The following is a 57,671-nucleotide window of genomic DNA, read 5'->3' as shown; positions in this document are numbered from 1 at the left end:
AGGGAAAGGTTTTTTGATGTGTTATGCATACTCTTAAAATTGTTATTTCCCAAAGGCTTCGATACTAACATACTTGCCGGAAAGCGTAAATACCAATGAAATTAGGTGTGTGAGTGCGCTTCATTCTGTCTGCAAAAAAACAAATTATGAACGTCTGAAAGCCTCAAAAAGGACGCTTTTTTATTTGAGGCCGGCGTTTTCGGACAAGTATTTAGTTGATTTTTATCCCTTTGATTTTTTATTTTTTGCTAACTGGTTATATTTCTTTTAATTAATTGGCGGTTAGGTTGGTAAACAATTATTGCTATTTTTGTGGCCTTTATTTTTACCAAAGGGTATATTTCCTGAAACATTAACTACTAAAGAAATTTATTTTGAAAAAGTTATATCTAGTTGCATTTTTTGTCTCAGTTGCAAGTGCTGCATTCGCCGGTGGTATTCTGACCAACACCAATCAGAGTGTTTATTTTTTGAGAAACCCGGCTCGTGACGCTTCTACTGAAATAGATGCCGTTTATGCCAATCCTGCGGGTTTAACCTTTTTAGATGATGGATTTTATATTTCGTTATCGAATCAATTTGCTTTTCAGACCCGGACCATAACCTCAACATTCGAACCTTTTGCCGTCAACAATAATGGCAGCAAAGTTAAAGTATTTAAGGGCTCAACTAATTCACCTATTATCCCGGGATTACAGTTTGCCTATAAGAAGGATAAGTTGGTTTTGTCGGGACAGATTGCCGTGGTAGGTGGTGGTGGAGAAGTTACGTTCGATGACGGGCTGCCATCGTTTGAAGCGCCGGTATCCATGCTTCCTTATGCGCTTACAGGTGCTGGGATCTCAACTACTGCGTATGATTTGGAAAGTTCAATGCAGGGGAATTCTTATCTTATCGGTTTTCAGGTTAATGGTTCGTATCAATTTAGTGATGCCTTTTCGGGTGCGGTTGGTCTTCGTTTAACTTCTGTTACCAATGGTTATAAAGGTTATCTTCGGAATATTCAGATTAATCCGCAACATCCGTTGTTGAATCCCACGGGAGCAATGATGAAGGCCACTGAGTTTTTTGAGGCCGCAGGGATGTCTGATTATGCTGCCAGTACGGCCGATCTGGAACTTGACAGCAAACAAACCGGTTGGGGTTTTGCACCTGTTTTAAGCATTAATTATCATGCGTCTGATTTAAATTTGTCAGCAAAATATGAATTCAAAACGTCTGTTGAATTGCAAAATGACACCAAAATTGACGGTACTGGTTTGTTTCAGGATGGAGCTAAAACGCCCAGTGATATTCCGGCGATTTTTTCGCTTGGTGCTTCTTACCTGTTTACGGAAAAATGGGTGATGACCGGTGGTTATCATCATTTTTTTGATTCGGATGCGGAGATGGCAGGCAATAAGCAAGAGGCCATTGATGGCGGTAGCGATGAGTACCTGATGGGTAGTGAATACCGGTTTAACGACCGTTTTCTGGTAAGCGCCGGAGTGCAGTTTACTGTGACAGCGATTACAGATGATTATCAAAGCGATTTGAGCTATAGTTTGGATTCTTATAGCATTGGTTTTGGTGGCGCCTGGAATTTTACGCCGAATTTAATGTTGAACGTTGGTTATTTTTATACCGGCTATAATGACTGGACAAAAGAATCAGCGAATTATAACGGAACGGGCTTAACCGGATCTGACGTTTATAGCAGAACCAATAATGTTTTTGGTATCGGGATCGATTATAAATTTTAAGGAGCGTCGGCGCTGCAAATATTGCAATCATGTAATCTTATCGACAAGGCAGTACTTGGAGGTTTCTGGAAACTCATTTTGATCCCTCCTGACTCCTCTGATAAATAGTAAACCTCCCTTTTTAGGGGGAGGTTTACTTTGATAGCTGTCAGATTCAATTGTTTTTTATTTTTTAAACCAGCCAAAACCAGATTTGGGTGGTCAAAAAGCAAACGGCAAAGCCCATTACGATGGGAAGGAACGTTGATATCATTGTCCATTTAACACTTTTAGTCTCCTTGTATATCGTAAATATGGTTGTTGAACAGGGGTTGTGCAGTAAACTGAAAAGCATAATGTTTATGCCTGTTAGCAATGTCCAGCCGCCTGCATGAAGAATATTAGCGGTATCGGCTAATGAGTCCAGTTCAAATATCACACCTGTGCCTGCGCCTACACCGTGGATTCCAGTGTTAAGTGCTGTTAACATTAGAACGGTGGGAATTACAATCTCATTGGCCGGAATGGCTATGATATAAGCCAATAATATAACTCCGTTTAAACCAAAGACAAACGCAAAAGGATTGGTCCAGTCAATGAAATGTTGAGCCAGACTGAGTCCGTCATAATGTACGTTAGCAACTAGCCATATCACAATTCCTGCTGGTACAGCAAAAATAATGGCGCGCCACAGTACAAAAATAGTACGGTCTATTAACGAGGTATATAGTGTTTGCCAGATTCGTGGTGGTCGGTAGGGCGGAAGTTCCAGACTGAATGATGAGGCTTCTCCTTTCAACACCGATTTACTTAATCCCCATGATACCACCAGGCTGAAGAAGATTCCTAATACTGCAACGCCCACTACTGCTCCGGCCGAAACAAGACCGGCAATTTTTGCCGGGACAAGAGCGCCTATAAAAATGGTGGCAATTAATATCTGAGTGGGCCAGCGACCGTTACACAATGAAAAATTGTTGGTGATAATGGCTATTAGGCGTTCGCGTGGACTGTCGATTACTCTGGCGGCGATAACGCCGGCGGCATTACAGCCAAAGCCCATACTCATGGTGAGTGCTTGTTTGCCATGCGCTCCGGCTTTGCGGAACATACTATCCATGTTAAAAGCCACTCTTGGCAGATAGCCTAAGTCTTCGAGCAGGGTGAAGAGCGGAAAAAAAATGGCCATGGGCGGTAGCATAACGGCAATGACCCATGCCATGGCCAAATAGCCACCATCAATCAGCGGCCCATCGAGCCACCATGGCATATTTATAGCGGCCGCTGCATTTTTTAATATCGGATGCATGTAATCTATTAATAACGTGGACAGCAGTCCGGATGGGTAATTGGCGCCCGAGACTGTTAGCCAGAAAACAAGTGACAGTAAAAGAAACATGATAGGAAAACCTAACCATTTGCTGGTTACTATCTTGTCAATTTTAAGGTCCATGCTATAAGCTGCTTTCTCGCCTTTTTGTTTGACTGTTTTACGGGCTATATTTGACGCCTCCGCATATATGGACTCAATTACCGTATCGTGAAAATTGACACCTAAGTCCCACCTGGCTTTATTAGCCTCCGATAATATGTCTTCTTTATTTTTTAAGGATGTATTGGTCTCCATAGTCATTATTTGTTACGATTCTTCGTTTAGTTCTCTTGCATTGATGCTTCCCAGTTCGCCTGAACGAACCGCTTCAATGATACTATTATCACCTTCGAGTAATCTCAAAGCCACCCAATTGATATTTGGTAGGTTGGGAAACTGGGTGGCTAGTTTTTCGGCGATATTTGAAATAGCATGCTTTAGTTTTGGGGGACGGCTTTTAATTTTATGCGGTCGGCAAATATATTTGCCGGTGGCTACGTCTTCAATAGCAGCCAGTAATTCATTCATTCCTTGTTTTCTGCGTGCAGAGGCCGGGATGACCGGGATTCCCAATTCTTTGGATAGCGTTCTTTCGTCAATTTCTAAATTGTTACGACGTGCTTCATCCATTAAATTAAGGCATAACACGGCGCGGTCGGTAATCTCTAAAATTTGAAGCACCAGATTCAGATTTCGTTCCAATCGCGTGGCATCAACCACTATTACCGTAACATCGGGTTGCCCAAACAGAATGAAATTTCTGGCCACTTCTTCATCTGTGCTGGTTGACAGCAGAGAGTATGTCCCTGGTAAATCAACGACCTTGTATCGCTTTTCATTATAGATAAAGCCTCCTTCGGCACGCGATACCGTTTTCCCGGGCCAGTTACCTGTATGTTGACGCAATCCTGTCAGATTATTGAAGACCGTACTTTTACCTGTATTTGGGTTGCCGGCCATCGTAATTACATAATCGGTCTGTTCCATGTCCAGGCCCAGTTTTATCAGGTTTTCCTTATTATGTACCGGACAATTATTACAAGTATTTAAATTAGTCATGGTTATCTGTTTTGTGAATGAAAATCAAATCTGCTTGTTTTTTTCTGATCCCAATGGTTGTGCCCATTACGCGGAAACCGATGGGATCGCCGGAGGCGCTTTTCAGCTGGGCAGAAATCAGACTGCCCGGCACAATGCCCAAATCCATCAATCGTCGTCTTTGCTGGCCCCGGCAATTGGGGGATATCCCGGCTATCTCGGCTTGCTGACCAATGTTTAAATCCGACAATAATTTATAATGTGGTGTTATTGGATTCGATTCGGGTGCTATTTCCACTGTTATTTGTGCAGCAAAAAGAGTTGTGAGCGTGCATTCATCGCTATTGGCTGCAAAAGTTATTTTGCCTTTTTCCACATCTGTTATATACACCTGCATGCCAGGGTATAACCCTTGTACGGTCAGTTGTTCATAAATGCTGCGTGGTTCATCTTCTATATGTATTATACGGGCTGATGTACCTTCTTTTAATTGATTTAATGGGATGCCTTTAAGTTCCGGAATGTCTCCCTCAATGGTTGGGATGGGATCGCCATGTGGATCATAAACCGGATTGCCGATGAGTGCTGCTATTTTTTCAGTGTCTTCATGGGTCACGATGTGTTCCAGTCTGTCGGCTTCTTTATGCCAATCGGCCTGGGCTATACTGGTTTCATCAGCCAGATATCTTTCCCATACCCGGTGAATTCTTATAACGCGCAGTGAGTAGGAGCGACCCGTATCAGTAAGAAGCAGATTTTGATTTTTTAGTGTAATGAGACCCATCGAATTCAGTCGTTCAATCAGTTGCCCGGCTTTATCATTCGATATGTTTAAATTGCCTGCAAGACTGTTCATATTGCAGGTTTGTTTGTTGTATTCACAATCAAACAAGTACTTTAAGGCATCTTCTAAAAGCACCCGCTGATTGTTTCTGATTAGTGTCGAAATATGTGTCAAGAGCCCTTTTCTGGGCCAAAAAAACCATAAAATAAATGTCAGTATCAAGAGGCCTGAAAGAACCAGTAGACTGTTTTGTGCGATTAATAAGGTTAATATTTTCATTGGTATTATGTTTATATTCTATCCGAATAGAAGTTGTTGTTATGGTGCGATCCGAATTCTATATTGGCTATCTGTATTGGTGTTTAGTGTCAGCAAGAAAACGTTGTCTTTTTGTCACTATCATTTTTAAAATGTTTGTTTACCGTAGTAAATTTGCATTTTCGGGATTATTGGGATGGAACCATTTTTTACTGAGGTAGTCGATAAGTAATACCAAAGCTAATAAAATTATCTACGCCATTTTCAATGCCGAATCCGCCAGATACATCTATTTGCAGATTTTGTCGTATTAAATAGGTTATGCCGGCATCAGCTAAATGTGATGGTGTTCCTCTTTCTGTCAGTAACCCATAACTTTCAATAAATGCACCTGTTTTTTCAGTTATGCCAATGCCTAACGATGCCGAGTAAAAGTACGATGGGTTGGGGTTTTCTCCGTCAAATTCCACACCTAAATTGTAACCTAATGAAACTTTCTGACTAAGTGTGTGCGCGAACGAAAAACGCATATTGGTGGCCGTGTAGCGAGGTTTGTAATCGACAGAGGCTGTAAACGGCATAACCATAGCACCTAACAATGCGATGGCTGGTCGCCAGCCTTTTTCTGATTGTATTTTTATTTTAAATCCCAGGTTAAGAGGGCTGAGTCCTGAAGTCGTATTTGTTGAATCGGGTGCTGATATTTTAATTTTGTCGCCCAGATATTCAAGTCCCAAACGTAATTCCATATTTTCAAACAGTCCATAACGCAATAACGTTGAGTTATAAGCAAATGATGTTTGTTTGTAATGATCGCTCTGACTGTTTTCCATTACGAAACCGGTTTCAATCTGGAGTGATTTTAGTGGAACAACTTCAGCTGATTCTGTTTGGTCGGGACGGTCGGTAATTAATGCCGGGATGCTATCCTGCGCCATGACATATTCGGCTACTATTATTAAAAGTAAGGTTAATATCGTTCTCATTTATTGCTTTTTAATGGTGTTACAAATATGGTGCTGGTAAATTCTTCGTTGAGTAACATTTTTGTTTCTTCAACTTTAATTTCGGTCATGTTATTGCTCTTGTGCTGATTTTTTACTTCTATTGTTGCGCCTATAATTAAGTGATGCGAATGGCAGAAGTCGAAAAATTCTTTGTTAGAACCTATTAACCGGTTTATTTCATAGGAATGGTTGGGTTTTGCCAATGTAAGCGGTTGGCTGCCATTTGAAGCATCAATCACGCCCAATTTGTCTGGAATAGGGTCGCCATGTGGGTCAACTGTTGGTTTTTCTAGAAATTCATAGATTTTATCAATCAGAAAATCGGACGTCAAATGTTCCAGTATTTCTGCTTCCCGATGTATTTCGTGTAATGAAAGCTTTAGTGTTTTATGGAGAAAAGTTTCCCAGATACGGTGTTTTCTGATGATGCTTACCGCCATTTGTTCTCCTTTGGGTGTTAATGATAACTCTTTATATTTTGTGTAGTTGACTAGTCCTTTGGTTGATAGCTTTCGGGCCATATCGGTTGCAGCAGCATTTGAAATGTTTAGAATTTTGGCCAGAGTTCCCGGTCTTGTGTCTGGTTTGGTTATTTGTGTCTGACTAAACATTGTTTTTATAAAGTTTTCTGTAGATACTGACATAGAGCTCGGTTTGTTTTTTAAGTATGCTTAAATTTATAAACAAAAGTACTTTAAATATTTTTGAAGTGATACCTTTTTCTTCGATATTTTGAATGGATATTGATAATTTATGAATTTTCTGTCGTAGTATTTTAGCGATCGTTTTTATTATATTGTATCTGAAGTTTGTCTGAAAGTTATTCTATTTGATGTTTTACTGCCTGAGGAATATAAGCCAGTTGCCGTTTTGGCGAATGTTTTAAACGGATTTTATTTGTAGATTGTCGGGTTACTACATTTTTGGGTGAAGTTTTATCCTCAAACCATATTTTTTTTATTCTTTTATCGAAAATATTTTTAATGTCAGGGAAATTGTTTTTTTTCAATCCAACTTGTGAAATGGCGGTGGCTAACGCTCAGGTTTCATATATGCCGCCGGCTCATCTGGCTAAGTTTGAGACTGATTTGGAGTTTATTTTATTGTATTTGGGAGATCGCAAAGATTGTATTTGGGTGAGGCAACCCATTCCGGATGCCTTTAAGCGGCATTTGGATTTGATGGGATGGAGCTATCCATTGCCTATAAGTCAGTTGGAGGATATGACATATTCTCAACTTGCTTTGACTCAATTGTCGCCGTGGGGCTGGAGCCCTGCTGTGCATAAAAAATTTGAACAGTTGAAGGGCTTGATGGATCAAAGCTGGTATCTAAACCCATTATCGATCTGGAAACCGGCGCACCGGTCTTTATTAAGTCGTTTAACCGGGCAACAGGTGGCACAATTGGTGAAGGAATCGGGTATTGAAGCGAAAGGGTTGCTTGCTGTCCCCGGAATTCCGGAGAGGATTAATTCGATGCGTCGTTTGACGGAGTTGGAGCGTGATTTGTCTTCTCCCATCTTATTGAAAACGCCCTGGAGTGCTTCGGGACGCGGTCTGTTTAAAATCAGAGACAGAAACGAAAACGTGGAAAATAACAGGTGGGTGCTTTCCAAGTTAAAACAACAGGGGTTTTTGATGGCTGAGCCGTTTTTAAATAAGTTACAGGATTTGTCGTTTCATTTTGAGATTACCAACGATACGATTAGTTATTTGGGAACTACTTTTTTTAAGTCTGATAACGATGGTCGTTTTTCAGGTTGTTTTATCGGAACGCCCGCCATTGCGAATATGACTGATTTTTTGCTCTCAGAGGCCATTGGGCAGGCTGTGCAGACGCTTCAGCAAGCATTTATTGAGATGCATCTGTCGGCACGTTATCAGGGGTATGTAGGAGTGGATGCAATGCTGTTTTTAAACGACGAGGGGGGTGTGAAGTTACATCCTTGTATTGAGGTCAACTTAAGGCATACCATGGGGTTGTTGAATTTATTTATTCAGAAAAGGCTTCATGCCGATAGTCGGGGCTTTTGGGAAATAAAGCAGGTGTGTGATTCTGAAGCCGCAGATACCCCCTTGGCACGTGATGTCGTGATGCGCGACGGCCGTCTTGTGAGTGGGCAGGTCGCGTTAACACCACCGCCAACAGATGGTGGATTTATGGCGGTGATGACCTTAACTTTGTAAGTTTGAAAAATTACCCTTATTAATTAAATCTTTGGTAAACCGATAGCCTGTCTCTACAATTTCATCCACTTTGTCAAAATCCCAAAACGAAAAGTTTTGCATTTCAGGCGGATCAATAATAAAATCACATTGGGCCATCGATGCTTTCACATTTTCGCCAATAGCAAGGCTGAAAGAGCGTTCAGCAACATCTTTAATCCCTTTAAAATCTTTTTTGATCCCCAGATGATTCACATGAACACCTATTAGTGTTTTGCAGTGTTCACGCAATGATCCGGCCGGCAGATTATCATATAGTCCACCGTCGATGTAGGTTTGTCCGTTAATTATCATGGGGGCAAATACAACCGGAACGGAGCACGATGCCAAAACATAATTATAGAGAGAGCCGCTGGAGATAACTTCGCTTTTGCCTTTGTTAATATTCGATACCGAAACAAAGAATGGCTTTTTTAAGGCGTTGAAGTTATCGGTGCCAATTTCTGTTTCAAGCATTTTACGGATATTTGCCATCTCAAACATGCCGTTTTTACCCCATGCCAGTTTTACCATCTTTATTACAGGCGATTCTTTTACGAGCGATTGAATTTCTTCAGGGGTTTTTCCGGCAGCATATAATACGCCGACCAGTGATCCCATGCTGGTGCCGGATATGATCTCGGGATAAATATCCGATTCATTTAGAGCCTTGAGTACGCCAATGTGTGCAAAGCCTCGGGCACTTCCGCCACTTAGTGCTATGCCTATATTGGCTGTTTGGTTTGGCATGGTATTGTTTGCCTTTTTGTTGAACCAGTTTAAAATTCCCATAGTTATTTAATCTAAGTGTATCTGTTTATGACTCAAATTTATAAAAAAGAAGCTAAAAAAAGCCGACATCTTTTTGATGTCGGCTTGTCTGATTTAAGTCGTTATTGCCCGAAAACTCCTGTGACAGATAAGAAAGCTTCATTTTTGAGGTTTGCGAAGCTTGAAAAATGAGCCTTTGCTTTTACAAATGACCATTTTGAAAGCGATTGGAACAAAAAAAATGGCGTTTTCTTGCTGACACTAAGTAAAGGTTTTACGCTTTTTTATAAACCACTAACGCAGAATAGGTGTTAATGCCTCCACTTGAATGGGCGGCATAATCAACGGCTATAATTTGTTCTGGTTTTATGGAATTCTCACGCATAAAATCATTCATTTGATCATCCAGCGACTTGTCATAGTCGTCTAATCCTGTGTATTGAAAATGTTTAACTCTAACCTTATCCATATATAATTCGTTTTGAAAAATAAATAATAACACTATTGCCTCTATACGGTAATTTGGGGGTTTAGATTCAGCACAGCGCCTTATTTGTTTAACCTTTTTTTTTCTTTTTTTTAAACTGGTTGCTTGTCAAAGGCTTAAACAGATTTTCTTTTTCGTTTTAAGCCGATAGTTTTTTTAGTATCTCGATTAGGTGTTGCCAAAATCGTTGCACTGTTTTAATATTTAACCTTTCTTCGGGTGAGTGAGCTCCTTTTATGGTTGGACCTATTGACACCATGTCTAATCCCGGGTATTTTTTTAGAAACAGGCCGCATTCCAGACCGGCATGAATGGCTTTCACCTCTGGCGTTTGGTTAAATAATGCCTGGTAGGTGTCAACGGTTAGTTTTACGATGTCAGATGCCGGGTTGGGCGTCCATCCTGGGTAGCCGTCGCTGTGCTGAACGTTGGCGCCACCCAGTCTGAATGTACTTTCAACAATATGGGCGATGTTTATTTTGGCTGACTCAATGGAGCTGCGCTGGCTGGTGCTTACAATGATTTTTTTATCGGAGGTTTTTATCGATGCCAGATTGGTTGATGTTTCAACCAGTCCCGGTATGGTTTGACTCATTGCGACTGCGCCATGTGGCATTACATAGAGTGAATTTAAAAGCTTTTGCTGAAAAGTTTCCGTAAAAACGCTCTGCGGAAGTTCAGCCGATTCCAATTCGATTTTTATATTGGGTTCAGTTTTTATAAATTCTTCTTCTATATCGGCAGTGAAACAGTTTAGCAGTACCCTTACGTCTTCTTTGTGTTTGGAAGGAACGACGGCCCAGGCATCAGCTTCCCGTGCTATGGCGTTACGCAGGTTACCCCCATTAACTGATGCCAGTCGAAGCGCCAGCTGTTCAGTGGCGTCCCAAAGGAAACGGACCATTAGTTTGTTAGCGTTGGCCAGACCTTTATTGATGTCATCGCCCGAATGACCTCCGGTTAATCCCGATATCTTTATTTTGAACGCAAAATGCCCCTTGGGCACGGGTTCATATTTCGTTTCGTAGGTGCCAATGGTATCAATGCCTCCCGCGCATCCAATGAATATTTCGCCGTCGTCTTCCGAATCCAAATTGATTAGGACCGATCCTTTTAACAGGCCTTCTTCCAGACCAAAAGCGCCTGTGAGGCCAGTTTCCTCATCAATGGTAAAAAGACATTCCAATGGCCCGTGTGCGATGTCGTGCGAAGCCAGTATTGCCAACTGAGCAGCCATGCCTATACCGTCGTCAGCGCCCAGTGTGGTGCCTTTGGCTTTTACCCATTGATCATCAACATAGGTGCTTATGGGGTCGGTCATGAAATTATGGATTACATCGCTGTTTTTTTCGCAAACCATATCCATGTGTGATTGTAAAATGACGGTCGGGGTCTTTTCATTTCCTTTGGTTGCAGGCTTCCTGATAATGATATTCCCGGTTTTGTCTTCAACAAAAGCCAATTGATGCTTTTGGGCAAAGTTACGAAGGTATTCTGCTATTTTTTCTTCATGTTTAGACGGCCTCGGGATCTTTGTTATTTTATCGAAATAATACCATATTTCGTTTGGTGAAAGGTCTTTTATCAATGTCATAGGTTTCTTTTTACATGTTAATTTCTCTGTCACGGAAGCCGAGCAGATATAAAATGGCATCCAATCCTATGGTTGAAATGGAATGTCGGGCCGAAGCCTTCACTTTGGGCTTGGCATGAAAGGCGATGCCTAATCCGGCCAATCGAAGCATTGGAAGATCATTGGATCCATCGCCCACAGCAATTACCTGTTTCAGATGGATGTCTTCTTTAAAGGCGATGAGTTTTAATAATTCGGCCTTTCTGGGTCCATCGATTATTTCGCCCACATGTTTTCCGGTTAGTTTTCCGTCTTTGATTTCCAGTTCATTGGCAAAAACATAATCAATACCTAAATTATTTTTAAGATAATTGCCAAAATAGGTAAATCCGCCTGAAATAATGGCAGTGCGATAGCCATATTTTTTTAGAGTCGCAAACAGGCGTTCGGCACCTTCGGTGAGTGGCAACGATTTCGCGATGTTTTGCATCACCGATTCGTCCAGACCTTTGAGAAGGGCCACGCGTCGCTTGAAGCTTTCCTGAAAATCTATTTCACCCCGCATGGCCGACTCAGTGATGGCGCTTACTTCATCGTAAACACCGGCCTGGCGGGCCAGTTCATCAATGACTTCTGCCTGTATGAGTGTTGAGTCCATATCGAAGCATACGAGACGGCGGCTACGACGATAAATGTTATCTTCCTGAAAGGCGATGTCGGCGCCAGCTTTCCCGGCTACCTCTATAAAACGGGTTTTCATGGACTCCAGATCGAGAGGTGTTCCTCGCACCGAGAATTCAGCCACCGATTTGGTGTCGTTTTTACCGTTGTTGAGTGGAATACGTCCGCTCAGGCGGGAAATAACATCTATATTAAGTTGCTGATCGGAAATAATTTTGGTGACCTGAGATAGCTGTTCGGCTGTTAATTTTCTTGAGATAAGGGTGATAATAAATCTTTCCTTGCCTTGGTTTTCAACCCATTCGTTGTATTTATCTTCCTGTATGGGCGTAAATTTTATTTTAAGACCCATTTCGTAGGCTTTAAACAGCAGATCTTTCAGAATGGGTGATGATTCAGCGGTTTCGGGGACTTCCATCAGAATTCCCAGCCCCAAATCGTCGTGGATAACGGCTTGCCCAATATCCAGAATATTTACTTTGTGGTGTGCCAGAATACCAGTGAGGGTAGAGGTTACCCCTGGTTTGTCGGGACCTGAAATATTGATCAGAATGATTTCTTTTTTCTTGGTCATATGGCTGACAATAGAGCGTTTTTGTATTTTACGGAAACAGGCGGGTTAATGAGTTGCAAAGATAACCATAAGTTCGTTAAATAGAAGTGTGAGATGTGTGTTTGCTGCTCGGTTATCGTTGATTTTGGTTTAAAAATCCTTAATTGGTGTGCTCTATTTTTAATGGTGTTGCAGTTAAGTCGTGTTTGCCCAAAAAACACATCTGCTTGGTACTAATTGTTCAAATTCAAGGCGTGCGCCGCTCGGGAATTGGGTGTTTTCTTCTGTAAATGGTCGTTTCGTGGTCAGACATAACGCCGAAGTTTGGTTTTATAGACAGAGTCTAAGTAGAACATCAATTTAAGCCAATACAAATTCTCAACAACACAACTGTGGTTGATGTCGTTGTCACCACCCTGCTTCGAACGGTATTTGCTCGGCACGTTAACGTTAAACCGGCAGTTTGTCCGATAGATAAGAGAAAAGTTGATAAACCAGAAATGCTGGCCAGACCAGAGCTTTTAGAACGCCTAGTACACCCATCCAAAAAAATGTGGCTTTAGAGATAAAATAAATAGCTGCGCCAATAAATCCCAGAAAATACAGGGTCCCTGATGTTTTACAATCGTTTTTCATATGTTTATAATTTGTTTTTCAGTTGTCATATGGAACTCGCCGGGACAATCATACTTCTGTGTGTGAATCAATTCCCATGGTTCGTTTCATATGTTTATAATTTTGATTTTTAAGTTCATGCGGGATTAGTCACGATTAATCATGTTTCTTTGTATGGCGCCGTTTTAATGATTTATTTTCACTGTTCATTTTGGCCACATGAAACGCTCAGGATTCATTTTTTTTGTTACTTAGTGTTAATTTTTATCAAAGATGGAAAATTTATTTATAAAGCTCAAAAGCAGCCATAAAAAATAATTCCACTGTCGAAATTATTTCAGACAGTGGAATTAAAGGTATATCAGTACAAGCATTATGCGGAAATTAAATTTCCTCTGCAAGTAATGTTTAGTGTGCGTTTTCGGCCAACCATCGTTCTGCATCTATGGCTGCCATACAACCGGTTCCGGCAGCTGTAACAGCCTGGCGGTATGTGGTGTCCTGAACATCGCCACAGGCAAATACGCCGTCAATATTGGTTTTGGAGCTGCCAGGTATGGTTTTTATGTAACCCACACTGTCGGTTTCAAGGTAGTCTTTAAATATGTCGGAATTAGGCTTGTGTCCTATGGCCAGAAAGAAACCGTCAATTTTAATTTGTACTTCTTCTTCCTGAGGTGTCCCTTTTTTCTTTACTAATACAGCGCCTTCAACCACACCTTCACCCACAAGACCTTTGGTTTGATGTTCCCACAATACTTCGATGTTTTGAGTGTTAAAGACTCTTTCCTGCATGACCTTAGAGGCACGCAGTTCGTTGCGGCGGACTATCAGGTAAACTTTTTTGGCCAGTCCTGACAGGTAGAGAGCTTCCTCTGCGGCTGTGTCGCCGCCACCAACCACCGCAACATCTTTTCCGCGGTAGAAAAAGCCATCGCAGGTAGCACAGGCCGAAACACCACTACCGGCATATTTTTTCTCATCTTCTATTCCCAGATATTTGGCCGTTGCACCGGTTGCAATAATCAGCGCATCAGATTCTATGATCTTTTTTTCATCAATGGTGACTTTAAACGGACGTTGTGATAAGTCGGCTTTTGTGGCCAGGCCAAAGCGTATGGAGGTGCCAAACCGCTCGGCTTGTTTTTTTAAGTCTTCCATCATCTCAGGACCCGTTATGCCTTGCGGATATCCGGGGAAATTTTCTACTTCGGTGGTGGTTGTAAGCTGTCCTCCGGGCTGAAGCCCCTCGTACAAAACAGGTGACAGGTTGGCACGCGCAGCATAAATCGCGGCTGTGTAACCGGCCGGTCCTGATCCTATAATTAGAACTTTCACTTTTTCGACTTCTGTTATTTCACTTTTTTCTCCGGAATTATTTTTGTCCAGATTGTCAATTTTTCCAAAAAGAGCCATAGTATGTAAATATTTATATGTTTAAATTTGATGCCTCAAAAATAGCAATATTTGTTCCAAAAAAACAAAATGTTTTTTTTATGCTATTTTGTCAGACTTGTTTCTTTGCTTCAAATTTATTTGGTTTTAATTTAATATCCGGCTAAAATTCTATTTTTTGTTTATAGTCTTTTTTGATTCGTTATAGTTATTCCCAATAAAGACGATGGAGTCAGACGCTACTGAGAGGCTGCCAACGAGTCCATGACCGCCACTAATATTGGAGTGAATTTTTACGGGCGTGAGCATGGGTAGTCCATAGTTGTATTCGGCTACGACTTTGCTTCTGAGATATTTATAGTAATCTTCTGATAGTGATACTAAAAGGAATGATAGTTTCCGTTTTTCGTTGGGTGCAGGCGATTTAAAATAGACGCCGGGGACTTCTATTTTAATGGGGTAATGTTCATGCGTTTTGACAAGGTCGTCGGGGAAGGTCCCCATAAAATCAATTCCTTGCAGAAGACTGCCATCCTGATCCCGAATATAAAAAACGTCCTCATCTGATTTTATGTAACTTATCTGATTGTATTCATAAGTAAGTTCCGCTGCGTTATTCCACGTCTCACTGATTACAACGAGCTGGTAATAGTTTGTTATATCTGCGGGATCGGTGAAAACAACCGAACAGTCGATGTATTCAGGCTGATCTGTGTCATCGGCGTATTGGGCCGAGATGGATTCAATTTTAACGGGTTGTGGTATTTTTGTTAATCCTGTTGCCAGATTTCCCTGATTGTCGCCGCCTACTATTTTTATTTTATCGTTTTGAGCCACTTTGATGGTCGACCTATAGGCCCAGGTTGATTGGTATGGCCAGGCGAATGAGTCAATTTTTGCATCATTTTTATAAACAACGACGTAGCCATCGTAGACGCGTTCGAAATCATCGACAGAGGAATGATTAATGCTGCGGCTCAAATGAACTGAAAAAGTGGAGTCGGGCATCACAAATGAATATAAAGCCAGTTCCCCACCGCCATCTTCCATGTCTATGGTGAGGTCGCTTTCGCATCTTGCCACAGACAGGACCATTATAAATAAAAGAAGCCGTTTTACTGTCTTTTTAAGCATCTCATTTTTCGACTTTAAGTTTTTACAATTTACCCTTTTTCGGCGATTTGTTCTAATTGAATTTTGTCTTTTATAACAATATTTTTATCAATTAGTTGAATGAGACCGTCGCGCTCAAATGCTTTAAGTATTTTAACGGCACTTTCGGTGCTGATACCTGCAAATTCGGCGAGATCCTTACGTGTGAGTAGTTGAAAGATGCCCGAAGTCGGGGTTTCTTTTGTTGATAGGTACAACAAAGCGTCGGCCATGCGTCCGTTCATTTGTTTGTACATTAAATTGCGAATGCTATGGTACAAAATATCATTCTGGTCGCAATATCGGTTGATGATGTTAAAGGCAAAATGGCCGTTTTGCCGGATGATTTTTTCAAGGGCCTCTTTTTCTATTAAAAGTGTTTGTGTGTCGGTAAGTGCTATGGTTGAGTAGTTAAAGGTGTGTTTGCCAAAAACAGTGCTTAACCCAATAAATTCGCCTTCGCCAACGATTCTGAGATTGTAGCTCTTTCCTCCTTCTTCGAGATGTTGTTTGGCGACACCTTTCAGAATAAAAAGAATATATGATGCGTAGGTTCCCTGCTTGGTAAGGTTTTCGCCCTGACGGAAGGAAACCTGGGTTTTGCTTTCTCTGATAATTTCAATTTCAGGCGCCTGGAGCATGTGGAAACATGGGGCGCTTATGTCGCAAATAAAATCATGATCATTTTCGAGAATGGTTTTCATAACAGCTGGTCTGGTGTTTTTGTTGCTTTCTATAAAAGCTTTGTGTTTTGATGATTAGGGTGTTGTTTGGATTGATATCAACTAAAAAATTGATTTCTTTCAATTCAAATCCGGTTCTCGCCGGTAGGCAAATTTACAGAAAATTGTTGGGGACGTCTTAATTTTGTCTCCCAACAGTAAAGGATTTGAAAGCAGGTGCATCTGAACTTGAATTGAGACAAATCTTTAAGAATGTATAATTGTGATAGTGCTCGCTCCGAAAAGGTCGTAAAGCTTCATTTTTGAAGGCTGAAAATTTTGAGTTTACTGTTGTAAAAACCCGATTTGAAAACGAGCATAACACAGAAGTTGGGGTTTATTGACAAACTTTATTTAAAAAATTGGAATTATGTTGTATACAAATTTAAATCACATTGAAACGGCTGACCAGCATGCCAAAATTTTAGCTGAAAATGAGAATGTAATGGTTTGCTGTGGGCGTATGGGGCCCATGTGTATTCCTGTTTACGGGGTTATGGAAGAACTGGAAGGATCCTATCAGCACGTGAAATTTTTTGATATGGAATTTGATAACCCCGAGGCTCATGTTATTCGTAGCTTACCGGAAGTGCGTGGCTTTATGGGTATTCCTTTTGTGATTTATTACAAAAACGGAAAAGTGGTTAAAGCTACCTCTAGTATTCAATCCCGGGAACAGGTAACTTCAATTTTGGATGCTCAGTTTGGAAAGCCTAAAAACGCTTAGCATATGGAAAATTCAAACCATTATGATGCAATAGTCATTGGTGGCGGACCAGCAGGCCTTACGGCAGGTATTTACCTGTCGCGGGCCCGTCTTAAAACGTTGATTCTGAATGAAGGCACCATTGGCGGACAGATGGTGTTAACGCATGAGATTGCCAATTATCCAGGTGTTGAGTCGGTTAATGGCTATCAGCTTTCCAACATTATGAAGAAGCAGGCAATGTCGTTTGGCTGCACCATAAAAGCCAATATATTAATTGCTGATATTCATCTTTCCGGCAAGGAAAAGGTGATCACCCTGTCTGATGGTACCCGGTTTGTTGCTGAGGCCGTGATTCTGTCACCTGGAGGCCGTAGTCGTACTTTGGGAGTGGAAGGGGAGTCTCATTTTAAGGGGCGTGGCATTTCGTATTGCGCCACCTGCGACGGTGATTTTTTTACCGATAAAGAAATTGTTGTGGTTGGGGGCGGTAATTCGGCGCTGGAAGAGGCTGTAGCTCTTACTAAATATGCTTCTAAAGTAACGGTGGTGCATCAGTTTGATGAGTTTCAGGCTTTTGAGCATGCCATTGAAGAGGCGCGGACCAATGATAAAGTTAATTTTATCATGACGTCGAAAATCACAGCTTTCCGTGGTGATGAAAATTTGAAAAGCGTTGATATCACCAATATTCAGACGGGTGCAGTGAGTGACTTTAAAACCGATGGCGTGTTTATTTTTATTGGTTATGTGCCCAATACCGAGTTTTTGAAAGGAAAGATTGAGTTGAACCAGTGGGGCGAAATGATCGTAGCCAATGATATGTCAACAAGTGTGGCAGGGGTGTTTGGCGCTGGTGATTCGGTGGCTAAACGCTTTAGACAGGTCACAACGGCGGTGGCCGATGGTACAGTAGCTGCCCTGGCGGCATCACAATATCTGCACCAGCTTAAAGCTGGTAAAAATGCCAGGCCTTCGTTGGTTTCGAATTGAACTGATTATTATTCGCACTGCTATTTTTTGTAATATTTTAGAATATGAATTTTTGGTATGGATTACTTGCTTTCGTCGTTATTTTGGGTGGTTACATCTATTTAAATTACCGTCGGATGAAACATTTCTCAACGCTGCCAGAGCGTGATGAGATTCAGCATTTGAATGATAAAAATTTTAAGACCGCTATTTCGGAAGGTGTTGTATTGGTCGATTTTTGGGCTTCGTGGTGTATGCCTTGCAAAATGATGATTCCGGTTTTGAATGACCTTTCAGAGATGACCCAGGGAAAGGCTGTAATTGCTAAGTTAAATGTTGAGGAGTTTCAGCCTTTGGCAATGAAGTTTAACATTAGAAGTATTCCCGCAATGGTTCTTTTTAAAGATGGGAAAGAAGTTGATCGTTTTGTGGGGGTTAAAACAAAGGGTTTTCTGTTGAAGCAGATAAATGAAGTTTTATAGATTTTGCAAGCGAAAGGTTTAAATAGAGTCTGTCTATAAAGTCCAACTTCTGCGTTACGCTTGTCATAAAAACAGTCATTTACGAAAAGTAAACTCCTTGATTATTATGACTTCGCAAGCCTTGTATTTGAACTTTATAGCTCAAACTCCCGGCTTTATGGACAGACACTAAATAGTAAAGAACACTAATGCACTGCAAAGTGCATTAGTGTTTTAAGTGACTAAAAATCTGTCTCTCCTCATGTAATCATTGGGAAGAGGAAAAATCATGCGATTTTTTGGTAGTTAAGGATATTTTGTTGATTTGAGTTTATTAATATTTGATTTTTAACGGCGAAGCACGATGGTGTTTGGCCGTTTTTTTGTGTGTGGGGCATGGGAAAATTACTTGCAACAATAATAGAGATCTCTTATGAATAAAAAAACAGAAGCCCGCGTGGCTTAAGTTCTAAAATGAAAAATAGATTTTTTGCCTGATAATCGTGATTATAAATAGTCTCCGCAAGAAAGCTCAAGTGCGTGATAAGAAAAGGTTAGATTAAAGGATTTTTTTCAATACGTTTGACTTGCTTCTGAAGAGTTGGTACCTTTAAAATGTGATGGATGAAACGAGCGATGTATGTTAACTCCCGGGATAATTAAATGATTCTTTGGCTCAAGGCTTGCGACGATCGAAAAATGTGAATTGACTGGCATAAATGATCATTTTGAAAGCAAGTGTAACTGAAATAATGGTGTTTTTTGTCCGTGCAAAATTTTTAAACGATACCAAAACAGAACATTATGACTAAAGGTGATATTTTGCTTGTTGATTTGGAGTTTGAGTACAAACTCTGGCGTAACCGACTTAAATGTTATATTGAAGAAGTCAATATTGTCCTGATGCGAAACAGTGCGATAACATCTAATCGACCTCTAAGAGCGCTGAATGAGGTCGAGGTAATGGTTCTTGAGGAGCATCAGGCACAACTTAAACAGTTACTGAATCGTATTACAGTTCAGGAACAGGAAATGCAGTATTATAACAAGGATTTCCCTGTGATGAAAAACCACCAATACGTTGAACAGTATTTGGTTATTTGTGATAAAATGGGGCGTTTGGGAACCATTCATAATGAACGAATGGAAGATTTGGTAAAAGCTATAGGACTGTAAAATGAAAACGAGAAGTTTCCGGTTATTTTTTAATGTGGGTTGTTTTTCAATGCTATTTATGACAGGTATATCTTATGTTTCATGCAACCGGCAAATTGATGACAAATCGCTGGTTACCGGTGATTTACTGTTTGCTGGGATGTTACTTGATAAACAAGAAGACTTATCCTCGGCGATAAATGAAGTGACTCAAACCAATGAGCAAACCAATTATTTTCATGTGGGCATAACAGAGGTTCACGATGATACGGTTTGGGTAATTCATGCAGCTCCCGGGAAGGGGGTTTGCCGTGAACAACTTGAGAAATTTACAAATAGTAGTGATCTCGTGGACGTTTATCGCCTCAAAGATTCGTATCGTTTCTTTATTTCTGATGCACTGGAAAGAAGTCGTGCTTTAATAGGACAGCCTTACGATTCGGTTTATATAATGGGCAACGGGCATGGATATTATTGCTCGGGGTTAATTTTTACCTTATTTGAAGGGTCTGATGTGTTTAGTTTAGAGCCCATGACATTTAAAGATCGGGAAACCGGAGAGTTTCACCCCGGTTGGGTTGACTATTATGAAAAAATAGGACGCGCAATTCCCGAAGGCCTTCCTGGATGTAATCCCAATGGCATGGCAGCCTCTCCTTCATTGACCTTTTTAGGTCGGCTAAAGTAACGTATCAAAAATGAGAGAAAAAAAGCCGGGGGTTTTTTACCTCCGGCTTTTACAAAAATAAATTTGATTGGTTAGTGTGTTATAACTTTGGTTATTTTTCGGCCATCGGAGGTAATGGTTTCGATTAACCATACGCCTGCCGGAGTCTCAAAGGAACTGTCTCCATTTATTTGTTTGGTTAGATATAAATAGCCGTTTACGCTATAGATATTGACAGTTGTTGTAATTGTTACCTCTTTTATGTAAACATGATTGTTAATGGCATAAACAACGCCATTAATGTTTGACTCATGCGTAACAATGCCAACGTTTGTATCGTTATCAACCAATGTTTGTATGGGATCCCAATCGTCGTTTCCTTTGGTAAAATTAAAGGCAGTTATGGGCGTGCCATCATTTAAAATGGCACTGCTCAGAAGCGTTGACCAGGAGGCGCGGCTGTCCTGATTATCTTCGCCTGATGCTTCAATAGTACCAAATTCATACATTTTGTCTGATTCTCCACCCAGGGTGCTTAGCCATCCGGCAGCATTTATGAGTGATTTGTCTTCAAAGCCGGGGTATTCTGAAGTCTGAATGGTGGTATTGTAAAATACGACCTCGCTGGTGGTTGCCTGCCATGGGCGACCTAAATAGCCGGGCTTTGAACCATAAACCGATGCGGTTTCTACTTCCGGAATGGCCGATTTTATGGTGCATTCGTACATTAGGTACCCGCGACCTGAGGTTTGTTGAGCTGCTGTGATGTAGCATAAATCAGTACTGGCGTCGCTGGTGTTCATAACCAAATCTGTTTTATAAAATACAGCTGCCATGCCGCCAAATAAGTAGTCGGTAGCTCCCATCATTGCACCTTTATAAACAACCACGCGACTGTTAGAGCCGCCAAAGAAAGAATCCTGACGTCCAATCACGCGACATTTATTGAGAACAATTTTGTCGGTGTTATTAGTGATGGCGATAGCAGCAGCCCGCTCAACAAAAGATTTTTCCTGAACTGAGGTGTTCCCTGCATCGGTTGGACGTTGTCCTTTGCTGCCCGATTCCCACATGACCACTACATCTTCCGATTCTTTTTGAGAAATGTATTGATTGAAGGAGTTTTCGAAAATGATTTGTTCTGCTTCAAAGCCATTGGCACTTACAACGACGGTTGCATTCCAGTATGAGCCGTTGGTGGTACCAGCACCTGCATTATTATATGACAGATAGCCATTTTCTTTATTGACACGAAGTATTTCGGCATTCCATTTTTGATCGTTGCCCATACTATAATAGTCATAGCCATGCCCATAGTATGATGTTATGCGTACGGCACCTTCGGCTATATTTACACCCTTGTCTACGATCGCTGTGCTTGGCGTTGCCGAGGCATTTTTGAAGGTTATATTCGGAGTATCAATAATGAGCATTTCCTCATAGTTGCCAGCATCTATCAATACCGTGACTCGCTCATTGTCGGGACGCTCCATACTACGAATAGCATCCAGGGCTTCATTGATAGTTTGGTAGGGCTTGTCAGCTCCAACTTCCAGTTCACTCTGGTAGTTCATTACAGTACTTACTTTAATATCTGTGATATAGGTGGTGCTGGCTTGGGGGCCTGCTGTTATCGTCACATAGCCTGCGGAATTGCCGGGGTAAGTATAGGCAGTCGATTCAAATGTACTGGTGCTGCCACTGTTGGTGGTGAAAGTCTCACCGCCATCTATTGAGAAGTCGGCCGAATAATAATAGGTAATGGTGATTTTCTCGCCGCTTTCAACAGGTATTTGAACCGTCGCATCGGGTTTCATGGTCATGTGACCCTTGGCTATTTCGTTACCAATGGTTCCTGAGAGTAGCAATCCGTTGTAGGCTGTTCCTGAGATGACTTTATCGTCGAACGACCATCTTTTTATGGGTTCGAAAGTGATGACTTTGGTGGTGTTTTCGCTGTTAACGATCAAATTAGATGTTAACGCCATTTTTACAGGATAGGCATCCAACCCTGAAGCTGTAATGACATAAGTGCCGTTACGCAATGCTATTGATTCGTCAGGAGCAAATGTATAGCTATAGCCTTCTTCGTACAGATTGCTGAAGGTGAGTGTCAGATTTTCTGTTTGGGCGGTTGTCAGGCCTTCAGTAGTTATATCTATATTGTACTTCGTTTTTGTATCGAAAGTCAGATGACTGGTTTGGTCAGTCTCAGCCATCGAAATGGTGTTTGACGTCAGGACGAAGTCATTGACTCCGAACGATACGATGGTATATGAACTGTTGGCTTCCAGCTGTACTGAATAAGTCCCGTTTTCAATATCAATCTGTGGTTCGGGGATGTAAATCTTATTGGCGGATGGATCGGCAATAAATTTGAGTGACAGGTTTTGCAGATAATCATCCAGACCGGTGATGTTTCCACTTAAAGTATAAAGCTCAACTTTTTTGATTGAGATATTATGCGTCGTTGTGGTCTCCGTAATTTCCAACGAATTTTCATTGCTGATAATGTACCCATTGGCATCAGAAAGACTTATCTGGTAGGTGTAGCCCATTGGCAGATTGACGCTGTATGCTTCTTCTGAAACAGGTGCTTGCCACATCTTTCCGGCCTCATTGGTGAAGACGACTGAATATCCGGCAGGGATGTCTGTCGCTTCAGTTATATCAACACTTCCTGTAAGTGGGAGATAAGTGGCATTTTTTCGATAAATGCGATAATAACTGGGTTTCCCTTGATCATCAAATAGATGGTAAACCCCTTCTGATTTGGCAACAAATTGAAGGGTTGTTATGTCGGATGTTATAGTTGTTGCGTCAGTCTGAGCTTCCGGATTGTTGACATATTCAAAAGTGATGCGTCCGCCGGCATCGGTTTTGGTTACAATGGTTACTTCATCGTCTTCCTTTAGAGCCAGGCTTAAGTAACGTCCCGTATTGGCGGCTGAGTTGACATAAATGCGTCCTGTATAATCAGTGGCACCGGCGATGTTTTCATCATAACGGGTCAGATTGGTATTGGTGGTTCGTAAGCGGTCATTGCCGCCGCCAACCCAGGATAGAATGTCTGAGCTGAAATTTGGCAATACCTGTGCCGAACTGCCCGGTGTTATTTCTTCTGAGTACCAGGTATTAATAATGGTTTCTGTTAGATGGTTATTGTAGATGGCTTCATCCAGTTGCTGTGCGCCAAAATCCCAGACATCCACTTTCCCGTTCGATGGGATACTTGCAGCCATATTTTGAATGCTAACGCCATGTAAATAAATTTCGGCACTGGGGTAATCGGTGCTTTTTAAGGTTGCTGTGATAATGCCGGCTTCTCCTTCATAGCTGAAACTGTTGGTGCCGCATGCACCAGTGCCGATATTATGTGCAACTGTTGAGCCTAAAACGGAGCCTTCGCTGTCCGTGAATTCGTAAATAGCATCAATGGCGCTTCCGTACTGGCAGGTGTTAAATGTAATGGTTGCATCACCGGCCACCACAAAATCGATTGAATTACCTGAGAATAATACGGCGCCATGCGATGAATCGTGGTAGCCGAATTGTAAGGTTGTTGTTTCGGTATTACTGTTGATGGTTACAATCGCATCATTTGTGATGAAAGTTGAGTAGCGCAGTGAAGAATAGCTTGTTTGTGGCATTTCTGAGCCGTCGGTGAAGCTATAAGTGTAGGTTTGTCCGGCTTCTGCCTCGGCGGTTATGCTGTTGTCTGCTATCTGCAATGTATATGAAGTAGGGCTGGTTGATTCATCAGCGAATGTTATTTCCAATGTACCTCCATTGATGTTAACCGCTTCAATATCACCCGAAAGGATTGGGGTGAAAGAAGAAAGTGTTTCACCATTTAAATCAATGCGGATAGATGCTGATTCGGTAGTGGTACTTATTATCAGTCCGTTGCTTACGGTGACAGAAGGTGGCGTGGTGACGTCAGTGCCGGCAGTAAAAGTGATTTCTGTTCCGTTTATGGTGATGGTACCGGTTTTTTGCACCCAGGCTGAAAGCTCTACGTCGTAAGGTACAGGTACAAGTTCTATAATAGGAATATAGGTGGTTCCTTCAAAGGTGAATTCTACGGTTCCCGCAGTTCCCACATACAGAAAATCGACTGTTGAACCATCGGTGTGGTAACATTCGGTTGTTTGTGATGGCTGGCTGTTTGTCTCAAATTCGCCTGTGGAACTTGTTGCCGTGATGGTTCCGTTGGAATATTGGCAGCCACCAAAACGAATCGTTGTATTACCCCCTACCTGAAGGGTGATCTTGTTTCCCGTTTTTAGAATGGAGCCGTGGGTGGTCCCATTGTAGTCGAAGGCATTACTGACGCCGGGTTCAATTTTAAATAGTCCGCTTTCGATGTCTATATTGCCTTCGGTATCGGCAGGGATAATACTCTCATCACGTAAGTCGAAGCTATAAATTATGTTTTTTTCAGCTGTAGTGGCTGTGGCACCCAGCTGTGCCGGGATAACCTCTATAACAGGGAGGTATAAGTCATTACCGGTACCGGTCGAGGTTGTGAATGTGAGGGTTGTTGCAGCACCGTTGTAAACGAAATCGTAGGTGTCAGTCAAATCATTCGTTACTGCGGTGTTTTGTGTGCCCAGATCGCCTGTCTCTATCGCGGTTCCAATCATTTGCAGATTGGAGTATTTTGAGCCTAAAAATCGAATGGTTGCAGCTCCGTCAATTGTTAAGGTAATAGTTGCATCAATTTTCATGTTAAGCCCATAAGTTGTACCATGGTAGCTATAATCACCACTCAAGGCGAGCTTTCCATCGGTACTTTGACCATCTGTAATAATGGTTCCGTCCGTGAAATCGTAGGTGTAAGTTCCTGAAAGTTGACCATATGTCATGAATAGACCCATGAACAATGTCGTAAAAGTTAAGAGTAGTCTTTTTTTTGTCATTTGATTTTTTTTATTATGGATTTTAAACTGATTTTGGATAAAATTAACCATCTTAAAGTTCTTTGACCCTGTAATTTTTGCCGTCACACTGGTAATTTTTGCCGAATTATGATGTCGTTATCCAGGACGTTATTGTGGTTCTGTTGTGCTTGCTAATTTTTTTATTATAAGGTATTTAGTAGTTATTTTTTTAGGTTGGAGTTTTACTGTTCATCAATATGTCCCCATTATTTGGGCATTTTGACACAGGGTGTGGCGAGTGATTTTGTTATATTTGAGAGTAACATCTGGAACGAATGCTATCTGTGAGAATAACGTTTTTTGTCATTTTATTGGTCCTCGGCTTTTCGCTGCCGATGATGGCGGGTCATGATTACATTTTTGAACATTTATCTGTTCAGGATGGACTGCCTCATAACAGTGTTTCAGCTATGATGCGCGATAGTCGTGGATTTATGTGGTTTGCAACGTGGAACGGCGTGAGTCGATATGATGGAGAGCATTTTGCCAATTTTCGTCCAGACGATGGTATTTCTTTAATTACGGGATCCAATCGCATTGAGATGTTACGCGAAGACATTTATGGTAATGTGTGGGTGAGAACTTCCGATAACCAGATGTTTAGATTTAATAAATTCACCGAACAGTTTGAGGCGTTACAGGTCCTTCATGGACGTTCTGTTCATCTTTACATCCGGAAGGCTCTTTTTATGGGCGATGGTGAGATTTGGTTATCAACACATACGGGAGAGATTTATCGAGTGCAAACAGACTCGGTAACCAATCATTTTGTATTAGATAATTTTAATGATTTAAGCAGTCTTCAGGAAACAAGCGGTGTTGGGTTCAATCTTATGGGGGCCGATATTAATGGTGGTATTTGGATGCAGTCGTCTTCTGGTTTATTTCGGTTGGATAGGTTCATGATGGAAATAGAATCGGTTACGCCTCCAGACTACCAGCTGGCTGAGGGGTTTCACTGTTCTGCCTGGAAGTCGTTGGCAAATTGGGTGTTTTGTGGAACCAACGATGGTCGTCTGTTGGTATATGATTTATTGAAAGACCATTGGCTGCCGGCTTTGAAGCTTTCTGAATCTTCAATATCCTGTTTTGCCGTTACTTCTGGTCAAACCGTTTGGATCGGGTCGCAAGGCGATGGCGTTTTCCAATATTCTGTGATGCTTCAAGAGGTTGAAGCGAAATATAGTCATCCTCATGTGAAAGATGTTTTGAAGTTATATCCCGATTCTAAAGGGCATATTTGGGTTGAAACGGTGCATCCGGGGATTTCGAAAATTGATGTGCGCACTAAATCTGTTCGTCATTATGCGCAGGAGCTGGAGGTGGCGCCTGATGTTCGTCCTTTTGCGCAGTGTGGTTTTATGGAAGACAAGGAACAAGTGCTTTGGATGACCTTGAAAGGTGGTGGATTCGGCTATTATGATGAGGTGATTGATGAGGTGGTTTACTTTTTTAATAAACCCGGCGATCCGGCACGTAAGGTCTCTAATTTTGTTAACTGTTTTTACAAGGATTCTACAGGTGTCTTATGGCTAAGTACATATTTTAAAGGGCTTGAAAAAATTTCGTTTATATCTCGTGATTTTACTCATTTTCAGCCGGTAAAACAGTCTTATTTGAGCATTGATAACGAAGTTAGGTCGATATTGGTCGATCGATTCGGACTGTCCTGGGTGGCAACGCGCAAAGGGGAATTGTTTATTTTCGATCGTCATTTTAATCTGTTACGAAGATTTGATGATCTGGATGGCGAGCCCATAGGTCGTGTATATGCACTTTTGGAAGACTCTGAGGGACACGTGTATTTGGGGACCAGAGGGCGAGGGTTATTCGTTTTGCCGCGTCGAAATATCATGGATTTTGAGTCAATTCATTTTTTGCACCAGACGGACAATCCATGGTCGTTATCAAATAATAATATTTATGCCTTTATGGAAAGAGAGGAAGGGGAGGTTTGGATTGCAACCTATGGTGGTGGCATAAATATTTTTCGTGACGGACGTTTTTATAATGCCGGCAATGAGTTAAATTATCCGGATGGAAAGGCTCAAAAAATAAGAGCTATTTCGGCGGATAGGGAAGGTAACGTTTGGCTGGCTACCACAGAAGGAATCGTATTGGCCCGTAAAGATAAAGCGGATAACTGGTGTTTTAAACGGTTTTGTCGTGACGATGGTAGTGCGCCTGAATTGCCTGGTAACGATGTGTATTACGTATTTTGCGATCGGCAGGGTAATATCTGGTTAACAACCATAGGTGGCGGAATAACTTGTTTGCGTGAAATTCGTAATGTCAGTGGGGTTGATGTTTTGAATTTGACGAACTACGGAACTGGCTCGTCAGGTAACATGATTTATACTTTGGCTGAGGATGAAGGCGGTGATTTGTGGATGGCAGGAGATAATGGAATTTCTTTTTTCAACAAGGATTTGGGGCTCATTCGGAATTTTGGAAAGTATGAAGGTTTAGGTAATGCCGTGTTTTCTGAAGGGGCCGTAGCTAAAGGGCCTGGGGGAGTTTTGTTTTTTGGGGCCAATAATGGGCTCTATTTTTTTGATCCATCTGAGTTCAAACATGAACCTCAAACAGTTCGTATGGTGTTTACCGGTTTCCGGTTGTTTGGGAAGGAAGTGAAGCCAGGATACGGGGCGCCACTGCAAAAGGCGGTGTCTCTCCGACCTGTAATTAGGTTGAAGCATAATGAAAATGTGTTTACCATTTCCTGGACAGCCCTCTACTTCAAGTCGCAGAGAAAAATGACCTACCGGTATCGACTGGCGGGTTTTAATGATCAATGGAAGACGGTATCTGGAATTTGCGAAGCTGATTTTGAACGCATTCCTCCCGGGCATTATAAATTCTGTGTTCAGCTAATTGGTGATGATTTTAAATCGTCGGAAGGCGAATTATCACTCCGGATTGTTGTGGATTCGCCGCCTTGGAAATCGTCGTGGGCCTTTGTGGGCTATGTTATGCTTTTGCTGATTCTTTTAGAATGTACGCGCCGTATTGTAACCACTATTATTCGACTTCGCAATAAGGTTGTTGTGGAACAGCAATTGTCGGAACTTAAACTTCGTTTTTTTACCAACATATCGCATGAATTACGTACTCCATTAACTTTGATTCTGGGCCCTGCTTCCGAAATGCTTCAGAGTGGTGATTTGTCGGATAGAGGTGAACGTTATCTTCAATTGATTCACCAAAATGGAACCCGTTTGCTGCATTTGGTAAATCAGTTGCTTGATTTACGAAAGATTCAAAGTCGAAAAATGAATTTGTCATTTTTGCCAACCGAATTATCCACTTTTATTAGTGGGGTCGTGAAACGATTTGAAGCGGCTGCCTCCAATATGAAAGTGACTCTTGTTTATGATGGCACATTATGTAATGGAGTGGTCTGGCTGGATGCCGATAAAATGGAGAGTGTCATTTCTAATTTGTTATCGAACGCCTTGAAGTTTACGCCTGAACATGGACGTATCGAAGTGTCCTGTCGTCAGGATATTTTAAATGGATTTTGGTTGATTGAAGTCCGTGATTCAGGACCGGGCGTAAAGCCTTCACAGCGGGAGCGGCTTTTTGAATTGTTCGAGAGCTATAATGGGCAGGGACACCGGGGCAGTGGTATTGGATTGGCCTATTCGCGTGAATTAGTGCGCCTTCATGGTGGAGAGTTAACTTATCATGATGTGCCTGGCGGGGGGGCTTTATTCCGCATCGCAATTAAAGGAGTCATACAACCTTCAAAAGTCGTTGATGTTAATAACAGTATCGAATCTGCTAGCGAAGAGGAAGAAAACAGTCCATTGGAATCTGCGGCTTCATTTGATTCAAAGCCTCACATTCTGGTGGTGGAGGATAGTGATGACATGAGGCAGTTTTTGAGGATGCAGTTACAGGAGCATTTTGTGGTTGATACAGCTATTGATGGCGCCGAGGGATTGGAACAGACCAGAATTTTGAAGCCGGATATTATTGTGTCGGATGTTATGATGCCAAAAATGGATGGTATTGAGATGTTGGACGCATTAAAAATGGATTTTGAGACCAGCCATATTCCTGTCATACTACTGTCGGCACGTGTTTCGGTGGAAGCGCGTCTTACGGGGCTGCAATATGGTGCCGATGCGTATATCACGAAGCCATTTAATAACCGGGAATTATTAGCTCAGATCTATAATCTATTGCATCAGAGAGAGTTGTTGCGACGGCGTTTTGCCAATGGAGTCATGAATACATCTGATCCTGATAAATTGGAAATGACACGACCGGATACGGATTTTTTGGAAGCGGTTCGGCAAATTGTGGATGATAATTTGACTCGCACTGATTTTCATATTGAAGATATTTATGTGTCTTTGGGCATGGGACGAAGTAAATTTTATGATAAGATGAAAGGCCTGACTGGTTTTTCGCCTATCGACTTTGTGAAAGAGTATCGACTCAATAAAGCCATGGAGCTCCTTCGTAGTGGGCGTTATAATGTGTCTGAAGCATCTTTTATGTCCGGATTTTCTGACCCCGGTTATTTTAGCAAATGCTTTAAGGAACGTTTTGGAATGTTGCCATCGTACATGATCAAATGAAGGGTTAGCTACCTGCCTGTTAACGACTCGTAATCTTTATTGTTTAGATGTTCTCTAATATTGGATGTCGGCGGTTTATCTTTAAAAAAACGGTTGTCAGAAATTAATTTTCGGAACTGATATATGATACAACAAAAACATCCGACGATTTTAGCCGCCGGATGTTTTTGTGAGTGTAAATATTGATGTTATTTTTTCCTTTTTTGAATCTGTTGTTGTTTTGACATATCTTCCAAACGTTGGGCGAATTTTGATTTTTTCACCGGTTTCTTTTGGTTGGCATGTAGGCGTTGAAGTATTTTTTTCTCATCAACAAACCTGCGGATTAAAAGTGTCTGGCCAACAGTGATCAGCGTTGAAATAAAATAATAGTAACTCAATCCTGCTGCGTAATTGTTGAAGAAGAAAAGGAACATTACAGGCATCATATACATCATTCCTTTCATGCCGGGCATCTGGCTGGTCGATTGCGTCATCTCTGAGTTTATCTTGGTGTATGCCAGGTTGATAAGCGTCATTAACAATGTGAAAAGACTGACATGGGCGCCATAAAATGGAATACTGAATGGCAGTTCCAAAATACTATCGTATGTTGACAAGTCCGTGGCCCACAAAAAGCTCTCCTGACGTAATTCAATGGAGGCCGGGAAGAACCGGAACATGGCAATCAAAATTGGCATCTGCAGCAGCATGGGCAAACAACCTCCCATGGGATTGACGCCGGCTTTTTTGTACAAACTCATGGTAGCCTGCTGGCGTTCCATGGCTTTGTCTTTGGGGATGCGTTGGTTTATTTCTTCTATTTGTGGTTTTAAAACCTTCATTTTGGCCGACGACATGTACGACTTGTAGGTGAAGGGAAATAACACCACTTTTATAAGGATGGTTAGCAGCAGAATAATAATACCATAGTTGCTAATGGTACGTTCCAGGTAGTTAAAGACCGGAATCACAACCAATCGGTTAATCCATCCAAAGATACCCCAGCCCAGATTGATAAGTTGGTTTAGGGCAAGCTCTTCGCCATAACTATTGAGCGTATAGAAGTGATTCGGCCCAAAATAAAACTTGAAATTGATGGTTTCATTACGGGTAAAATCAACCGGAACAACTGCTTCGCTGCTGTTGTATTGTAAAAATGGACTGTTTTCATCCTTTTCGATTTCGCTTTTTACGACGGCACTGCTAAAAGCATCGTCAGCAATAAATACAGTAGAGAAGAACTGACTTTTATAGCCAATCCATTTCACTCGGGTACGTAACTCCTCATTGGCGTCTTTTGTGGTGCTGAGCCAGTCTACTTCATCTTTATAGTATTTGAAGTACAAACCCGAATATTGTTGTTCAAAGCTGCGCCCCTTTTCAAATGACAACATTTCCATGTACCAGTTAAAATCAAGCGTTCCTCTCGGCGTGGCCATTAAATTTTGTAACTGCCTGGTCTGAACAGCAAATTGGGCCATATATTCATCAGGAGGCAATACATAGTTAAATGTCAGTGCTTCGCCTTGTGCCGAGGCTATCTCGTATACAACGGAGGTGTCAGTTTGGCTTTTTAAATTAAAATAAAGGTCGTTGGTGTTGAATATGCGTGTGTTATGAGTAAACGTAAAGCCAAATTTATTTTTGTCACCGTCAAATAAAACTAATGGTTCCCCATCGTGTGTTTTGTAATCTTTTAGTTCAACGGAATAGATTTTACCCCCTTTATTTGAAAAGATAATTTTTATTTTTTCATTCTCAAGAGTGGTAAATGTGGTTTCGCCTTTGATAAAAGGAGACATCAAACCCGAGGCTTGTGCAAGAAGGGCCGATTGGGCACTATCTAAAGTCTCTGCTGCTTCGGGTAATGCTATGTTCTGACTCTCGGTTGCTGACAGTTGCGCGGCTATGCGCTCTTGTTCCATCAACGTTTCCACTTTCCTGATGGAATCCTGACGTGCCTGTAAGGCTTCCACTTCTTGTTGCGATGGCTTGTTAAAAAACCAGAATCCTATAAGTATCAGGGTTATTAAACCAAGTCCCGTAATCGAATTTCTATCCATATTGTTTATTTGATATTCAAGTCATTCTGTGGAACGACATGTTACTTTATTTTTGTTTCTCAGTCACTTTCAATTCTTGAATGGCCTTTTTTATAAAGGCTCTGAAGATGGGGTGCGGCTTTAGCACTGTGCTGCTGTATTCGGGGTGAAACTGAACGCCCATAAACCATTTTAATTCTGGTATTTCAACAATTTCAACAAGCCCCGTTTCAGGGTTAATACCCGAAGCCTTCATGCCGGCAGCTTCAAATTGTTCCAGAAAACTGTTGTTAAATTCATAGCGATGACGGTGACGTTCGCGAATGTGTTCAGTGCCATAGGCTTCGTATGCTTTAGTGCCTTTCAGAACTTTACAGTCGTATGCGCCCAAACGCATGGTACCTCCCATATCGGTGATGTTTTTTTGATCTTCCATCAGGTCAATGACCGGGTAGGGCGTAGTATGATCCATCTCTTTGGAGTTGGCTTTGTCAAGTTTTAGAACGTTACGCGCAAACTCGATGACGGCGCCCTGCATTCCCAGACAAATGCCCAAAAATGGAATGTTATTTTCACGTGCATGGGTCACGGCTAATAGCTTCCCTTCAAAACCCCGGTGTCCAAATCCCGGCGCAACCAAAATCCCTTGCAACCCTTTTAATTTCTCTGCGACATTGTCCTTCTGTATGTTTTCGCTTTGAATTAGGTTTACGTTGACTTTGTAGTCTTCGTAGGTCGCCGCATGAATCAATGCTTCAATGATTGATTTATAGGCATCATTGAGTTCTACATATTTTCCGACTAAGCCAATATTGACTGTTTTTTTTGCGTTTTTTAGTTTCGAAAGAAAATTTTTCCACTCTTTCAACTCCGGTTTGTGGTCGATGGGTAACTTTAGTTTTTCAAGAACGATTTCGTCAAGCCCTTCTTCCTGCATCTTAACCGGCACCTCATAAATTGTATCAACATCAATGGATTGGATTACGGCGCGGCTATCTACATTACAAAACAGAGCCGTTTTTTTTCGAATTTCCTGACTCAATTCTTTTTCTGTACGCAGAACTAAAATATCTGGCTGTACGCCAATTTCCAACAATGCTTTTACTGAGTGTTGTGTTGGTTTGGTTTTTAATTCGCCACTGGCGGCCAGGTAAGGTACCAATGTCAGATGAATGACTATGGCATTCGATCCCAAATCCCATTTTAACTGTCGAACGGCTTCAATGTAAGGAAGTGACTCAATGTCGCCAACCGTCCCACCAATCTCGGTAATCACAACGTCAAATTTGTTTTTATTGCCCAAAAGTTTGATGTTGCGCTTTATTTCGTCGGTAATGTGAGGTACAATCTGGACTGTTTTTCCCAGATAATCACCCCGTCGTTCTTTGTTAATTACATTTTGATAGATGCGTCCGGTGGTGACGTTGTTGGCCTGCGAGGTGGGAACATTCAGAAAACGTTCGTAGTGTCCCAGGTCGAGATCTGTCTCTGCGCCATCTTCGGTTACATAACACTCGCCATGTTCGTATGGATTAAGCGTTCCGGGATCCACATTTAAGTAGGGATCCAATTTTTGAATAGTTACCTTGTAACCTCTCGATTGAAGAAGTTTGGCTAATGAGGCGGAGATGATGCCTTTTCCAAGTGAAGAAGCCACACCTCCTGTAACGAAAACATAACGAGTATCCGGCACGATTGTGATATTTAATGATTTTACATGCTTATTTTCGAAGCTATAACAGCTCACAATAACTTTCTATTATCTGCAATTATCGCTTAAAATAAAGTCACAAAGGTAGCAAAATGATTGAAAAGTAGGAGTCGTTTTTGGTTCTTACTTGTTTCATGCGTTTATTATTTAGCATATGTACTGCCTGCCCCAAAACTACTGTGGCTGATAAGAAAGTTTTATTTTGGAGGATTGCGATGTTTTCAAAATGTGAGTTTACTGGCGTAAATCACCATTTTAAAAGCGAGCGTAACGAAAAACAGTGTTGTCTTGCTGACGCTACATCTCTTTCCAAAAACAATGTTCCTTATGCGTGTGACGTTTTTAAGGACGGCGTTTCATATTTTTTAATAATGATTTTTTGCCTGGTTTTACGGTCTCGGTTTTTGTGTTATGGTTATGATTTGTAGTTCGTTGTTTGGAAAAACAGCTGCCAAAGAATAATTATCTGGCAGCTGTTTTATTAAATTCTATTGTTTTACTGAGTGTTTGCAATGAATCTTGTGGCAGATTTCAATTTGCGTGAGCTTTGAGTTTTCTATGTCAAACTCTTTACTTACCGATAAGCCTCATTAAAGCATTTCTTCTATTAAATCCAACTTTTTGTTGAGTAATTCCATGTTACGCTTGCCACTTTCAATTTTATGCTGAAAATCGCGAATCAGGGCGTCTGAATTTTTAGATTTGGCAAAGAAACCTATGTTATTTTCCCAAACAATCAGGTCGTTTTCCAATTGTTTTAATTTACCGATTGTCTTGTTTCTTTCGGCTGTTATTTTTTCGTTAAACTGGGCGGTTGTTTTCCAGTTTTCCAGCTTGTTACGGAATTTTTGGAGATTTTTATCAACTTCATCCAGATTTAAATGATCGAATTTTTGGTTGATCAGGTTTCTGAATGCCTGATTTATTCTATCTTTTTCCTTGATTGGAACAAAACCTATTTCGGCCCATTTTTTTTGGAAATTTTGAAGTTTCTCAAAACTTTGGTCGCTCTCATTGTCAAGTTCAAAATTCTGAAGTTCCTCAATGATTGATTCTTTTAGTTTCAGATTTTCATCTTGTTTTTCGTCAATATGGCTGAAAAATTTTGATTTACGGTCGAAGAAATAGTCACAGGCTGTGCGGAATCGTTTCCAAATGGCATCTGATTGCTTACGTGGTACAGGCCCTATTTCTTTCCATTTTTTCTGAATCTTGATGTATTCGTCGGTGGTTTTTTTCCAGTCGTTATTTTCCATCATGGCTTCGGCCTTAAGGCAAAGCTCGGTTTTTAACTGAAGGTTGTTGTGTTGTACTTCTTTATAGTCTTTAAAAAACTCTCTTTTTTTATTGAAGAAAAGATCACAAGCAGAACGAAACCGTTCGTACACCAGATTATTTTCTTTTTTTGGCGCAAAACCGATGGTTTTCCATATTTGCTGAAGGTCTATCAGTTCTTTGCTCTTTTCTTCCCATGCTTTGGGATTGTTGAGCGTTTCATTCGCCAAAGCTTCGGCTTTCACGCAAAGCTCTGTCTTCACTTCCAGATTTTTAACCAGCTGATGTCTGAGATTTTCAAAGTGCTCCTGTTGACGCTGGTTTATTTGTGCCGTGGCGGCTTTAAATCGTTCCCATACTTCATCTTTCTTATCGCGGGGCACTGGTCCTATTTCGCGCCATTGATCGTGGTATTTTTGTAGTGTTTTAAAGGCTTTTACTGCCGAAGACTCAAGCAGTAGTTCTTCTGCTTTTTCGCACAAGGTTATTTTGCTTTCCAGATTCTTTTTCAGATCCAGATCTCGCAGTTCGTTGTTTATTTTTATATAGTTATAGAAGTTTTCTACATGCAAATGAAAGGTTTCCCATAAGTCGTGCAAGGCAGCCTGTGGTACTGGGCCTATTTCCCGCCAGCGTTGTTGCAGAGCCCTGAATTCCTGAAAGGTTTCGTTGAGAGATTCCTGACGGTTTATCAGATCTTTGATGCCTTCAATAACTTCATTTTTGGCTTGTAAGTTTTTTTCTTTTTCGTTGTCGGAATTGCTTTTTTCTTCGTCGCGTTTGGTGCGGTATTCATGAAGCAGTGCCGAAAATTCTTTTTGTAAGAAATCGGGTTGTGGAACAAATAATTCAACCGGCTCGCCCGAAGCAACAAACTGAGCTTTTGCCTGCTCTTCAAGAACTTTCGACGCTTCATCAAATCGATCACGAATTTGATTGATTGGCTCTTTTAGTTCCAATATCGGTTTTGTATGCAGCAGTTTTCTGAAGGTTGTAACCAATTCCTCACGTGAGAGTGCGCTGTAATCAACGGTCTCTTTGGTTTCGTTGTCGTCCGGCTTTTGTGGTATATCGTTATCAGAAGGCTGCGACAATTCTGTGTTCGCCGGTGTCTCGTTTGTCTCTTTTTCAGGAGAACTGGAGTTCGGTTGATTTTCTGCATTCAAATTCGTCTCTTCCTGAGATGAATTTTTGAGTTCATTTGCTTCCATCACCTTAGGTGTTTGGGGGTGCGACATCCTGGAGTGAACCTGTATTGTCTGATGGTCATTTTTGTGTTTGACGATGATTCTGTATCGCTAAAAATTGTCATTACAATAAAATGTCGCGATATGATTTTTATTCGCCGATGACTCATTTTCGGGTCCGCTCCTTTATTTAAAATTAACTACGAATATACCAAGTTCACGGTAATGCACAAAGTTTTTTGTTTAAATACTTAGAAATGGCTTTGTATTGACTACAAAAAGGGGGGCTTTGTTATCTTTGAGGAAATTTTCAGGCTATGCGTATCGATATTTTAACTTTATTCCCGGGAATGTTTCAGGGGCCTTTTAGTGAATCCATTATAAAACGTGCTTCTGAACAAAAGCAGGTTGAGTTGTTTTTACATGATATTCGCGATTTTTCAACCGATAAACACAGGCGTGTCGACGATTATCCCTTTGGCGGTGGTGCCGGAATGGTGATGCAGATTGAGCCCATCTCTCGACTCATTGAAAAACTGAAGTCTGAACGCCATTACGATGAAATTATTTATATGACGCCCGATGGACAGCGCTTGGAGCAGGGTATTGTAAATACGTTGTCGCTGAATAACAATATCATGATTCTTTGTGGCCATTATAAAGGCGTTGATCATCGTGTGCGTGACCATTATATTACCATGGAAATTTCGGTAGGCGATTATGTGCTCACAGGAGGAGAACTTGCTGCTGCTGTGGTGGTTGATGCGGTTGTTAGGTTGATACCCGGTGTGATTTCTGATGAAACATCGGCACTGACCGATTCTTTTCAGGACAATTTGTTGGCGCCGCCGGTATATACCCGTCCCGCTGTGTTTAATGGTTGGAAAGTACCCGACGTTTTGCTGTCGGGGCATCAGGCCAAAATTGATCAGTGGCGCGAAAGTCAGGCCATGGAACGCACGCAACGTTTAAGACCCGATTTGTTGGATGATTAATTCTTGAGGCAGTGTTGTTTAAAAGTGCAGATTTCACAACTTTTGGCGTTTTCTGTTTGCCGGAATGAAACCGCCGGGTTAAACAGTTCTTGTAGCGTCTCATCCAGATAATTTTGGTATTCGTTAATTACTTTATCAAGTGTTAACGTTTCTTTGGTGCGCCCATGGGTTAAATATATTTGTGTGTTGTAGTCTTTGGCATGCAATTCCTTAACTGCAATGACGCCTGGTTCTATCTCTTTTTCGCCGGTTATTTTTGATTTTACCAAAGCATATAGCAGGGTTTGAAAGATGGCCTTTTTGTCGTCGTGGTCTTTTTGGGTGAATAGCTGTTCTACGTTATTCATCGTTTTGCCGGCTTTCCCCGTTTTATAGTCAATGATGCGCATGATGCCTTTTTGCCGGTCGGTTCGGTCAATGGTCCCTCCAATATTGACTTCAATATTGTTACTGAGCTTTAGCCGGTACTCAACTTTTTCCTCCAATCCCAGCAATTGGAAGGGGGCGCTTTTCATTTCCTGTTTCAGAAATTGAGTGACGTAATTTTGAATGATGCTGTAAACCAAGCTTATTTTTCCTTGCAAGTCGGTGAAAAGATGTTTGGAGTCGCCTTCTGATTGTATGTTCTCGGCAAATATTTTATCCATGATGCTTCTGAGGTGATTGTGGTCTTTCAGCAGTTGTTCCAGATCCTGCTTTTCGATGGTTTGCCCTATAAATGGACGGTACAGGGCTTCCACTATTTGGTGAAAGAGATTCCCAAACATACGGGGATCTAAATCTTCGCTTATTTCATCAGCTTCTTTTATGCCGGCAATGTATTTGTAGTAGAATTTAAGCGGGCAGGTGAGATACATGGTGAGCGCGCTGGGCGATAGTGAACGCCCTTCGGGTAACAGCCATTGGTTTAGTTGCGTCATCACTTCGGCATTTTTTGAAGCTTCTATTTTGGGGGTGGCGGGGATGGTCACTTCCTGCAGCAGGGTTTGCATTTCTACTTGTCCCGGGTATTCATAATACAGTTGTTGTAAAAAACGACTCATTTCATTTTCTTCAGTCAAGGCTTGGTTGGTGGTGTAAACCAGATGTATCTTTTTTGCCCGATGGAGCAATCGGTAAAAATAATAGGCAAAAATAGAGTCTTGGTTATCAATGGTCGGAAGATCGAACCCTTTGCGTATATTATAAGGAATGAACGATACCGGGGGCGTGGTTTTGGGAAATGTGCCTTCGTTGAGTCCCAAAATAATAAGGTTCTGAAAATCCAGCAGACGTGTTTCCAGTATTCCCATCACCTGAAGGCCCGATAATGGTTCGCCTTTAAAAGGAACTGTTTGTTGGGTGGCTATTTGTCTGAAGAGTTGTTGCCATGTGGCTGCCGATGGAACCTGTGGTAATTCTGAGAGTAAATCAGACAATCGCTTAATTGCTGTAATCAAAAAGTAAATGAATTCTTTTTCAACTTTATTGTTATCGTCTTCGGCCAGTTTCAGATATATTTGTGTTAATATTTTGTTTAGATAATTGGTGAGTTCCGGGGTGGTTTCAATTTTTTGAAAAATTGATTTTAGTAATTCGTCTGATTGAAGTTGATCTCCAATGATGAATATCTGCCGGCTTTTATTGAGGCGTTGTATCAGTTCGTTACTTCGTCCTTTAAGCAATGTGTTCATATATTGATGACGAAGTACGGCCATCACTTCGCGGTGATAAAACCATGTTTTACCTTCTTTGGTGCGACGTGTGGTCTTTTGCATGGCCAGAATGGCATCTACCAGGGCAAATGCGGGCGTGTTTTTTAACGGATACCCCAATGTAATATTGATGGCTTTATATTTTTCGGGAATGGCATGTAAAACCGGTAGTAATTGTTGCTCATCGGCCAGTATGAGACCTGTTTTTTCGCCATTGGCTCCATCCGGTTCCGAGGCTTCTAAAAAATGGTTGGCTATGGCGGCTTGCACCAGTTCGTTTGAGGCTGCTGAAATGGTGATGGTGGGATAGTCCGGATTAAATGGTGCGTCCCAGTCGCGTGGCGACGGATAATTAGCCAGGTTGTATTGAAGGAATCGCCAGGCTTCATGATCGGCTTTTATCTTTACCGGAGAGTCGTTGGGTTGTGGCACAATCCATTGTGGATAATCCCAGAAAAAAGAGGCTTTGCCCTGCAAATTGAGATAATGAAAGACGACTTTTTCGCAATTGTTGAGGGCGTTGAATCCGGCAAAGACAACGCGTTTCCAGGGGATTATAATGGCGCGTTCACTGCGAATGCTCTCGGCTACGCTCCGTGATACCATGCCCTGATAGGCCAGACCCTCGTCTTGCAGGTTCTTGCGGTATTGGTGGTATAGCGTGGGTAACTTTTCCCATAAAGATAAAAAGCTGGTCTGTTGCTCCGATAATTTTTCTGGGTTGAAGCTTTCCCAGAATGTACGAATGGCATCTATCTGCTCCTTGCTCAGATGACTGAAGTCGCCTTCCATGGCTTTGATGGCAGCCAAATTGGAAAATACCTGATCGGCATCGGCCAGATATTTATCTATATCATTGAAATCGTTGAGCAACATTTCGCCAATGGGCAGAAATTCATCGATGGTGACATCTGACGGCATCACCTCGCAATAGTTTAGGTGTAACTTAAACAGGAGGGTGATAGTGTCGCTAACGGGCGTTGGATTCAGTTGATGAAAAAAATCGCTGATAGTAAGTACCTCGGGCGACCACATGGGCCGATTGATGCGTTCTGCCAGCGCCTTGGTGAAAAAAAGACCTGCCCGGCGGCTCGGAAAAACAAAACAAAAATCATTTATTTCTGTTAAATTGTTTTTAATATAATAGTCGGCCAGTTTTTCCAGGAATGTTTGCATTCTTTTTGTAATTTGGAATGAATTCCAAATATAATTTTTATAATGTAATAATTGATGGAGAAATGTTTTTAGTTATTAGCTAAAGTTTTCCCATTTTTGGCGAACTCGCCGCGGATTTGGTTGTTATAATAAGTATTAGCAAGAAAATTTAAGTGCTTGATAAGAAAAATTCAAATTTAAGGCTTGCGAAGTGCGAAAAATGTGAGTTTACTGATGATAATGAACATTTTGAGGACAAGCGTAACACAGACGTTGGACTTTTTTGCAAGGACTAATTACGAAACACTAATTTGTGGTGATTGATTTATGTCGCGGATAAAATAGTAATCTAATATGGATGATTTTTCGTTTGTGGGTAATAGTGAAATAGCTTCAATAGAAGCACTATACCAACAATACCAAACCGATCCGGCGTCTGTTGACCCCGGTTATGTTCAATTTTTTAAGGGGTTTGATTTGGCCTTGAAACAATTTCAGCCGGTTCCGGGACATGTTATTAACAAAGAATTTAATGTTATTAACCTGATTCATGGCTATCGGCAACGTGGTCATTTATTTACCAAAACCAATCCGGTGAGGGCCCGTCGGCAGTATTTTCCGACACTTGATATTGAGAATTTTGGCTTGTCGCAAGATGATCTCGAAACGGTTTTTGAAGCCGGGTCGCAGATTGGCCTTGGGCCCGCTAAGTTGAAGGATATTGTAGCCCATCTTCAGGAAACCTATTGCCAGTCCATTGGTGTAGAGTATTTATATGTGCGAAGACCCGAGGTGGTTGCATGGATTCGCGAAAAGCTGGAGTCCAGGAGAAATCAGCCTACGTTTAGTGCCGAAGAAAAAAAGAGAATTTTTCGTCAGCTGAAACGGGCTGTGGGGTTTGAATCATTTGTGCATAAAAAGTTTGTGGGCCAAAAGCGCTTTTCTCTCGAAGGCGCTGAGTCGCTCATTGCCGGTTTATATGCTTTGATTCAGCAGGGGGCGATCATGAATGTGGATGAGTTTATTATTGGAATGGCTCACCGGGGACGCCTTAACGTGTTGACCAATATTCTGGAAAAGCCTTATCGGACGGTATTTCAGGAATTTGTGGCCGACGAATACGATGAAAGTGTTTCGTTGGGTGATGTCAAATACCATTTGGGATACGATAATACCATCAAAGCTGATAATGGCCGTGACATACGTCTGGCATTGCTGCCCAACCCGTCGCATCTCGAAGCCGTGGCTCCTGTTGCCGAAGGTTTGGCCAGAGCCCGTGTTGATCATGTACACAATGGTGATTTTGATAAAGTGGTGCCGGTGATTATTCACGGCGATGCCGCTGTTGCTGCACAGGGCGTCGTTTACGAAGTGGTGCAGATGGCCCACTTGAATGGATACAAAACTGGCGGTACAATTCATGTCGTGGTAAATAACCAGGTAGGATTTACAACTAATTATGTGGAGGCCCGATCCAGTACTTATTGTACGGATGTGGCAAAGGTCACTAATAACCCGGTGTTTCATGTCAACGGAGATGATGCCGAAGCCATTGCTCATGTCTTTATTTTGGCCATGGAGTACCGGCAAGAGTTTAATACCGATGTGTTTATTGATATTCTTTGTTATCGTAAATATGGCCACAACGAAGGTGACGAACCTCGTTTTACGCAACCGTTGCTTTATAAATTAATAGCACAACATCCTACACCTCGCGACATATACGGGCATCAGCTGGTGAAAGAGAATGTGTTAACGGCCGGCGAACTGAAAGGTTTGATTGATAGTTACGATGCGCATCTCGAAGAGGAGTTTGAAGCATCTAAAGATGCAGGGAAATTGAGTATGGCCCGTTTTCTGCCCGATTTGTGGTCGTCGTTTGTGTTTCCGGAACTAGAGGATTTTGAAAAGGAAGTAGAGACCGGTGTTGATGGAGAGGTGCTTCACACGCTTTGTGAAAAGATGAACCATTTGCCTGAGGATAAGAAGTTCTTCTCGAAAGTTCACCGGATTCTGGGCGAACGCAAAAAAATGTTTGATAGTGGTAAAATTGACTGGGCCATGGCTGAGTTGATGAGTTATGCCACGCTGGTTACCGAGGGTTACCCCGTTCGGTTGAGTGGTCAGGATTCGGAGCGTGGTACCTTTGCCCATCGACATGCCAGTTTCGCCATTGAAGATGCGCGTGAAAGATATATGCCTTTGCGCGATATGCCGGATTTTTCGGCTGCGCCTTTTAATGCTTTTAATTCCCCGCTTTCTGAATATGGTGTGATGGGTTTTGAGTATGGATATGCACTGGGCGTGCCAAACGGACTGACGATTTGGGAAGCTCAGTTTGGTGATTTTTATAATGCGGCTCAGATTATTGTTGATCAGTATATTAGTTCGGCTGAGGAGAAGTGGGGGTTACTCAATGGATTGGTGCTTTATCTGCCGCATGGTTTTGAAGGACAAGGTCCCGAACATTCCAGTGCCCGCATCGAACGGTTTTTGTCGTTGGCGGCACGTAATAATATGGAGGTGATGAATTTTACCACTCCGGCAAATCTGTTTCATGCCTTGCGCCGTCATATGAAGCGTAATTTCAGAGTACCGATGGTCGTTTTCACCCCTAAAAGTTTATTGCGTCATCCCAAATGTATCTCGTCGATTAACGATCTCGAAAATGATGGCTTTAAGTCGGTCATCGATGATGCTAATGTGAATGTGGAGCATGTGACCCGTTTGGTCTTCTGTAGTGGCAAAGTTTATTATGATCTGGCGGCCCGAAAAGAAGAGTTGGGGGCCACCAATGTGGCTTTGGTTCGTATTGAACAGCTGCATCCATTCCCGCGTAAGAAGGTAGATGCCATTTTTGAAAAGTATTCAAAGGCTTTATTAACATTGTGGGTTCAGGAAGAACCGGAAAATATGGGCGCCTGGAATTATATTCGTAGCATGCTGCCCGATCGTCAGTTGGTCCCTGTGGCGCGGCGTTCCAGTGCCAGTCCTGCTACCGGACTGGCCGGCTTGCATGTGGTAGGTCAAAAGGAAATTATCAATAAAGTTTTTAAGGCTTGTCATTGCGATAAAAATCTTCCCTATTGTAATCTTAATTGCATGGAAGGTAAAACACGCGAAGAAATATTGAAACAACATTATTATTTTAGTGATCCGCCACGGTTTTCTATTTAAAAATAATCATTGGTGTCCGGTAAAAATTTAGAGAAATGATTAGAACCCAGCTTCAATGTGCGAGCCAGAGATTTTAGGAGATATTGGGGTTGCTTTCCGCCTCAAGGAATTTCCGTTAAGAAAATTACTTGCAGCGGCGGCATTTTAATATTATTGAATTTTGCTACGTTCGGCATTGTTGCAAACAAGTTTGCACACTGCTCTCACTAAACGCAAAATTTGTGTTTACTTTTTTTGCTGTAGTGGAGCGAAGCGGATCACGAATACCTTTAAAAATATTAATACCATGAGTAAAAAAAGTAAAAGCCCGTGCGGCTTGAGCACTTAAATGGAAAATATATTTTTTACCGGACAATAGTGATTAAAAAAAAATAAACTAATCAACGGAAACGAAATGCTTTGTTAACAGAAATACTATGATAGTAGATGTGAAAGTTCCCACTCCGGGGGAATCCATAACTGAAGTTGAATTGGCTTCATGGACCGTTAAATCGGGCGATTTGGTTCATAGAAACCAGGAGCTGGCCGAAATTGAGTCCGATAAAGCCACTTTGTCGCTGGTGGCACCTGAGTCCGGTAAAATTGAATTACTGGTGGAGGCTGGCGAAGTGATTAAAGTGAATTCTATTGCTTGTAAAATTGATACTTCGGTTGAGGTGCCTGAAGAGGATACTGTGGCAGCCGTTGCGGAAGACGAACCGGTGCCTGAAACAAGTCAGGCCAAACCGGCGGCAGCAACAACCAAACAAGCGGTTGAGCCGGATGCTTTATCCAAAGTGAAAGTAACACCGCTGGCACGTGAAAAAATGGCCGCTGAAAATATTCATCTCGAAGACGTTCTGGCCGGTCTGAAGAAGCTGTCGGCTGGCGATGTCGATGCGGTGCTGCGTATGTCTGATAACGGATATCAAACCGGGGCAACCCCCGCGTCGCCGATAAGAGACGTGGAACGAAGCAAAATGAGCCAGTTGCGTAAGCAACTTAGCAAACGCTTGGTTCAGGTGAAAAATGAAACGGCTATGCTAACCACTTTCAATGAAGTGGATATGCAGCCTTTGATGCAATTGCGCAAAAAGTATCAGCCTGCTTTTGTTGAAAAGTACGGCTATAAGATTGGACTCATCTCTTTTTTCCTTAAGGCGTCGGCTTTGGCCCTTAAAAAGCATCCGATGGTTAACAGCCAGATTGATGGCGATGAAATTGTGTCGCCTTCGTATGTCGATATTGCGGTGGCTGTGCAATCGCCCAAAGGATTAATGGTGCCTGTGATTCGTAATGTGGATGTTATTCCATTGGCGGCCATCGAGGCTGAACTGAAACGGCTGGCTGACAAAGCCCGGTCGGGGAAAATTAGTCTGGATGAGATGACCGGCGGTACGTTCACCTTAACCAATGGCGGGGTGTTTGGGTCCATGATGTCAACGCCATTAATCAATCCACCGCAATCGGCTATTATTGGGATGCACAATATTGTGGACCGGCCTGTGGCTGTCGATGGGCAGGTGGTGATTCGTCCCATGATGTATGTGGCTTTGAGTTACGACCATCGCATTATTGATGGTAAAGATTCGGTTGGCTTCCTCGTAGATGTTAAAAAGATGATTGAGAATCCGGCGTTGATGTTGACAAACGGAAAATCGATTGAAGAGGTGTTGCTGGATTTGTAGTAAAAGGAATTTGGAAGGGCAATCCTTTGTGGTTGCCACCCCAAAAAAATACCGCAGGTTTATCCGATTATTCGCAGGACGGGTTTGTATTTTATTCCCAGATGTTTAAAAAACAAATCAATTTCATTGCATCGTCGAAAATGTAAAAAGTTGTAGGGGCAGACACTTAGGTCTGCCCCTACAACTTTTTTTATAAAAGACATTTTAGATTACATTTATATGCTATAAATCACAATAACTTTATGTGACCGTTAGGCCGTACCCTATAAACACCTCATTGGCATCTGAGAATTAACGAAATAAACGAACTTTTAGATAATGAAAATATTACATACTTCTGACTGGCACTTAGGGAGGACGCTTTACTCCAAAAAAGAGCGACAAGAAGAACATACCTTGTTTTTAGAATGGTTGCTAAATACAATGAAAGATAATTCGATTGACTTATTGCTCATTGCCGGTGACATATTTGACAACGCATCACCAGGTAGCACGTCTCAAAAAATGTATTATGATTTTCTTGTCAGAGTAAAAAAAACAGGTTGCAAAAACGTAATTGTAGTTGGAGGGAACCATGATTCGCCTAGTTTCCTGAATGCGCCAAAAGACATTTTAGCGGCATTAAATGTTTCTGTAATTGGTAATGCAAGCGAAAATATCGAGGATGAAATTATTGTTATCAACGACAGCAACGAAAAGCCTCTTGCTATAGTTTGTGGCGTTCCTTTTTTGCGGGAAAGAGATATTAGTCGTTTTGCCGAAGGTGAAAATTATTCCGATCGTTCAAAACGAATTAACGAAAACTTAAAAAAGCATTACGAAAAAATTGCTGAACTAGCCGAAAATAAACGTCATGAGTTGGGAAAAGACATTCCTGTTGTGGCAACCGGGCATTTATCTGTTGCAGGCGGAAAAAGAAACGAAGACGATGGTGTTCGTGAAACATATATTGGAAATATTGAAGCTGTCGGCAGTGATATTTTCCTAGACACATTTGATTACGTGGCGCTTGGACATTATCACATTCCGTCAGTTATCAAAGACCATATTCGTTATTGCGGTTCGCCCATTCCAATGGGGTTTGGAGAAGCAAAACAAAAAAAGTGTGTTTACATCATCGATTTTGATAATGGAAGAAGCATTGAAAAAGTTGAAATCCCTGTTTTTCAAAAATTGGAATCCATTGTTGGAGACAAACATTTTATTTCAAAACGTTTAGCTGATTTAAAAAAGACCGGTTTATCTGTTTGGGTAGAGGTTATTTACAATGGTGATGAACTGTTTCCGGACTTTCCATTGTGGACAAATGAACAAATAGCTAATTCCAAAATTGAAATCTTAAAATTGCAGAATCGCCAACATCTAAACGAAGTGTTAACAACCAATGACACAACAAATTCGCTTGATGAACTTAATGTCTTTGATGTTTTTGACAAACTACTTGATAAAGCCTCTGTTTTAGATGAACAGAAAGATGAGCTGAAAAAATCGTATAAAGAAATCGTTGACGATTTAGAAATAGAAAAGTAAAATTGTATGAAGATATTAAACCTAAAATTCAAAAATATAAATTCGCTGGCTGGGGAAAACGAAATTGATTTTACAAATCCTGCTTTTTCAAACGACGGACTTTTTGCTATTACGGGAAAAACAGGGTCGGGGAAAAGTTCTATTCTTGATGCTATTTCATTGGCGCTTTATGGAAAAACGCCACGAGTAGATGTTACTGGCAGCGAAAATGCTGTAATGACAAGGGGCGAAAAGGATTGCTATTCAGAAATCATTTTTGAAGTTACAGGGAAAAGATGGAAATCAGCGTGGAAGCAAGAGTTGACCCGAACAGGAAACCTAAAACCTGTTAATCGGGTTATTGCCGATCTTAACGACAAAATTATTGCCGACCAAATTCGCCTGTGTGATACAAAAATTGTCGAAATTATAGGGCTTACATTCGAGCAATTCACAAAAGTAATAATGCTGGCACAAGGCAGTTTTGCCGCATTTTTGCAAGCAGATAAGAATGATAAAGGCGAACTTTTAGAGCAAATTACAGGCACCGAAATTTATGGGGAAATTTCTAAAAAGGTTTTTGAACGAAATAGAACTGAAAAAGAAAAATTAGAGAAAATTGCCATAAAACTTGAAGCAATAAAAATCCTTTCAGAAGAAGAAATTAAAGCCTTGACTGATGAAAATATTGCTTTGGAAAAAGACAAAAAGCAAATTGATGAGAAATTTCAAAAAATAGAAGCGGCTAAAAAATGGCTGGCTGATTTGCAAAATTTGCAAAAGCAAATCAATGAAGTAAAACTAAAGTTGCCTGCATTAGAGGGAAAAGCTCTCAAAGCAAAAGAAGTTTTAGAAAAATCGGAAATCGCTTTAAAAGCGGTAAAAGATGAACAGAAAAAACAAGAACCTGTTTTTAAGCAAGTAAGAGTATTGGACACAAAAATATCGGAGAAAGAAAAATTATTGCGACCAATTTTGAATACTATTTCCGAGGTGAAAAAAAGCATAGATGCACTCAATAGTGCTTTAACAAGCCAAAACGACGGGTTAGAAAAATCTAAAAATTCACTAATCGAAAAACAGAAATGGGCAATTGCCAATAAAAAATATGAAGCACTTATCTCAAATTACTCTGTAATTGAAAAAGAAAATCAATTATTAATTGCTTCTTCAAACGAAATCAAAAGGATAAACACTGAAATCGTCGACCTGCAAAAGGTTCTCGATTCAAAACAAGCTGAATACAAAAAAGCTACCGTATTTTTTACCGATAAAGAAAAAAGCTTAACGGTAAAAACGAAAGAACTGGAAGCCAAAAAAACGGAATTATCAGAAATTTTAGGAGGGAAAGAGCTTTCTCAGCTTCAATCAGAAAAAGAAAAGATCTCAAATTTTGGCATACAAATAAAAGATTTAATTGAGGTTGAAAAAGCAATTTCTATAAACCGGAAAGAAATTGATGACATAAACAATAATTTAAAGCAATTTGAAAAGTTACACCCGGAGCTTTTAAAAATAATTGATAACGATAAAAAAATACAAGTCAATCTTGAAAATCATATCAGAACTCTTGACGAGAATATAAGACTGACCAGGACAATTCAAAGTTTTGATGAACACCGTCACAATCTTAAAGACGGGGAAGAGTGCCCCCTTTGTGGTTCTTTGGAACACCCTTTTGCCATTGGAAATATTCCACAAATTGGAGAAAAGGAAAAGGAATTAGCGACCTTAAAAAAACAGTTGCAAGACACCATCAAAACAATTCAGCAAAACGAAAACAAACTTGCCGAAGTTGTTTTAAACATCAAAAATGATTTGAAAAACAAAGCAAGAGAGGGAAAATCCCTGGCTGTTAATTTAGAAAGACAAAAGGCAATACTGGCTGAAATAAAAATTATCGATTCTGATTATTTCATTTTTCAAGGTGACAATAAATTAGAACTGCTTGATGAAACTTTGAAAAAAAAGCGGGTTGAACTTAAAGACATTAATGGCTTAATTGCACGAGCAACTGAACGTGAAAAACAGATTGTAAATCTTCGGGATAAAGAAATTCCTGAGTTGCAAAAAGAAAAGCTGGAAGCTGATAAAATAAAAAATGACACTGCAACCGCTCTGAAATTAACTGAGCAACAATTAAAGACGAAACAGGATTCAGCGACAAAATTACGAGAAACGTATAATACAGAAAATGAAGCGTTTTTGAAAACGCTTAAAGGTTATGCCGTTGAAAATATTCAGCAATTGAAAAAACGGCTGGACGCCTGGAATGACAATAAAATGCAGACAGACGAGCTGACAACTCAAATTACAACTCTAAACAGCAACATCGCTTTAACCAAAAAAGAATTAGAAAGTCAAACCAAATTGCTGAACGACAAGCAAAAAGAAAAACAGGACATTGAATCCGACAAGCAAAAATTATCGGCCGGGCGCAAAGAACTCTTTGCTGAAAAGTCTGTTGAAGAAGCAGAGAATTATTTAAATAAAGTACTTCAAGACTGTGAAACGGCAAAAGCAAAAGCCGAAAAAGAGATGAACGAAACAAACACTGATCTCGAAAAAAATAAAGCGATCGTTACCGATAAAGAAAAAGAGTTAGTTATAAGGAAGGAGCAGAAAATTACTGATAAAACGAGTGTCGAACTTCAAACTCATCTGGACGAAATAAGAACTAAGGCAAACGAGATTTCTCAAAAAATTGGTGCAAATAATCAAGTATTAATAATTAATGCCAACAATTTAAAAGCAAGTGGCGATAAACTTAGAGAAAAAGAAAAGCAACAGGCCGTTTGTAACAAGTGGGGTAGCTTAAATGAACTTATTGGTTCGGGTGATGGTAAGAAATATCGCAATTTTGCACAGGCCTTAACTTTCGAGCATTTAATAAGCTTGTCAAATAATCAGCTGCAAAAAATGTCCGACCGATATATTCTCAAACGCACCGGCGACAATTCTAATCCCTTTGAATTATCGGTTATTGACAAATTTCAAAACGGCGAAGAACGAACGGCACAAAATCTTTCCGGAGGCGAGAAATTTATCATGTCGCTTTCTCTTGCCCTTGGGTTATCAAAAATGGCTAGTAATAATATGCGTATTGACACAATGTTTATCGACGAAGGGTTTGGAACCCTTGACTCCGATTACCTTGATGTAGCTCTTAATGCATTATCAAATTTGCAAAGCGAAGGAAAAATTATTGGGGTAATTTCTCACCTCATAGAATTGAAAGAACGAATTGCAACACACGTCGAAGTTGTTCCGGGTGGCAATGGGCATTCAAAAATACGCATAACGAATTGAAATAACATTAGTAACAATCCGCACGATGAAATTGGAACCACATAACAATATTTATAAATCATTGGGCGGTTAGTGTTAATTATAAGACTTTTTAAATGAACTGACGCCCGGAAATAACCATTTTAGAACAGGCATAACGCCGAATGCGATATCCATCAACGCCTGTCTTTTACGGCATTTCGCACTGAAAGAGCAAATCATTTCAGTCCAACGGCAACCCCTTGGGTTCTTAAACAACCAACAACAAAATGCGGCCTGCAAGGCCAGATTAAATAATGTAAAGATTGTCTTAAGAACCCAACTTAAGCGTTCTGCTTGCTCATTTTCCAATGACGAATGACACGAATAAAAAAACGATTCCTTGCAACGCACCCGTTTTTAGGTTTGCTATTTTAGGGGGTTAGGGGGGGAGGGGTGTAAGTCTGGGGTGTTGAAAACAACAATCTGTATAAAAGACTTACTAAAACCATGTTCCACAAGGCTGAAAGCCTTGTAGCATCAGCACAGGGCATCGCCCTGTGTTATAATCACCACGGGTTTCATCGCCCTGAAAGGGCCATAGCCAAAAATAAATTGAAATCATCCGAGAACCACTAATTTTAACCCCTAACCCTAACCCCTAACCCTAATCCCTAACCCTAATCCCTAACCCGAACCCCATCGGAATCGTGTTTGATGATTTGCTCACTCAATAGGCCACCACATTTATTCAACCATTAGCAATTTTCGTTCAACCTATTTGATGAATGTCAGATTAGTAAATTCGGTGTCTGTTTTTTCGGAAATTACCGGTAAAGACACTATAAATACAATATTTTTTTTCATTGGTGTCCGGTAAAAATTTAGAGAAATGATTAGAACCCAGCTCCAATGTGCGAGCCAGATATTTTAGGAGATATTGGGGTTGCTTTCCGCCTCAAGGAATTTCCGTTAAGAAAATCAATTTTATTGGCGTAAAGAAATCCGGGCTGTCTGAGCGAAGCGAGTTCCCGGATTTTAGACAATGAAATTGATTTTTAGGAAATTACTTGCAGCGGCGGCATTTTTTGTTTACTTTTTTTTGCTGTAGAAAAAAAGTAAAAGCCCGTGCGGCTTGAGCACTTAAATGGAAAATATATTTTTTACCGGACAATAGTGATTTTTTTTAGACCGTAAACGATAATAATGTTATGGATTCGTTGTGCACAAGCAAAATAAATCGGCGTTAATGACGAAATATTTCGACATCTTGCATTTTCGTCAATAAGAGATTACCTTTGTAAGAAAAGGAAAATGATAGAAAGAGAATTATATCTGAAACGATTAAGGCAACTAAAAGACCAGAACTTAATAAAAGTAATAACTGGAATTAGACGTTGTGGAAAATCTACACTTTTAGAGGCATTTAAGAATGAGCTTCTTGGAGGTGGAGTAGCGCCTAAAAATATTATCTTTCTAAACTTCGAAGAACGTGAGAATTTACACCTTACGAACTGGACAACATTATATGACGAGATAATAGAACAAATCAATCCCAATAATAAGTATTACATATTCTTAGATGAAGTGCAGCTTATTAATGACTTTGAGCGATTGGTTAATAGTCTATTTACAAAAAAGAATATTGACTTATATGTCACAGGTTCAAATGCTTATTTGTTATCGAGTGAGTTAGCAACTCTTTTAACAGGCAGATATATTGCGATAAACTTACAACCTTATTCCTTTAAAGAATATGCATTAGCTTATTCAGATGAGAAAAATACAGACAGACTTTTTAGAAAGTATATCAATGAGAGTTGTTTTCCTGAAGCTGTAACTCTTTCTCAAAATGATGAGAGCCTTGTAAATGATTATTTGCAATCAATATACGATACGGTAATAATTAAGGATATTTCTCAGCGCCATAGCCTACGTAATGTAGATAACCTGCATCGGATTGTTAGTTTTCTTTTTGATTCAATAGGTTCTTATGTTTCCCCGACGAATATAGCAGCTCAATTAAATCATAATTCCCAAAAGAAAGTATCGCATAATACGATTATTAAATATTTAGATTTCCTTACTCAATCATATATACTTTATACAGCACCTCGCTATGATATTAAAGGAAAAGAATTGCTTTCTACGAATGGAAAATATTATGTTGTTGATTTAGGTTTGAAAAACATAACCGCAACAAATAAGTTTGAAGCAGATTTAGGACGAAAACTTGAAAATATAGTCTACTTTGAACTATTTAGGAGGGGTGGAAAAGTTTATGTGGGTAAGCATAATGATAGAGAAATTGATTTTGTAGTCCAAAAGGCAAACAACGAGCGTGAATATTATCAAGTAGCATATACAGTTAATGACGAAAAAACATTTAATCGTGAGATTTCGGCATTTGATAGAATTAAAGATAATTACCCTAAATTTCTATTAACAATGGATTATGATAATACGAGCATAAACGGAATTCAAAAATTAAATGTAATTGATTGGTTATTAAAATGAAAGTAAAGGAATGCCAGTGTACAATATATAGGAGTATGAGCAATCCCCACGACCCAGCGATTACTCCAGGTTGAACGACATCCCGGTAGAGCTACAACTAAATACTATGGACCTACTGTCGTTTTTTTATGTTTTTGAGAAGAATGCCCATGTTTTAATTGTGTTGCTTTAAACTATTTATGTCTAAAAAAAGAGAGCATTTTGCAACTCAAAAGTTCAAAACCAGCCTCTTTTTGGCTTAAAATCTACCCTTTAGACAATACGACACCAAACCTCATATTCATGAGGTTTGTAAGGAACTATCCATTCCTTGCAACGCACCCGTTTTTAGGGTTGCTATTTTAGGGGGTTAGGGGGTTAGGGGTGTAAGTCTGGGGTGTTGAAAACAACAATCTGGATAAAAGACTTACTAAAACCATGTTCCACAAGGCTGAAAGCCTTGTAGCATCAGCACAGGGCATCGCCCTGTGTTATAATCACCACGGGTTTCATCGCCCTGAAAGGGCCATAGCCAAAAATAAATTGAAATCATCCGAGAACCACTAATTTTAACACCTAACCCTAATCCCTAATCCTAACCCTAACCCCATCGGAATCGTGTTTGTTGATTTGCTCACTCAATACACCGTCACATTTATTCAACCATTAGCAATTTTCGTTCAACCTATTTGATGAATGTCAGCGAATTAGTAAATTCGGTGTCTGTTTTTTCGGAAATTACCGGCAAAGACAATATAAATGCAATAACTCTTTTAGTCCATAAATGATAATGGCGTTATGGGGTTGTTGGCAATAATTAAAAAAAAACACCAGAATGAAAATAAGCTTTTTAGATAACGGTATTGATTCATTAAAAAAGGGATTTGATTATCTGATGAAATATGAAGAAGACTATTTCTCAGATTCTCCTTCAAAAAACAGGTTCTTTTATCTAAAAGATTCAATTATACTAACTCAGCATGGAGTAGAAATTTTAATAAAACATATTTTAGCAAAGAATAACGAATTACTTTTATTCTCAAATTTAGATAAACATGTTAAGCAATCATACATAGAGAAAAGAGTTAAAGGACTTGAAAGTGTTTTCAATTCATCATTAAAAGATAAAATCCACACAGTTAGTTTTACAGAAGCTATTGAACGATTTGAAAGTTTTTGTAATTGTACTTTGAAAAAAAGTTTGAAAGATAAACTACTACTCTTAGAGAGTTATAGAAATGTTATAATTCATTCTGAAATATACTTTAATGAGAATGAGATAAATAATTTATTTGAGAATCTGTTTGATGAGCTTGATGCTTTATTTATTAACGAGATAGGTGACTCCTATACTACATTGTCAGGTTATTCTGAACTTTTGCATAGTTATGAACTTGTAAAGGTCTATCTGGACAAGAAGAATCTGGAACAGAAAAGAAATGTCATAGATAGTTTTATTTCTGTTTTTAAGAAACTTTCTATCAGTATGGGACTTAATGAAGTAAAACTTATAACAGATATTGACAAAGCTTCTAAAATACTGGATGAATTTATAAATCAAGGTCATATTTTTGGCACTGACCTTTATAATGGTTATTGTTCAGGAGATGTAAGAAAAATCATAAGACATGATAAAGAAAGATTAGCTATATACACGGAAGATAATGGAGCTATTTACATATTCAAGTTTAAAAGCCTATTGCTTTATCTTCCAAATTATGATTCTGAGTTTTCACCTTTATTATTTTTAGGAGCTGATAATGATGTTGCTGAAGAGAATTGTGTTGTTAAAAAGGATTGTAATGAAATTGAGAGTTACGAGTATTTATATTTTCCCGAGGAGAATAGATATGAGAAAAGTGAAGAGCAAATAAATTTATTTTATTCCAGAATGGATAATGATGACCATTTCGTTCGACCGTATTATTATTCCGTAACACATTTTCTTACGAAAGGTAATTTTTGTTTTTTGAACTTTCAATATTTAGAATATCAGGCTTTTGCAAAAGATATTGTATATAAATGGAAAAATGAAGATTCAAAACGCATAATGGTTGAATTGAGAAAAATGCTAAACAATAAATAACTATTGCCAATATATAGGAGTATGAGCAATCCCCACGACCCAGCGATTACTCCAGGTTGAACGACATCCCGGTAGAGCTACAACTAAATACTATGGACCTACTGTCGTTTTTTTATGTTTTTGAGAAGAATGCCCATGCTTTAATTGTGTTGCTTTAAACTATTTATGTCTAAAAAAAGAGAGTACTTTGTAACTTAAAAGTTCAAAACCAGCCTCTTTTTGGCTTAAAATCTACCCTTTAGACAATACGACACCAAACCTCATATTCATGCGGTTTGTAAGAAACTATCGATTCCTTGCAACGCACCCGTTTTTAGGGTTGCCATTTGTGGGGAGGAGTTCCCCTTTCAGGGGGTTAGGGGTGTAAGTCTGGGGTGTTGAAAACAACAATCTGGATAAAAGACTTACTAAAACCATGTTCCACAAGGCTGAAAGCCTTGTAGCATCAGCACAGGGCATCGCCCTGTATTATAATCACCACGCGTTTCATCGCCCTGAAAGGGCCATAGCCAAAAATAAATTGAAATCATCCGAGAACCACTAATTTTAACCCCTAACCCTAATCCCTAACCCCTAATCCTAATCCTAACCCCATCGGAATCGTGTTTGATGATTTGCTCACTCAATAGGCCACCACATTTATTCAACCATTAGCAATTTTTGTTCAACCTATTTGATGAATGTCAGCGAATTAGTAAATTCGGTGTCTGTTTTTTCGGAAATTACCGGCAAAGACACTATAAATACAATATTTTTTTAGACCGTAAACGATAATAATGTTATGGATTCGTTAGGCAGCATGCGGGCTGACACGCAATCCAGCAACATGACAAAAAAATAAAAATGAAATCATACGATAGATTACAAATAGCATTTAAACCAAGCATTTATACTTTCAACTCGATATCAAAAATTCTAGGTGTCCAACCAACCGAGCTGATTGATAAAAATGCTGTTCCTGGCGTTTGGATTTACGAAGTGATTGAGGAGCAGGACGATGATTACTATGATTTTATAAACAAATTCCTCGATTTACTTGAGAATAATTATCAAAAACTTGCGGATTTGGATATAAAAAGAGATGATATTACAATTTGGTATCTTTATGAGTATGACCAACAGTGCAACATGGAGTTTTCTCCATCTCGATTAAAACGATTAGGTGACAATGAAATTACTTTATGCATTTCGTGTTGGGATAGTGGACAGGAATTAAAACCAACGATAAATGACTAAAAAATTCTTAGAGGCATACCTTGATAAAAAAAATAAGAGAACTCGAAAGAGGGAATTTATCATACCTGACATTTTTAATCTTCAAAATAGTTTTATCGGGATTGAGACTAAAAAAGAGTATTCACACGGGATTATTTGTTTTACGGGAGTTGTCTTGGATAGTAAAACCGTAATTGACAGATTGATTGAAAACAAAATAATTCAAAAAACTCAAAATGATTATATTGCCACTATTGATAAATACCTAACTGATTTAAAAGATTTTAAAATATCAAATATTATAACGATTGAGTATATTGACAATAATTTCAGATTGATAAAATCGGATATGAAAAGAAGAATTATTAAAAACAAATTACCATAAAATGCACGACTGCCTAACAATGTATATACAAAATAGGCGAGATAGTAGTAATTCCAAGGGTTGTAGCCCGCTTCAACATTGTAACGGCTTGATAATTTTGAAGTCCGCAAACGCCTACTTTGCATATACTCAACGTTGTGTGCAATCCACCCTATTCCTGAGAAATTGACTTCTTAAGCTAGCGGGTGCAGAAAATGAGAAATATATTGTATTATTAAAGTGCATATAATTAGATATTTAATTAAACAGATTGTTACCGTTAGTCAGAATTAAAATTAGAAAACTATGAAAAAACTTATTGTAACGCTATTTGCAACAGCAGTATTGCTTTCTTGCGAGAAAGACGAAAATGTATTAAGTGATTCCGAAACTTACTATACAAAATTAGTATCTGAAGAAAGATATAGAATATTCACCTCTGACGGAGAAGTAAAAAACGAAGATGTTAGAAATCTTATTATCTCTAAAAGCAACGAAGTTTTACCAAGTTTGATCACAATCAGACAAAAGGAAGATATACGTGCAACTCTAATAAGTGAAGATAAAGTGTTCTTTGAAAGAGGTTCAACCATTGCAGATACCTTTTTGATTAAAACCAAGGGTTCACTAACCTATTGGGAAAAGAGTGACACTACAACTTATTATCCATCAATACAAAGTGAATTCAATAAAACGTTGAATTTCTCAGATACTTCATTATTTGTTTATAAACCTCTCTATTATGAGGAAGTTGAAGTTCCACATTCTACTGGTTATTTAAATAGAATAAAACAAAAAACCTGTTTTTACATCGAAAAAGAGGGGAATGCACTAATTATGCCTTTTGTTGATTACTGCTTATTAACTGACATGGGGCTTCAAAGACCAGCCCCACAGTTTTTTACTTATTTAGCTACGAATAACAGGCTAAAGGAAACTCTAAATCTTACTCTATCAGAAAAAGATACACTTATCATTAGAGAATATGTTCAACAATTGACAAAGGATGCGATTCCTACAACAAAAAAGTCTGTAGAGTTAATAATTTACAATGCCAATAGTTGGCAACCAAACTCTTCTGCATTATCGGTTGTCTCTCAGGCAGAAGTAAAACTTTTTAAAAATACTGGAAGCGCTAATGTCACAAAAGGAAAAGAAACTTACAAAGAGATAAGTGATGAAAATGGAATAGTAAATTTTTATGACATTGAGCCCGGTAATTATTTTCTCATTGCAACAAAGGAAGATTTAAGTAATCTTAAAAACGGACTGTTAATCAATGGCGTATTTATGAATGCTCAAGACACTGTTCACACAATGGATAAACCCTATCAAGATAATCCTGAGATTGGCGGCTTAAAATATGAAGATATGAATGGAGATGGTGTAATTAGTGAGCTTGATGTTACGGAAGGAGACTATATTGAAGTAAAAAGGAGTGAAATGCTAAAACGAATTATTTATATGGGAAAATAAAAGCCCATAACATGCGGTCATATTTCAGGCGGCGGGAGTTTTAAAGGGTCGGTTTTTAGTATTCTATCAAGTCTTTAACGGCGGGAAAGTTTTGAGTTCCTTTACGCCGCTCGAAATTGTACCGCCGTCTGTTGTGGCCCATTAAAAAGACAGAAATCAATGCGGGCTGAAATACAGATTAAACAAAGACTCCTGGAAGAAATTTCAAAAGTTAGAAACATACAAGTTTTCATTGGTGTCCGGTAAAAATTTAGAGAAATGATTAGAACCCAGTTCCAATGTGCGAGCCAGATATTTCAGAAGATATCGGGGTTACTCTCCGCCTCAAGGAATTTCCGTTAAGAAAATCAATTTTATTGGCGTAAAGAAATCCGGGCTGTCTGAGCGAAACGAGTTCCCGGATTTTAGACAATAGGATTGATTTTTAGGAAATTACTTGTAGCGGCGGCATTTTTTTGTTTACTTTTTTTTGCTGTAGTGGAGCGAAGCGGATCACGAATACCTTTGAAATAAAAACCTCAATGAGTAAAAAAAGTAAAAGCCC

General features: G+C 40.1%; 37 protein-coding genes (1 of these 37 running past the window's edge). 19 read left to right on the top strand and 18 right to left on the bottom strand.

Features of this window, described 5'->3' with window-relative positions; genetic code table 11:
* Both ACT3CD_RS06445 and ACT3CD_RS06440 read left to right on the top strand, forming a co-directional pair.
* On the top strand, positions 1–17 hold the final stretch of the coding sequence (locus ACT3CD_RS06445) for an AMP-binding protein (RefSeq protein WP_444644045.1). Its footprint begins 1,057 nt before the window's first position; 17 of the gene's 1,074 nt are visible here — the last part of the coding sequence; the start codon falls outside the window, past its left edge; its stop codon occupies positions 15–17.
* A gap of 357 nt (positions 18–374) precedes the next feature.
* Positions 375–1,742: an OmpP1/FadL family transporter gene (locus ACT3CD_RS06440; protein ID WP_444644043.1), complete on the top strand. Its 1,368-nt coding sequence runs from the start codon at positions 375–377 to the stop codon at positions 1,740–1,742.
* A 172-nt stretch (positions 1,743–1,914) separates the two neighbouring features.
* Here ACT3CD_RS06440 and ACT3CD_RS06435 read toward each other — a convergent pair whose 3' ends face one another.
* The 5 genes from ACT3CD_RS06435 to ACT3CD_RS06415 all read right to left on the bottom strand — a co-directional run bounded on the left by ACT3CD_RS06435 (position 1,915) and on the right by ACT3CD_RS06415 (position 6,824).
* On the bottom strand, positions 1,915–3,348 hold the full coding sequence (locus tag ACT3CD_RS06435; protein WP_444644041.1) for a nucleoside recognition domain-containing protein: 1,434 nt from the start codon (positions 3,346–3,348) through the stop codon (positions 1,915–1,917).
* A gap of 12 nt (positions 3,349–3,360) precedes the next feature.
* The gene (locus ACT3CD_RS06430; protein WP_444644039.1) at positions 3,361–4,152 is read right to left on the bottom strand and encodes a FeoB small GTPase domain-containing protein; all 792 of its coding nucleotides are present in this window, start codon (positions 4,150–4,152) and stop codon (positions 3,361–3,363) included.
* Positions 4,145–5,194 carry a metal-dependent transcriptional regulator gene (locus ACT3CD_RS06425; protein WP_444644038.1) on the bottom strand — a complete coding sequence of 350 codons (1,050 nt, stop codon included), beginning with the start codon at positions 5,192–5,194 and terminating at the stop codon, positions 4,145–4,147. The genes ACT3CD_RS06430 and ACT3CD_RS06425 overlap by 8 nt, the downstream gene beginning before the upstream one ends.
* A 188-nt stretch (positions 5,195–5,382) precedes the next feature.
* Positions 5,383–6,159, bottom strand: coding sequence for a transporter (locus ACT3CD_RS06420; RefSeq protein ID WP_444644036.1), 777 nt, complete (start codon positions 6,157–6,159; stop codon positions 5,383–5,385).
* Positions 6,156–6,824 carry a metal-dependent transcriptional regulator gene (locus ACT3CD_RS06415; protein ID WP_444644034.1) on the bottom strand — a complete coding sequence of 223 codons (669 nt, stop codon included), beginning with the start codon at positions 6,822–6,824 and terminating at the stop codon, positions 6,156–6,158. Before ACT3CD_RS06415 ends, ACT3CD_RS06420 begins: the two co-directional genes overlap by 4 nt.
* Positions 6,825–7,163: 339 nt before the next feature.
* Between ACT3CD_RS06415 and ACT3CD_RS06410 the strand changes: the two genes are divergently transcribed.
* Positions 7,164–8,369: a hypothetical protein gene (locus ACT3CD_RS06410; protein ID WP_444644032.1), complete on the top strand. Its 1,206-nt coding sequence runs from the start codon at positions 7,164–7,166 to the stop codon at positions 8,367–8,369.
* On the opposite strand, the gene ACT3CD_RS06405 is transcribed toward ACT3CD_RS06410, so the two are convergent.
* The 8 genes from ACT3CD_RS06405 to ACT3CD_RS06370 all read right to left on the bottom strand — a co-directional run bounded on the left by ACT3CD_RS06405 (position 8,358) and on the right by ACT3CD_RS06370 (position 16,318).
* On the bottom strand, positions 8,358–9,179 hold the full coding sequence (locus tag ACT3CD_RS06405; protein ID WP_444644030.1) for a patatin-like phospholipase family protein: 822 nt from the start codon (positions 9,177–9,179) through the stop codon (positions 8,358–8,360). The genes ACT3CD_RS06410 and ACT3CD_RS06405 overlap by 12 nt on opposite strands.
* A 253-nt stretch (positions 9,180–9,432) precedes the next feature.
* Positions 9,433–9,627 carry a hypothetical protein gene (locus tag ACT3CD_RS06400; RefSeq protein ID WP_444644028.1) on the bottom strand — a complete coding sequence of 65 codons (195 nt, stop codon included), beginning with the start codon at positions 9,625–9,627 and terminating at the stop codon, positions 9,433–9,435.
* 157 nt (positions 9,628–9,784) lie between these two features.
* A complete protein-coding gene (locus ACT3CD_RS06395) occupies positions 9,785–11,239 on the bottom strand; it encodes an aminoacyl-histidine dipeptidase (RefSeq protein WP_444644026.1) in 1,455 nt (484 codons plus the stop codon).
* 10 nt (positions 11,240–11,249) lie between these two features.
* The gene (gene serB / locus ACT3CD_RS06390; RefSeq protein WP_444644024.1) at positions 11,250–12,473 is read right to left on the bottom strand and encodes a phosphoserine phosphatase SerB; all 1,224 of its coding nucleotides are present in this window, start codon (positions 12,471–12,473) and stop codon (positions 11,250–11,252) included.
* Between the two features lie 429 nt (positions 12,474–12,902).
* Complete coding sequence (locus ACT3CD_RS06385) at positions 12,903–13,088, bottom strand: hypothetical protein (RefSeq protein ID WP_444644022.1); 186 nt, start codon at positions 13,086–13,088, stop codon at positions 12,903–12,905.
* Between the two features lie 387 nt (positions 13,089–13,475).
* Positions 13,476–14,483: a thioredoxin-disulfide reductase gene (gene trxB, locus ACT3CD_RS06380; RefSeq protein WP_444644021.1), complete on the bottom strand. Its 1,008-nt coding sequence runs from the start codon at positions 14,481–14,483 to the stop codon at positions 13,476–13,478.
* A gap of 150 nt (positions 14,484–14,633) precedes the next feature.
* Positions 14,634–15,545, bottom strand: a complete 912-nt coding sequence (locus ACT3CD_RS06375; protein WP_444644019.1) for a DUF4249 domain-containing protein — start codon at positions 15,543–15,545, stop codon at positions 14,634–14,636.
* A gap of 80 nt (positions 15,546–15,625) precedes the next feature.
* Positions 15,626–16,318: a Crp/Fnr family transcriptional regulator gene (locus ACT3CD_RS06370; RefSeq protein ID WP_444644018.1), complete on the bottom strand. Its 693-nt coding sequence runs from the start codon at positions 16,316–16,318 to the stop codon at positions 15,626–15,628.
* 388 nt (positions 16,319–16,706) lie between these two features.
* On the opposite strand from ACT3CD_RS06370, the gene ACT3CD_RS06365 reads away from it, so the two are divergent.
* From ACT3CD_RS06365 to ACT3CD_RS06345, 5 genes are all read left to right on the top strand, one after another.
* Entirely contained in the window at positions 16,707–17,063 is a 357-nt protein-coding gene (locus tag ACT3CD_RS06365; protein WP_444644016.1) for a thioredoxin, read from the top strand.
* Between the two features lie 3 nt (positions 17,064–17,066).
* Positions 17,067–18,035: an NAD(P)/FAD-dependent oxidoreductase gene (locus tag ACT3CD_RS06360; protein ID WP_444644014.1), complete on the top strand. Its 969-nt coding sequence runs from the start codon at positions 17,067–17,069 to the stop codon at positions 18,033–18,035.
* 44 nt (positions 18,036–18,079) lie between these two features.
* Positions 18,080–18,496, top strand: coding sequence for a thioredoxin (gene trxA / locus ACT3CD_RS06355; RefSeq protein ID WP_444644012.1), 417 nt, complete (start codon positions 18,080–18,082; stop codon positions 18,494–18,496).
* A gap of 783 nt (positions 18,497–19,279) precedes the next feature.
* Positions 19,280–19,651 (top strand): hypothetical protein, encoded by a 372-nt coding sequence (locus tag ACT3CD_RS06350; RefSeq protein WP_444644010.1) that lies wholly within the window; start codon positions 19,280–19,282, stop codon positions 19,649–19,651.
* A gap of 1 nt (position 19,652) precedes the next feature.
* Positions 19,653–20,318, top strand: a complete 666-nt coding sequence (locus ACT3CD_RS06345; protein ID WP_444644009.1) for a YiiX/YebB-like N1pC/P60 family cysteine hydrolase — start codon at positions 19,653–19,655, stop codon at positions 20,316–20,318.
* Positions 20,319–20,389: 71 nt separating this feature from the next.
* Here ACT3CD_RS06345 and ACT3CD_RS06340 read toward each other — a convergent pair whose 3' ends face one another.
* Positions 20,390–25,219: a pectinesterase family protein gene (locus tag ACT3CD_RS06340; RefSeq protein ID WP_444644007.1), complete on the bottom strand. Its 4,830-nt coding sequence runs from the start codon at positions 25,217–25,219 to the stop codon at positions 20,390–20,392.
* A gap of 305 nt (positions 25,220–25,524) precedes the next feature.
* On the opposite strand from ACT3CD_RS06340, the gene ACT3CD_RS06335 reads away from it, so the two are divergent.
* Positions 25,525–29,829: a two-component regulator propeller domain-containing protein gene (locus ACT3CD_RS06335; RefSeq protein WP_444644005.1), complete on the top strand. Its 4,305-nt coding sequence runs from the start codon at positions 25,525–25,527 to the stop codon at positions 29,827–29,829.
* 188 nt (positions 29,830–30,017) lie between these two features.
* On the opposite strand, the gene yidC is transcribed toward ACT3CD_RS06335, so the two are convergent.
* From yidC to ACT3CD_RS06320, 3 genes are all read right to left on the bottom strand, one after another.
* Positions 30,018–31,874 (bottom strand): membrane protein insertase YidC, encoded by a 1,857-nt coding sequence (yidC, locus tag ACT3CD_RS06330; protein ID WP_444644003.1) that lies wholly within the window; start codon positions 31,872–31,874, stop codon positions 30,018–30,020.
* A 46-nt stretch (positions 31,875–31,920) separates the two neighbouring features.
* Entirely contained in the window at positions 31,921–33,546 is a 1,626-nt protein-coding gene (locus ACT3CD_RS06325) for a CTP synthase (protein ID WP_444644001.1), read from the bottom strand.
* A gap of 608 nt (positions 33,547–34,154) precedes the next feature.
* Positions 34,155–36,050, bottom strand: coding sequence for a DUF349 domain-containing protein (locus tag ACT3CD_RS06320; protein ID WP_444643999.1), 1,896 nt, complete (start codon positions 36,048–36,050; stop codon positions 34,155–34,157).
* A gap of 293 nt (positions 36,051–36,343) precedes the next feature.
* On the opposite strand from ACT3CD_RS06320, the gene trmD reads away from it, so the two are divergent.
* On the top strand, positions 36,344–37,021 hold the full coding sequence (trmD, locus tag ACT3CD_RS06315) for a tRNA (guanosine(37)-N1)-methyltransferase TrmD (RefSeq protein WP_444643997.1): 678 nt from the start codon (positions 36,344–36,346) through the stop codon (positions 37,019–37,021).
* Here the strand turns inward: trmD and ACT3CD_RS06310 are convergent.
* Positions 37,018–39,891 carry a PD-(D/E)XK nuclease family protein gene (locus ACT3CD_RS06310; RefSeq protein ID WP_444643995.1) on the bottom strand — a complete coding sequence of 958 codons (2,874 nt, stop codon included), beginning with the start codon at positions 39,889–39,891 and terminating at the stop codon, positions 37,018–37,020. The two genes, trmD and ACT3CD_RS06310, sit on opposite strands and share 4 nt — an antisense overlap.
* A 333-nt stretch (positions 39,892–40,224) precedes the next feature.
* Between ACT3CD_RS06310 and ACT3CD_RS06305 the strand changes: the two genes are divergently transcribed.
* The 9 genes from ACT3CD_RS06305 to ACT3CD_RS06265 all read left to right on the top strand — a co-directional run bounded on the left by ACT3CD_RS06305 (position 40,225) and on the right by ACT3CD_RS06265 (position 57,127).
* Complete coding sequence (locus ACT3CD_RS06305; RefSeq protein ID WP_444643993.1) at positions 40,225–43,047, top strand: 2-oxoglutarate dehydrogenase E1 component; 2,823 nt, start codon at positions 40,225–40,227, stop codon at positions 43,045–43,047.
* Positions 43,048–43,463: 416 nt separating this feature from the next.
* A complete protein-coding gene (gene odhB / locus ACT3CD_RS06300) occupies positions 43,464–44,714 on the top strand; it encodes a 2-oxoglutarate dehydrogenase complex dihydrolipoyllysine-residue succinyltransferase (protein ID WP_444643991.1) in 1,251 nt (416 codons plus the stop codon).
* Positions 44,715–45,032: 318 nt separating this feature from the next.
* Positions 45,033–46,244: an exonuclease subunit SbcD gene (gene sbcD, locus ACT3CD_RS06295; RefSeq protein WP_444643989.1), complete on the top strand. Its 1,212-nt coding sequence runs from the start codon at positions 45,033–45,035 to the stop codon at positions 46,242–46,244.
* A gap of 6 nt (positions 46,245–46,250) precedes the next feature.
* A complete protein-coding gene (locus ACT3CD_RS06290; RefSeq protein WP_444643987.1) occupies positions 46,251–49,532 on the top strand; it encodes an SbcC/MukB-like Walker B domain-containing protein in 3,282 nt (1,093 codons plus the stop codon).
* A gap of 1,272 nt (positions 49,533–50,804) precedes the next feature.
* Positions 50,805–52,007 (top strand): ATP-binding protein, encoded by a 1,203-nt coding sequence (locus ACT3CD_RS06285; RefSeq protein ID WP_444643985.1) that lies wholly within the window; start codon positions 50,805–50,807, stop codon positions 52,005–52,007.
* Between the two features lie 814 nt (positions 52,008–52,821).
* On the top strand, positions 52,822–54,072 hold the full coding sequence (locus ACT3CD_RS06280) for a hypothetical protein (RefSeq protein ID WP_444643983.1): 1,251 nt from the start codon (positions 52,822–52,824) through the stop codon (positions 54,070–54,072).
* An 843-nt stretch (positions 54,073–54,915) separates the two neighbouring features.
* On the top strand, positions 54,916–55,308 hold the full coding sequence (locus ACT3CD_RS06275; RefSeq protein ID WP_444643982.1) for a hypothetical protein: 393 nt from the start codon (positions 54,916–54,918) through the stop codon (positions 55,306–55,308).
* Positions 55,301–55,672 (top strand): hypothetical protein, encoded by a 372-nt coding sequence (locus ACT3CD_RS06270; protein WP_444643980.1) that lies wholly within the window; start codon positions 55,301–55,303, stop codon positions 55,670–55,672. The genes ACT3CD_RS06275 and ACT3CD_RS06270 overlap by 8 nt, the downstream gene beginning before the upstream one ends.
* 285 nt (positions 55,673–55,957) lie before the next feature.
* Positions 55,958–57,127: a hypothetical protein gene (locus ACT3CD_RS06265; RefSeq protein WP_444643978.1), complete on the top strand. Its 1,170-nt coding sequence runs from the start codon at positions 55,958–55,960 to the stop codon at positions 57,125–57,127.
* The last annotated feature ends 544 nt before the right edge of the window (positions 57,128–57,671 follow it).

This window comes from Geofilum sp. OHC36d9 (genome assembly GCF_052400685.1).
GTDB lineage: Bacteria > Bacteroidota > Bacteroidia > Bacteroidales > Marinilabiliaceae > CAZHHH01.
Note: the sequence above shows the minus strand (reverse complement) of the source record. Positions and strands in the feature narration are given on the sequence as shown.

Bases quoted from the DNA above. Each gene is read 5' to 3' on its own strand.
- ACT3CD_RS06410 (WP_444644032.1), top strand. From the start codon at position 7,164: ATGTCAGGGAAATTGTTTTTTTTCAATCCAACTTGTGAAATGGCGGTG.
- ACT3CD_RS06270 (WP_444643980.1), top strand. From the start codon at position 55,301: ATGACTAAAAAATTCTTAGAGGCATACCTTGATAAAAAAAATAAGAGA.
- ACT3CD_RS06350 (WP_444644010.1), top strand. From the start codon at position 19,280: ATGACTAAAGGTGATATTTTGCTTGTTGATTTGGAGTTTGAGTACAAA.
- ACT3CD_RS06265 (WP_444643978.1), top strand. From the start codon at position 55,958: ATGAAAAAACTTATTGTAACGCTATTTGCAACAGCAGTATTGCTTTCT.
- ACT3CD_RS06365 (WP_444644016.1), top strand. From the start codon at position 16,707: ATGTTGTATACAAATTTAAATCACATTGAAACGGCTGACCAGCATGCC.
- ACT3CD_RS06275 (WP_444643982.1), top strand. From the start codon at position 54,916: ATGAAATCATACGATAGATTACAAATAGCATTTAAACCAAGCATTTAT.
- ACT3CD_RS06425 (WP_444644038.1), bottom strand. From the start codon at position 5,194: ATGAAAATATTAACCTTATTAATCGCACAAAACAGTCTACTGGTTCTT.
- ACT3CD_RS06320 (WP_444643999.1), bottom strand. From the start codon at position 36,050: ATGGAAGCAAATGAACTCAAAAATTCATCTCAGGAAGAGACGAATTTG.
- yidC (WP_444644003.1), bottom strand. From the start codon at position 31,874: ATGGATAGAAATTCGATTACGGGACTTGGTTTAATAACCCTGATACTT.
- ACT3CD_RS06415 (WP_444644034.1), bottom strand. From the start codon at position 6,824: ATGTCAGTATCTACAGAAAACTTTATAAAAACAATGTTTAGTCAGACA.
- trxA (WP_444644012.1), top strand. From the start codon at position 18,080: ATGAATTTTTGGTATGGATTACTTGCTTTCGTCGTTATTTTGGGTGGT.
- ACT3CD_RS06370 (WP_444644018.1), bottom strand. From the start codon at position 16,318: ATGAAAACCATTCTCGAAAATGATCATGATTTTATTTGCGACATAAGC.
- ACT3CD_RS06430 (WP_444644039.1), bottom strand. From the start codon at position 4,152: ATGACTAATTTAAATACTTGTAATAATTGTCCGGTACATAATAAGGAA.
- serB (WP_444644024.1), bottom strand. From the start codon at position 12,473: ATGACCAAGAAAAAAGAAATCATTCTGATCAATATTTCAGGTCCCGAC.
- trxB (WP_444644021.1), bottom strand. From the start codon at position 14,483: ATGGCTCTTTTTGGAAAAATTGACAATCTGGACAAAAATAATTCCGGA.
- ACT3CD_RS06345 (WP_444644009.1), top strand. From the start codon at position 19,653: ATGAAAACGAGAAGTTTCCGGTTATTTTTTAATGTGGGTTGTTTTTCA.
- odhB (WP_444643991.1), top strand. From the start codon at position 43,464: ATGATAGTAGATGTGAAAGTTCCCACTCCGGGGGAATCCATAACTGAA.
- ACT3CD_RS06290 (WP_444643987.1), top strand. From the start codon at position 46,251: ATGAAGATATTAAACCTAAAATTCAAAAATATAAATTCGCTGGCTGGG.
- ACT3CD_RS06400 (WP_444644028.1), bottom strand. From the start codon at position 9,627: ATGGATAAGGTTAGAGTTAAACATTTTCAATACACAGGATTAGACGAC.
- ACT3CD_RS06395 (WP_444644026.1), bottom strand. From the start codon at position 11,239: ATGACATTGATAAAAGACCTTTCACCAAACGAAATATGGTATTATTTC.
- ACT3CD_RS06285 (WP_444643985.1), top strand. From the start codon at position 50,805: ATGATAGAAAGAGAATTATATCTGAAACGATTAAGGCAACTAAAAGAC.
- ACT3CD_RS06405 (WP_444644030.1), bottom strand. From the start codon at position 9,179: ATGGGAATTTTAAACTGGTTCAACAAAAAGGCAAACAATACCATGCCA.
- trmD (WP_444643997.1), top strand. From the start codon at position 36,344: ATGCGTATCGATATTTTAACTTTATTCCCGGGAATGTTTCAGGGGCCT.
- ACT3CD_RS06340 (WP_444644007.1), bottom strand. From the start codon at position 25,219: ATGACAAAAAAAAGACTACTCTTAACTTTTACGACATTGTTCATGGGT.
- ACT3CD_RS06420 (WP_444644036.1), bottom strand. From the start codon at position 6,159: ATGAGAACGATATTAACCTTACTTTTAATAATAGTAGCCGAATATGTC.
- ACT3CD_RS06385 (WP_444644022.1), bottom strand. From the start codon at position 13,088: ATGAAAAACGATTGTAAAACATCAGGGACCCTGTATTTTCTGGGATTT.
- ACT3CD_RS06305 (WP_444643993.1), top strand. From the start codon at position 40,225: ATGGATGATTTTTCGTTTGTGGGTAATAGTGAAATAGCTTCAATAGAA.
- sbcD (WP_444643989.1), top strand. From the start codon at position 45,033: ATGAAAATATTACATACTTCTGACTGGCACTTAGGGAGGACGCTTTAC.
- ACT3CD_RS06280 (WP_444643983.1), top strand. From the start codon at position 52,822: ATGAAAATAAGCTTTTTAGATAACGGTATTGATTCATTAAAAAAGGGA.
- ACT3CD_RS06435 (WP_444644041.1), bottom strand. From the start codon at position 3,348: ATGGAGACCAATACATCCTTAAAAAATAAAGAAGACATATTATCGGAG.
- ACT3CD_RS06360 (WP_444644014.1), top strand. From the start codon at position 17,067: ATGGAAAATTCAAACCATTATGATGCAATAGTCATTGGTGGCGGACCA.
- ACT3CD_RS06310 (WP_444643995.1), bottom strand. From the start codon at position 39,891: ATGCAAACATTCCTGGAAAAACTGGCCGACTATTATATTAAAAACAAT.